Annotated in this window: 56 protein-coding genes and 1 pseudogene (2 of these 57 running past the window's edge); 20 read left to right on the top strand and 37 right to left on the bottom strand. The window is 59.9% G+C overall.

Annotation, left to right across the window (positions count from 1 at the left end):
- A pseudogene (locus tag HU755_RS17320) lies at positions 1–589 on the top strand (inorganic phosphate transporter); it begins 1,021 nt to the left of the window's first position.
- 126 nt (positions 590–715) lie between these two features.
- Here the strand turns inward: HU755_RS17320 and HU755_RS17315 are convergent.
- Positions 716–1,612, bottom strand: a complete 897-nt coding sequence (locus HU755_RS17315; protein WP_186634805.1) for a LysR family transcriptional regulator — start codon at positions 1,610–1,612, stop codon at positions 716–718.
- Positions 1,613–1,731: 119 nt separating this feature from the next.
- On the opposite strand from HU755_RS17315, the gene HU755_RS17310 reads away from it, so the two are divergent.
- Complete coding sequence (locus HU755_RS17310) at positions 1,732–2,490, top strand: SDR family NAD(P)-dependent oxidoreductase (RefSeq protein ID WP_186634802.1); 759 nt, start codon at positions 1,732–1,734, stop codon at positions 2,488–2,490.
- Between the two features lie 61 nt (positions 2,491–2,551).
- Here HU755_RS17310 and HU755_RS17305 read toward each other — a convergent pair whose 3' ends face one another.
- Positions 2,552–2,989, bottom strand: coding sequence for a multidrug/biocide efflux PACE transporter (locus HU755_RS17305; RefSeq protein ID WP_186634799.1), 438 nt, complete (start codon positions 2,987–2,989; stop codon positions 2,552–2,554).
- Between the two features lie 89 nt (positions 2,990–3,078).
- On the opposite strand from HU755_RS17305, the gene HU755_RS17300 reads away from it, so the two are divergent.
- On the top strand, positions 3,079–3,933 hold the full coding sequence (locus HU755_RS17300; RefSeq protein WP_186634796.1) for a LysR family transcriptional regulator: 855 nt from the start codon (positions 3,079–3,081) through the stop codon (positions 3,931–3,933).
- A gap of 85 nt (positions 3,934–4,018) precedes the next feature.
- Here the strand turns inward: HU755_RS17300 and HU755_RS17295 are convergent, their stop codons facing one another.
- Genes HU755_RS17295 through HU755_RS17285 form a run of 3 tightly spaced genes read right to left on the bottom strand, consistent with a single transcriptional unit; the run spans position 4,019 to position 6,051 of the window.
- Positions 4,019–5,248, bottom strand: a complete 1,230-nt coding sequence (locus HU755_RS17295) for an RNA polymerase sigma factor (protein WP_186634793.1) — start codon at positions 5,246–5,248, stop codon at positions 4,019–4,021.
- Positions 5,241–5,585 (bottom strand): YciI family protein, encoded by a 345-nt coding sequence (locus tag HU755_RS17290; protein WP_095181502.1) that lies wholly within the window; start codon positions 5,583–5,585, stop codon positions 5,241–5,243. The genes HU755_RS17295 and HU755_RS17290 overlap by 8 nt, the downstream gene beginning before the upstream one ends.
- 40 nt (positions 5,586–5,625) lie before the next feature.
- A complete protein-coding gene (locus tag HU755_RS17285; protein WP_186634790.1) occupies positions 5,626–6,051 on the bottom strand; it encodes a nuclear transport factor 2 family protein in 426 nt (141 codons plus the stop codon).
- A gap of 142 nt (positions 6,052–6,193) precedes the next feature.
- On the opposite strand from HU755_RS17285, the gene HU755_RS17280 reads away from it, so the two are divergent.
- Together HU755_RS17280 and HU755_RS17275 are read left to right on the top strand one after the other, a co-directional pair.
- Positions 6,194–6,706, top strand: coding sequence for a GNAT family N-acetyltransferase (locus HU755_RS17280; protein ID WP_186634788.1), 513 nt, complete (start codon positions 6,194–6,196; stop codon positions 6,704–6,706).
- Entirely contained in the window at positions 6,699–7,304 is a 606-nt protein-coding gene (locus HU755_RS17275) for a pyridoxamine 5'-phosphate oxidase family protein (RefSeq protein WP_186634785.1), read from the top strand. The genes HU755_RS17280 and HU755_RS17275 overlap by 8 nt, the downstream gene beginning before the upstream one ends.
- A 125-nt stretch (positions 7,305–7,429) precedes the next feature.
- Here the strand turns inward: HU755_RS17275 and HU755_RS17270 are convergent, their stop codons facing one another.
- From HU755_RS17270 to HU755_RS17260, 3 genes are all read right to left on the bottom strand, one after another.
- Positions 7,430–7,918 (bottom strand): GNAT family N-acetyltransferase, encoded by a 489-nt coding sequence (locus HU755_RS17270; protein WP_186634782.1) that lies wholly within the window; start codon positions 7,916–7,918, stop codon positions 7,430–7,432.
- Positions 7,919–8,006: 88 nt separating this feature from the next.
- Positions 8,007–8,492: a GyrI-like domain-containing protein gene (locus HU755_RS17265; RefSeq protein ID WP_186634779.1), complete on the bottom strand. Its 486-nt coding sequence runs from the start codon at positions 8,490–8,492 to the stop codon at positions 8,007–8,009.
- 69 nt (positions 8,493–8,561) lie between these two features.
- Positions 8,562–9,224 carry a LysE family translocator gene (locus HU755_RS17260; RefSeq protein ID WP_186550664.1) on the bottom strand — a complete coding sequence of 221 codons (663 nt, stop codon included), beginning with the start codon at positions 9,222–9,224 and terminating at the stop codon, positions 8,562–8,564.
- A gap of 139 nt (positions 9,225–9,363) precedes the next feature.
- Here HU755_RS17260 and alaC point away from each other — a divergent pair, with 139 nt between their 5' ends.
- The gene (alaC, locus tag HU755_RS17255; RefSeq protein ID WP_186634776.1) at positions 9,364–10,581 is read left to right on the top strand and encodes an alanine transaminase; all 1,218 of its coding nucleotides are present in this window, start codon (positions 9,364–9,366) and stop codon (positions 10,579–10,581) included.
- 183 nt (positions 10,582–10,764) lie between these two features.
- Here alaC and HU755_RS17250 read toward each other — a convergent pair whose 3' ends face one another.
- Positions 10,765–12,117: a GntP family permease gene (locus tag HU755_RS17250; protein WP_186550660.1), complete on the bottom strand. Its 1,353-nt coding sequence runs from the start codon at positions 12,115–12,117 to the stop codon at positions 10,765–10,767.
- A gap of 82 nt (positions 12,118–12,199) precedes the next feature.
- On the bottom strand, positions 12,200–12,733 hold the full coding sequence (locus HU755_RS17245) for a gluconokinase (protein WP_186634773.1): 534 nt from the start codon (positions 12,731–12,733) through the stop codon (positions 12,200–12,202).
- A 216-nt stretch (positions 12,734–12,949) separates the two neighbouring features.
- Between HU755_RS17245 and HU755_RS17240 the strand changes: the two genes are divergently transcribed.
- A complete protein-coding gene (locus tag HU755_RS17240; RefSeq protein ID WP_186634770.1) occupies positions 12,950–13,981 on the top strand; it encodes a LacI family DNA-binding transcriptional regulator in 1,032 nt (343 codons plus the stop codon).
- A 127-nt stretch (positions 13,982–14,108) separates the two neighbouring features.
- Here HU755_RS17240 and HU755_RS17235 read toward each other — a convergent pair whose 3' ends face one another.
- Positions 14,109–14,981 carry a LysR substrate-binding domain-containing protein gene (locus HU755_RS17235; RefSeq protein ID WP_186634767.1) on the bottom strand — a complete coding sequence of 291 codons (873 nt, stop codon included), beginning with the start codon at positions 14,979–14,981 and terminating at the stop codon, positions 14,109–14,111.
- Between the two features lie 122 nt (positions 14,982–15,103).
- Between HU755_RS17235 and HU755_RS17230 the strand changes: the two genes are divergently transcribed.
- Positions 15,104–15,544, top strand: coding sequence for a PACE efflux transporter (locus HU755_RS17230; RefSeq protein WP_186634764.1), 441 nt, complete (start codon positions 15,104–15,106; stop codon positions 15,542–15,544).
- Between the two features lie 188 nt (positions 15,545–15,732).
- Entirely contained in the window at positions 15,733–16,275 is a 543-nt protein-coding gene (locus HU755_RS17225) for a hypothetical protein (RefSeq protein ID WP_186634761.1), read from the top strand.
- A 137-nt stretch (positions 16,276–16,412) separates the two neighbouring features.
- Here the strand turns inward: HU755_RS17225 and HU755_RS27700 are convergent, their stop codons facing one another.
- The 5 genes from HU755_RS27700 to HU755_RS17200 form a co-directional block, all read right to left on the bottom strand.
- On the bottom strand, positions 16,413–17,732 hold the full coding sequence (locus HU755_RS27700; protein WP_186634758.1) for a methyl-accepting chemotaxis protein: 1,320 nt from the start codon (positions 17,730–17,732) through the stop codon (positions 16,413–16,415).
- A 558-nt stretch (positions 17,733–18,290) separates the two neighbouring features.
- Entirely contained in the window at positions 18,291–19,304 is a 1,014-nt protein-coding gene (locus HU755_RS17215; protein WP_186634755.1) for an ABC transporter substrate-binding protein, read from the bottom strand.
- Positions 19,301–19,828 carry a sigma-70 family RNA polymerase sigma factor gene (locus HU755_RS17210; RefSeq protein WP_186634752.1) on the bottom strand — a complete coding sequence of 176 codons (528 nt, stop codon included), beginning with the start codon at positions 19,826–19,828 and terminating at the stop codon, positions 19,301–19,303. The genes HU755_RS17215 and HU755_RS17210 overlap by 4 nt, the downstream gene beginning before the upstream one ends.
- Before the next feature lie 130 nt (positions 19,829–19,958).
- A complete protein-coding gene (locus tag HU755_RS17205) occupies positions 19,959–20,750 on the bottom strand; it encodes a phosphate/phosphite/phosphonate ABC transporter substrate-binding protein (protein WP_186634749.1) in 792 nt (263 codons plus the stop codon).
- 140 nt (positions 20,751–20,890) lie between these two features.
- Entirely contained in the window at positions 20,891–21,832 is a 942-nt protein-coding gene (locus tag HU755_RS17200; protein WP_186634746.1) for a fatty acid desaturase, read from the bottom strand.
- A 323-nt stretch (positions 21,833–22,155) separates the two neighbouring features.
- Between HU755_RS17200 and HU755_RS17195 the strand changes: the two genes are divergently transcribed.
- Positions 22,156–22,572, top strand: coding sequence for a GNAT family N-acetyltransferase (locus HU755_RS17195; RefSeq protein ID WP_186634743.1), 417 nt, complete (start codon positions 22,156–22,158; stop codon positions 22,570–22,572).
- 123 nt (positions 22,573–22,695) lie between these two features.
- On the opposite strand, the gene def is transcribed toward HU755_RS17195, so the two are convergent.
- From def to HU755_RS17180, 3 genes are all read right to left on the bottom strand, one after another.
- Positions 22,696–23,235, bottom strand: coding sequence for a peptide deformylase (gene def, locus HU755_RS17190; protein ID WP_186620678.1), 540 nt, complete (start codon positions 23,233–23,235; stop codon positions 22,696–22,698).
- Positions 23,232–24,179 carry a YihY/virulence factor BrkB family protein gene (locus HU755_RS17185; protein WP_186550636.1) on the bottom strand — a complete coding sequence of 316 codons (948 nt, stop codon included), beginning with the start codon at positions 24,177–24,179 and terminating at the stop codon, positions 23,232–23,234. The genes def and HU755_RS17185 overlap by 4 nt, the downstream gene beginning before the upstream one ends.
- Positions 24,180–24,342: 163 nt before the next feature.
- Complete coding sequence (locus HU755_RS17180) at positions 24,343–24,534, bottom strand: CsbD family protein (RefSeq protein ID WP_186550634.1); 192 nt, start codon at positions 24,532–24,534, stop codon at positions 24,343–24,345.
- A 193-nt stretch (positions 24,535–24,727) separates the two neighbouring features.
- Between HU755_RS17180 and HU755_RS17175 the strand changes: the two genes are divergently transcribed.
- Complete coding sequence (locus tag HU755_RS17175) at positions 24,728–25,105, top strand: hypothetical protein (RefSeq protein ID WP_186634740.1); 378 nt, start codon at positions 24,728–24,730, stop codon at positions 25,103–25,105.
- A gap of 159 nt (positions 25,106–25,264) precedes the next feature.
- On the opposite strand, the gene fadD1 is transcribed toward HU755_RS17175, so the two are convergent.
- Together fadD1 and fadD2 are read right to left on the bottom strand one after the other, a co-directional pair.
- Positions 25,265–26,962, bottom strand: a complete 1,698-nt coding sequence (gene fadD1, locus HU755_RS17170; protein ID WP_186550632.1) for a long-chain-fatty-acid--CoA ligase FadD1 — start codon at positions 26,960–26,962, stop codon at positions 25,265–25,267.
- 356 nt (positions 26,963–27,318) lie between these two features.
- Entirely contained in the window at positions 27,319–29,007 is a 1,689-nt protein-coding gene (gene fadD2 / locus HU755_RS17165; protein WP_186634737.1) for a long-chain-fatty-acid--CoA ligase FadD2, read from the bottom strand.
- Positions 29,008–29,229: 222 nt separating this feature from the next.
- Between fadD2 and HU755_RS17160 the strand changes: the two genes are divergently transcribed.
- Both HU755_RS17160 and HU755_RS17155 read left to right on the top strand, forming a co-directional pair.
- Complete coding sequence (locus tag HU755_RS17160) at positions 29,230–30,174, top strand: alpha/beta hydrolase (RefSeq protein ID WP_186634734.1); 945 nt, start codon at positions 29,230–29,232, stop codon at positions 30,172–30,174.
- Positions 30,175–30,216: 42 nt separating this feature from the next.
- Positions 30,217–30,687: a MaoC family dehydratase gene (locus tag HU755_RS17155; protein ID WP_003227420.1), complete on the top strand. Its 471-nt coding sequence runs from the start codon at positions 30,217–30,219 to the stop codon at positions 30,685–30,687.
- A gap of 128 nt (positions 30,688–30,815) precedes the next feature.
- Here the strand turns inward: HU755_RS17155 and HU755_RS17150 are convergent, their stop codons facing one another.
- Entirely contained in the window at positions 30,816–31,283 is a 468-nt protein-coding gene (locus HU755_RS17150; RefSeq protein ID WP_186634732.1) for a PA2169 family four-helix-bundle protein, read from the bottom strand.
- A gap of 204 nt (positions 31,284–31,487) precedes the next feature.
- On the opposite strand from HU755_RS17150, the gene HU755_RS17145 reads away from it, so the two are divergent.
- Together HU755_RS17145 and HU755_RS17140 are read left to right on the top strand one after the other, a co-directional pair.
- Entirely contained in the window at positions 31,488–31,724 is a 237-nt protein-coding gene (locus HU755_RS17145; RefSeq protein ID WP_003227425.1) for a DUF3820 family protein, read from the top strand.
- Between the two features lie 30 nt (positions 31,725–31,754).
- A complete protein-coding gene (locus HU755_RS17140) occupies positions 31,755–32,936 on the top strand; it encodes an aminotransferase class V-fold PLP-dependent enzyme (RefSeq protein WP_186634729.1) in 1,182 nt (393 codons plus the stop codon).
- Here the strand turns inward: HU755_RS17140 and HU755_RS17135 are convergent.
- The 4 genes from HU755_RS17135 to zwf all read right to left on the bottom strand — a co-directional run bounded on the left by HU755_RS17135 (position 32,933) and on the right by zwf (position 36,536).
- Positions 32,933–33,514 carry a hypothetical protein gene (locus HU755_RS17135; protein WP_186634726.1) on the bottom strand — a complete coding sequence of 194 codons (582 nt, stop codon included), beginning with the start codon at positions 33,512–33,514 and terminating at the stop codon, positions 32,933–32,935. The genes HU755_RS17140 and HU755_RS17135 overlap by 4 nt on opposite strands.
- Positions 33,515–33,686: 172 nt before the next feature.
- Positions 33,687–34,352, bottom strand: a complete 666-nt coding sequence (locus HU755_RS17130) for a bifunctional 4-hydroxy-2-oxoglutarate aldolase/2-dehydro-3-deoxy-phosphogluconate aldolase (RefSeq protein ID WP_186550621.1) — start codon at positions 34,350–34,352, stop codon at positions 33,687–33,689.
- 17 nt (positions 34,353–34,369) lie between these two features.
- On the bottom strand, positions 34,370–35,083 hold the full coding sequence (gene pgl / locus HU755_RS17125; protein ID WP_186550619.1) for a 6-phosphogluconolactonase: 714 nt from the start codon (positions 35,081–35,083) through the stop codon (positions 34,370–34,372).
- A complete protein-coding gene (gene zwf / locus HU755_RS17120; RefSeq protein ID WP_186550618.1) occupies positions 35,070–36,536 on the bottom strand; it encodes a glucose-6-phosphate dehydrogenase in 1,467 nt (488 codons plus the stop codon). Before zwf ends, pgl begins: the two co-directional genes overlap by 14 nt.
- A 226-nt stretch (positions 36,537–36,762) precedes the next feature.
- Here zwf and HU755_RS17115 point away from each other — a divergent pair, with 226 nt between their 5' ends.
- On the top strand, positions 36,763–37,623 hold the full coding sequence (locus tag HU755_RS17115; protein ID WP_169842436.1) for a MurR/RpiR family transcriptional regulator: 861 nt from the start codon (positions 36,763–36,765) through the stop codon (positions 37,621–37,623).
- Positions 37,624–37,743: 120 nt separating this feature from the next.
- Here the strand turns inward: HU755_RS17115 and HU755_RS17110 are convergent, their stop codons facing one another.
- From HU755_RS17110 to edd, 11 genes are all read right to left on the bottom strand, one after another.
- Positions 37,744–38,598, bottom strand: a complete 855-nt coding sequence (locus HU755_RS17110; protein ID WP_186620660.1) for a D-hexose-6-phosphate mutarotase — start codon at positions 38,596–38,598, stop codon at positions 37,744–37,746.
- A gap of 176 nt (positions 38,599–38,774) precedes the next feature.
- On the bottom strand, positions 38,775–40,124 hold the full coding sequence (locus HU755_RS17105; RefSeq protein ID WP_186550614.1) for a carbohydrate porin: 1,350 nt from the start codon (positions 40,122–40,124) through the stop codon (positions 38,775–38,777).
- Positions 40,125–40,316: 192 nt separating this feature from the next.
- Positions 40,317–41,477, bottom strand: coding sequence for an ABC transporter ATP-binding protein (locus HU755_RS17100; protein ID WP_186634723.1), 1,161 nt, complete (start codon positions 41,475–41,477; stop codon positions 40,317–40,319).
- Positions 41,478–41,479: 2 nt separating this feature from the next.
- Positions 41,480–42,325 (bottom strand): carbohydrate ABC transporter permease, encoded by an 846-nt coding sequence (locus HU755_RS17095; RefSeq protein WP_126365763.1) that lies wholly within the window; start codon positions 42,323–42,325, stop codon positions 41,480–41,482.
- Positions 42,318–43,226 carry a carbohydrate ABC transporter permease gene (locus HU755_RS17090; RefSeq protein ID WP_186550610.1) on the bottom strand — a complete coding sequence of 303 codons (909 nt, stop codon included), beginning with the start codon at positions 43,224–43,226 and terminating at the stop codon, positions 42,318–42,320. The genes HU755_RS17095 and HU755_RS17090 overlap by 8 nt, the downstream gene beginning before the upstream one ends.
- Positions 43,227–43,440: 214 nt before the next feature.
- Complete coding sequence (locus tag HU755_RS17085; RefSeq protein ID WP_186634720.1) at positions 43,441–44,742, bottom strand: ABC transporter substrate-binding protein; 1,302 nt, start codon at positions 44,740–44,742, stop codon at positions 43,441–43,443.
- A 119-nt stretch (positions 44,743–44,861) separates the two neighbouring features.
- Positions 44,862–46,121, bottom strand: coding sequence for an AGE family epimerase/isomerase (locus tag HU755_RS17080; protein ID WP_186634717.1), 1,260 nt, complete (start codon positions 46,119–46,121; stop codon positions 44,862–44,864).
- Positions 46,122–46,346: 225 nt separating this feature from the next.
- On the bottom strand, positions 46,347–47,816 hold the full coding sequence (locus HU755_RS17075; protein ID WP_186550604.1) for an ATP-binding protein: 1,470 nt from the start codon (positions 47,814–47,816) through the stop codon (positions 46,347–46,349).
- Positions 47,806–48,537, bottom strand: coding sequence for a response regulator (locus tag HU755_RS17070; RefSeq protein ID WP_186550602.1), 732 nt, complete (start codon positions 48,535–48,537; stop codon positions 47,806–47,808). The genes HU755_RS17075 and HU755_RS17070 overlap by 11 nt, the downstream gene beginning before the upstream one ends.
- Positions 48,538–48,715: 178 nt before the next feature.
- Positions 48,716–49,675: a glucokinase gene (locus HU755_RS17065; protein ID WP_186634714.1), complete on the bottom strand. Its 960-nt coding sequence runs from the start codon at positions 49,673–49,675 to the stop codon at positions 48,716–48,718.
- On the bottom strand, positions 49,672–51,498 hold the full coding sequence (edd, locus tag HU755_RS17060; RefSeq protein WP_186634711.1) for a phosphogluconate dehydratase: 1,827 nt from the start codon (positions 51,496–51,498) through the stop codon (positions 49,672–49,674). Before edd ends, HU755_RS17065 begins: the two co-directional genes overlap by 4 nt.
- A 220-nt stretch (positions 51,499–51,718) precedes the next feature.
- Between edd and gap the strand changes: the two genes are divergently transcribed.
- From gap to HU755_RS17040, 4 genes are all read left to right on the top strand, one after another.
- Positions 51,719–52,720, top strand: coding sequence for a type I glyceraldehyde-3-phosphate dehydrogenase (gene gap / locus HU755_RS17055; RefSeq protein ID WP_186634708.1), 1,002 nt, complete (start codon positions 51,719–51,721; stop codon positions 52,718–52,720).
- Between the two features lie 198 nt (positions 52,721–52,918).
- Positions 52,919–53,437, top strand: coding sequence for a sigma-70 family RNA polymerase sigma factor (locus HU755_RS17050; RefSeq protein ID WP_186634705.1), 519 nt, complete (start codon positions 52,919–52,921; stop codon positions 53,435–53,437).
- Between the two features lie 124 nt (positions 53,438–53,561).
- The gene (locus tag HU755_RS17045; protein ID WP_186634702.1) at positions 53,562–54,527 is read left to right on the top strand and encodes a FecR domain-containing protein; all 966 of its coding nucleotides are present in this window, start codon (positions 53,562–53,564) and stop codon (positions 54,525–54,527) included.
- A gap of 119 nt (positions 54,528–54,646) precedes the next feature.
- Positions 54,647–56,244: the 5' portion of a TonB-dependent receptor gene (locus tag HU755_RS17040; protein WP_186634699.1), read on the top strand. It continues 988 nt past the right edge of the window; 1,598 of the gene's 2,586 nt are visible here — the first part of the coding sequence; its start codon is at positions 54,647–54,649; the stop codon falls past the right edge of the window.

Raw genomic sequence — 56,244 nt, 5'->3', positions numbered from 1 at the left:
GCAACTAATCCCCGCCCTCGCCGCCCTGACCGGGCACATCGGCGAGCAAGTCAAAGGCTACGGCTCGCTGGCGAAAGTCCCGGCCGAAGCCATGGGCAACGTGCGCAACGACATGTACCTGGCCAGCGAAAGCATTCGCCTGATGGAAAAGAACAAGGTCGGTAACTTCGACGCCGACACCGCCAACAAGCTGCAACTGTTCAAACAACAGATCGACAACGCCACGCGGTTTATTCCGCTGTGGGTGAAGATCGCCGTGGCCATCGCGCTGGGGCTCGGCACCATGGTTGGCTGGAAGCGCATTGTCGTGACCGTCGGCGAGAAGATCGGCAAGACCCACCTGACCTACGCGCAGGGCGCATCGGCGGAAACCGTGGCGATGCTGACCATTGGTGCGGCGGACATGTTCGGTTTGCCGGTGTCGACTACGCACGTGTTGTCTTCGGGTGTAGCGGGAACCATGGTTGCCAATGGAGGCGGCTTGCAGATGCGCACGATCCGCAATTTATTGATGGCGTGGGTGTTGACGCTGCCGGCGGCGATTCTGTTGTCGGGCAGCCTGTACTGGCTGTTCACCCAGATTTTCTGAGCAAATGAAGATCCCTTGTGGGAGCGGGCTTGCTCGCGAATGCGGTGGATCAGCCAATACGGACATTGACTGACACACCGCATTCGCGAGCAAGCCCGCTCCCACATTTGGATTTATGTGAATCCGTCAGAGCGTCGAACGAACGACATCGCTCAGCCAATCCATGAACACCCGCACCCGCAACGGCAAATGCCGTTGCCGCGCATACAGCAGCGAGATCGCCATCGGCGGCGCGGTGTATTGCGCCAGCACGCTCAGCAATTCGCCGTTCTCCAGATGCGGCTGCATGCCGGTGCGCGGCACTTGGGTCAGGCCGAAACCACCCAGGCAGGCCGCTTCGTAGGCGTCGGTGCTGTTGACCGTGATGCTGCCGGCCATTGCCACCCGCCGCACCTCGCCGCCCGCCTCGTAGACGAAGCCTTCAGAACGTGAACCCAGCACGCCGACGTAATGCACCAGCCGATGCTGCGCCAGATCTTCCAGGGTCTGCGGCACGCCGTAGCGCTCCAGATACCCGGGGCTGGCGCAGTTGACCATCGGGAAATCGCCAAGATGCCGGGCGACGACGGATTGGTCAGGCTGCGCGCCGATGCGTAACACGCAATCGAACCCCTCAGCGAGCAGATCCACGCGGCGATCGGTGCTGCTGATTTCCAGTTGCAGGTTCGGGTGACGGTCCATGAACTGCGGCAGGCGCGGCATGATCAACCGACGCGCGAGAATGTTCGGCATGTCGACGCGAATGCGTCCGGTCAATGAAGCTTCGTCCTGACGGAACAGCCCTTCGATTTCGTCCATGTGCGAGAGCAAATCCTTGCTGCGCTCATACAGCACCAGACCATCCTGAGTCGCCTGCACCTTGCGCGTGGTGCGTTGCAGCAGACGCGTGCCGAGCAAGGTTTCGAGTGCCTGCACCTGCTCGGACACCGTGGAGCGCGGCAGACCGAGGCTTTCGCCGGCCAGGGTAAAACTCGACAGTTCGCTGACCCGCACGAAGGTGCGCAGCAGGTCCAGTTTGTTCATGTAGGCCTCGGTGATTGTTCGGCTGAGCCGATCAGTGATTCCGCTTTCGCTGTGTTTATCACCTCAGGGCGGATAAATAAACTTCTTCCCATCGCCACTCAACACTCGAGGAAGTCAGCATGAATCGCAAAATTGCATTGATCACCGGCGCCAGTCGTGGCTTGGGCCGAAGCGCCGCCCTGCACCTCGCCGCCCAAGGCATCGACATCATCGGCACTTACCACAGCCGCGCCGACGAGGCCCAGGCGCTGGTTGCGCAATTGCAGGCGCTCGGCGCCAGCGCGGCGATGCTGCAACTGGACGTCGGCCACAGCGAACACTTCGCCGCGTTTGCCGCACAGGTTGAAAAGACACTGGAGCAAACTTTCCAGCGTCAGCGCTTCGATTTCCTGATCAACAATGCCGGCATCGGCGTGCACGCGCTGTTCAGCGAAACCACCCCGGAGCAGTTCGACTTGCTGATGAACGTTCAGTTGAAAGGGCCGTTCTTCCTGACCCAGCAACTGCTTCCGCTGATCAATGATGGCGGCCGGATTATCAATATTTCCAGCGGCCTGACCCGCTTCAGCCTGCCCGGTTACGGCGCCTACGCGGCGATGAAGGGGGCGATGGAAGTGCTGACCCGTTATCAGGCCAAGGAATTGGGCGCGCGGCAGATCGGCGTGAATATCCTTGCGCCGGGCGCGATTGAAACCGACTTTGGCGGCGGTACAGTGCGCGATAACAGCGCCGTGAACGCGATGGTCGCCAGCAATACCGCGCTGGGTCGCGTGGGGCAGCCGGACGATATTGGCGGCGCACTGGCGTTGTTGTTGTCGCCGGGCGGACAGTGGATCAATGGCCAGCGGGTCGAAGCGTCCGGCGGCATGTTTCTCTGACTTTCTGCACGATGACTAACCTTTGTGGCGAGGGGATTTATCCCCTCGCCACAGGTTTACCTCAGCTTTCACAAGCGCGGCGTGCCATGAAGCGCTCACGCAGCACGTCATAGCCCCAGTGATAGACATAGGTGTACGGCAGGAAAAACAGCAGCACGCCGATGTCGAGCAAAAACGCCTGCCACAGGCTGACCGACAGCCATGCGGCAATCAGCGGAACGCCCATCACGATCAACCCGCCTTCAAACAGTAACGCGTGGACCACGCGGACCCAGGCGTTATGCGCCACGTTCATACGCGCCAACGCGCGGTCGAAAAAGCGGTTGAACACCACGTTCCAGGCCAGCGCCAGCAGGGCGATCAACACAGTCACCGCGCCCATGTCGAGCAACGGCTTTTGCATGATCCACGCCAGCAACGGGGTGCAGATGAGGATCGCGAGAAACTCGAAACCAACCGCCTGGAAAACGCGTTCGGTGAGGGACTTTGGGGCAGTCATGGCCTGACTCCTTGCTGGAAGATGGTTGCCATGATCCACCCCTACCTCGATACTTCATAACCAATAACCATCGATCAAAGCGATACTTCATGGCTTCGCAAGAAGTGCTGTTGGCGTTTGTGCAAGCGGCGACGCAAGGCTCGTTCTCCGCAGCGGCGCGTAAATTGGGGCGCAGCCAGTCGACCATCAGCGCGGCGGTCGCGAGCCTTGAGATCGATCTGGATTTGCAGCTGTTCGATCGCAGCAGCCGCAAGCCGACCCTGACGCCGGCCGGCCATGTGATGCTGCAAAAAGCCGAAGCGATTCTGGACGCCACCAATCGGCTGGAAATGAGCGCACGGCAATTGTCCCAAGGCGTTGAACCGAAGCTGACGGTGGCGATTTCCGACACCTATCAGTCGTACCGCTTTGAGGCGGCACTGGTGGGTTTCGAGCAGCGCTATCCGGAGCTTGAGCTGGAATGTCTGATTGCCGAATGCGATGACTTGATCGAACTGGTCCAGCGCGGCCGCGCGCATCTGGCCTTTGCCGAGATGCAGGACAACTACCCGCCCGATCTGGTGACCTCGACCGTGGCCGAGCGCACGGAGATCGCCCTGTTCGTCAATCGCGAGCATCCGCTGGCGCGGCTTGAGCATGTCGATCAACAGATCCTTGAGCAACATCGCGAGCTGCGTCTGGCGACCATCGTCAACCCCTACGACAGTCGCGGCAAAGGCCGCGTGTGGTCGGCGCCGAGCTATCTGATGTTGCTGGAAATGGCGGAAAAAGGCTTTGGCTGGGCGCCGTTGCCGAGGTGGCTGGTGCAGCGTTATGCCAACGATTTGCTGATAGAGCTCGATGTGCGCGGCTGGCCGAAACCGGTGTTTGTCGATGCCTTGTGGTCACGGCTGTATCCGCCAGGGCCGGCGGGGAGCTGGTTGCTCAGCAAGATGCTTGAATAAGCAGTGCAGCCAAAATTGAAATGCGATCAACTGTGGGAGCGGGCTTGCTCGCGAAGAGGCCGGCCCTGCAGTTAAAGAATTCAGATCAATCCAGTTCGCTCAGCCGTCCCTCGATAAACCGCCGCTCTGGCGCCTGCCGCGTCAACTCCAACGCGCGAAGAAAGGCCGCCCGCGCCTCTTCCACCCGCCCCAACTGGCGACAGAACTCTGCCCGCGCCGAATGCGCCAGGTGATAATCCTGCAATTCTCCGCGTCCCAGAATCCCTTCAATCAACAACAACCCGGCCAACGCCCCATCACGCTTGGCCACCGCCACCGCCCGGTTCAATTCGATAACTGGCGACGGCAGCGCGCGCAGCAACACGTCATACAGCCCGACGATCTGCTGCCAATCGGTTTGCGCCGCCGAAGACGCTTCGGCATGCACCGCAGCGATTGCCGCCTGCAAGCAATACGGCCCGAACCGCCGCGTGCTCAGTGCCCGTTCAACCAGCGCGCAGCCCTCGGCCATCAACCCGGCGTCCCACAACGAGCGATCCTGATCATCCAGCAGCACCAGCTCGCCACCGGGTGAAGTGCGCGCCGGGCGACGCGATTCGTGCAACAGCATCAACGCCAGCAGCCCCATCACTTCCGGTTCTGGCAGCAGCTCCATGAGCAAGCGCCCCAGCCGAATGGCTTCGCGAGTCAGCTCATCGCGGGTCAGTTCGGCGCCGACCGACGCCGAATAGCCTTCGTTGAACACCAGATAAATTACTCGCAACACACTGTCGAGGCGCTCGGGCAGTTCGCTCAGGCCGGGGACTTGATAAGGGATTTTCGCGTCGCGAATCTTGGCTTTCGCACGTACGATGCGCTGGGCAATCGCCGCCGGTGCCGAGAGGAAAGCCCGGGCAATTTCTTCGGTGGTCAGGTCGCAGACTTCGCGCAAGGTCAGCGGCACCTGCGCATCCGCCGCCAGCGCCGGGTGGCAGCAGGTGAAGATCAGCCGCAAGCGATCGTCTTCCACATCCTCACCACTCCAGTCGGCCTGTTCGAGCTCTTCCAGTTGCGCCAGCAACAACGGCTGCGAAGCCTTGAACCGCGCACGCCGGCGCAACACATCAATGGCCTTGAACCGTCCGGTGGAGACCAGCCAGGTACGCGGATTATCCGGCACGCCGTCGCGCTGCCAGCGTTCGACCGCGACGAAGAACGCCTCGTGCAAGGCCTCTTCAGCAAGGTCGAAATCACCGAGCAGGCGAATCAGCGTCGCCAGGATCCGCCGCGAGTCATCGCGATAGACCTGCTCGACGCGCGCCCGGACCTCAGACATTCAACTGCCGCACCGGGCGCACTTCAACGCTGCCAACCCGGGCCGCCGGAATGTTGCCGGCGACCTGGATGGCTTCGTTGAGGTCCTTGGCGTCGATCAGGTAGAAACCGGCCAGTTGCTCCTTGGTTTCGGCGAACGGGCCGTCGGTGATCGACAGTTTGCCGTTGCGCATCCGTACCGTGGTCGCGGTCTGCACCGACTCCAGCGCTTCGGCGGCGATCATCCGCCCGCTGCCCTGGATCGACTCGGCATAGGCCCAGCACTCGGCGTCTTCCGGGCTGTCGGGCGAGGTGTGCAGCAGGCGCTCGTCGCTGTAGACCAGGCATAGGTATTTCATGGCGTTCTCCTGATTCGAACGGATCAACTATGGCTGAAGATCAGGGTTGCACATCGAACAGCGTCGCGCCGCTCATCGGATCGAACGGTGCCGACCAGTGTTCATGGACAATTTTCCACGCTCCGCCAACCTGCCGATAACAGGCGGTGACGCGCATCCAGCAGCTCTGGGTTTCGCCCTTGTCGTTGGTGCCGCCGCAATGGGCGACCCAATGGGCGAAGGCGATGTTATCGGCGCTCTCGATCGCCATTTCGTGGAACTCGAAAACGTGCGGGCCGGGGCACATTTCCATGCACTCGACCCAGTGCGCGCGGTAGGCCGGTTTGCCCTTGAATTGCAGGGCCTTGATCGCGTCGAACGAAACGATGTCGTCGGCGTACAACGCCATGACTTTTTCCACGTCCTTGGCCATCACCGCTTCGCGGTACGTATCGATCAGGGTCTGGATTTCGGTGTGTGCGCTCATGGTGTTCTCCGTGGTTTTTGTTGGGAAGACACCCTTAGTCGTTTGCCCTTCTTGCGGATCGACAGGCCAAACAAAATAAATTCGCGCGGGACAAAATCGCTAGAATTGGAGGCTCACTCTTTGTAGGAAAAAGGAAATTCCCGTGTCAGCCCAACTCGTGCCCTACGACAGCCTCAGCCCGTTACAGCGTCAGCAAGTCGAGGCGATTGAAATCCACGCCGAGCAGATCAAATTCTCCGGCGATATCCACGGCGCCTTGCACACGCTGCTGTCGAAACCCGGCCCCGGCGTGAAGGGTTTTGCCTTGTTGGCGCAAGACGTGCCGGTGGCCTTCCTGCTGCTCAAGCGCCCGCCGGTGTTACCGGAGTGGGCCAACGAGCACAGCGCCACATTGCATGCGTTGCAGGTCGACCGCCGGGCGCAGGGCAAGGGCTATGGCAAGGCCTGCCTGCAAGCGCTGCCCGAGGTTGCGCGCGCCGCGTGGTCGGAGATCAAAGGATTGGAATTGTCGGTAGACGCCGACAACGAAGCGGCGATTGCGCTGTACGCCAAGCACGGCTACGTCGACAGCGGCGAAGCGTACAAGGGGCGAGTCGGTTATGAACGGCGCATGGGCCTGTTTTTCCCTGCCGTCGAGGGAGGCACGGATGATTGATTCGATTCAAGCGCTGGAAGCCATTTACGGCTTGCCCCACGAGCGCGCCGTACGCAAGCAGATCAGCTTTCTCAACGATGACTATCAGGCGATGGTACGCCTGTCGCCGCTGGTGATCGTCAGTTCAGTGGGCCCCGATGGCCTGGATAACTCGCCACGCGGCGACAAGCCCGGTTTTGTCCGGATCCTTGATGAGCGCACCCTGGCCCTGCCGGACCGCCCGGGCAACAACCGCATCGATACCCTGCGCAACGTGCTGCACGATCCGCGCGTGTCGTTGCTGTTCATCATTCCGGGAATCGGCGAAACGTTGCGGGTCAATGGCTCAGCCGTGATCAGCGATGATCCGGCATTGCTTGAGAGCTTTGCAGTGAACGGAAAACCGGCAAAAACCGTGTTGCTGGTGACGGTGGAAGCGGCGTTCTTTCATTGCTCGAAAGCGTTTGTGCGCTCGGATGCGTGGAATCCCGAGACGCACATACCACGCTCCGCCCTGCCCTCTGCCGGCGCGTTTCACAAGCGCCTTAATGACGGCGAGTTCGACGCCGAAAGCTACGACCGGGAAGCGCCGAAACGGGTTATCGACTCCCTTTACTGACCCACCACAATCCCTTGTAGGAGTGAGCATGCTCGCGATAGCGGCGTGTCAGACAAATCAATGTTGACTGACACCCCGCTATCGCGAGCAGGCTCACTCCTACAGTTTTGGAGCGGCGCTGTGGTTCAGAGGGTCAGGATCATCTCATGCCACGCCATCCCGCCATGCTCGGACTCGGAGGGTTTGATGTAAGCAAAACCGAACCCGGCATACAACGGAATATGCTGTTCCTTGCACATCAAATGAATCGTCGCTTTATCCATCCCGCGCATGCGCTCGACGAACTCGGCGAGCAAACGCTTGGCCAAACCTTGCCCTTGATAATCCGGATGCACCACGACGGACATGATCACCACGTTCGGGCCTTTCGGGTCGTGGCCGATCAGTTCCTTGAACGCCTCGTCGGACATCTGTACATCAAACGCCGCGCCTGAATTGACGAAACCGGCGACCACGCCGTCCACTTCGGCGACGATAAACCCGTCCGGCCAAGTGGCAATGCGTGTGGCGATTTTTTCGCGGGTGGCGGCTTCGTCGCCTTCGTAGGCGACGGTTTCGATGGCGTAGCAGCGGTCCAGGTCGGCGGCGCTGACGTTGCGGATAACGGTGTTCATGGCAACTCGAAAATCGGCGAAGTTAAGGCTGCCAAGCATAAAGCAGAATAACCGGGGCGGACATGATCCGCCTCGATTCGCGCTTCCATCAGGCCTTGATCGGCAACCAGATTTCCAGGCTGCCGGTGTTGAGTTTCGGGTTGAAGTCTTCGCTGTAACGCTCGAACTCCGGCGCGTCTGCCGCTTCCTGCCCCGACTGCGGCAACCAGGTATTCCAGATGTATTGGAAGGTGTCGGGGAGTTGCGTCAGTGACCCCTTGTGCTCGAACACCGCATATTTTTGCGGCTGAATTTCGACCCAGCGGTATTTCTCCGGCAGGTCGTCGAGCTTGTCGATTTGCACACCGGCGATGTATTCGAATCCGCCCTCGCCGTCCGCGTTGCAGCAGACGCCATAGGTCACTTCGCCGACCTGGGCGGGGATTTTTCCCAAACGCGGTATCAGCTTTTCCCACAACGCCGGGATGTCTTCGGTGGTGTCTTGGGTAAATCGTCCACCGAACCCGGCGATCAGCAGAAACTGACCATATTCGAAGCGAGGTTCAGCCACTTCGACGCGTGTTTGCTCATCCATGAAGCGACTCCTTGGTTCAGAAAAGTGGGTTCGGCTGGGAGTATAGAAAGCCGAAGCCGTTTCGCACGGTTACAGCGAATGCAACTGCTCGACGGCGCCTGAGCCGACAAACTCGTTATAGCCCGATACAATCACGTACACCGCGAAATAGCAGAAGATCGCCGCTGATGCCAGATAGGAATAGCGCAGCAGCTTATCGCCCAGCAACTTGCCGCCGTGGCTCGCGGCAAAGCACAAACCGGCCGACCACAGCAGACCCGCGCAGAGAAAACCACCGAGAAACAGCGCCGAACTCAACGGGCCACCGCCACCGGAACGCGCAATCAACGTACCGCCGACAGCGGCAAACCAGAGGATCGCGCTCGGCGACGACATGGCGAGAAAAATGCCGCGAAAGAACTCCTTGCGATGGGAGTTCTGCCCCACTTCCGCCGTTTCCGCCAGCAGCGCTTCATGATGAATCGCCGAATAGATCATCTTCGCTGCAAAGTAGATCAGCAGCGCCGAACCACCGATCCACAGCACCCAGCGTACGCTTTCGTATTGCAGGAGGACGGTCATGCCGGCCAGCGCCAGCACCGCGTAGATCAGGTCGCCGACGCAAGTGCCGAGGCCCAGTGCGAAGCCCTGAAAATAGCCGCGCTGCATCGCCAGGGTGATCATCGCAATGTTGGCCACGCCGATGTCCAGGCACAGCGAAAGGCTCAGCAAGAAGCCGCTGGTGAATTCCATTGACCGATTTCCTTCGGAGAAAAATGTTTAAAAGCGCGCTGGACAGTATGCCATCACCGCCGTTATCTTCCGCCACAGGTCACCGCAGTGACCAGCGTCGCTCGGACGGTTCCGGGCGCTTACGTTATCCGAGGCAACAATGGCCGAACAAGGTTCGCCGCGCCGCTTTGCGCGCATCGATCGACTCCCCCCTTACGTTTTCAACATCACCGCCGAGCTGAAGATGGCCGCCAGGCGTCGTGGTGAAGACATCATCGACCTGAGCATGGGCAACCCCGACGGCGCCACGCCGCCGCACATTGTCGAAAAACTCGTACAAGTTGCTCAACGCGAAGACACCCACGGTTACTCTACGTCCAAGGGCATTCCGCGCCTGCGCCGGGCGATTTCCAACTGGTACAAGCAGCGCTACGAGGTCGACATCGACCCGGAAAGCGAAGCCATTGTCACCATCGGTTCCAAGGAAGGCCTGGCGCACTTGATGCTGGCGACCCTGGATCAGGGCGACACAGTGCTGGTGCCAAATCCGAGCTATCCGATTCATATCTACGGCGCAGTGATCGCCGGCGCCCAGGTGCGTTCAGTGCCGCTGGTGCCTGGCGTGGATTTCTTTGACGAACTGGAACGCGCCATTCGCGGCTCGATCCCCAAGCCGAAAATGATGATTCTCGGTTTCCCGTCGAACCCCACCGCGCAGTGTGTCGAGCTGGATTTCTTCGAACGGGTGATCGCCCTCGCCAAGCAATACGACGTGCTGGTCATTCACGACCTGGCTTACGCCGACATCGTCTACGACGGCTGGAAGGCCCCGTCGATCATGCAGGTGCCCGGGGCCAAGGACATTGCGGTGGAGTTTTTCACCCTGTCCAAGAGCTACAACATGGCCGGCTGGCGCATCGGTTTCATGGTCGGTAATCCGGAGCTGGTCAGCGCCCTGGCGCGGATCAAGAGCTACCACGACTACGGCACCTTCACCCCGCTGCAAGTGGCGGCGATTGCCGCACTGGAGGGCGATCAGCAGTGCGTGCGCGACATCGCCGAGCAGTATCGTCAGCGCCGCAATGTGCTGGTCAAAGGCCTGCATGAACTGGGCTGGATGGTCGAAAACCCGAAGGCGTCGATGTATGTCTGGGCAAAAATTCCCGAGGCTTACGCGCATCTGGGTTCACTGGAATTTGCCAAGAAACTGCTGGCCGAAGCGAAGGTCTGCGTGTCGCCGGGAGTGGGCTTCGGTGAGTATGGCGACGATCATGTGCGCTTTGCGCTGATCGAAAACCAGGACCGGATCCGCCAGGCCGTGCGCGGGATTCGCGGGATGTTCAGGGCGGATGGACTTGTCACCAAAACCTCTGTCTGACCCCCACTACCCCTGTGGGAGCGGGCTTGCTCGCGAAAGCGTCCTGCCAGCCGCTAAATGTTTAGCTGACACACCGCATTCGCGAGCAAGCCCGCTCCCACATTTGATTTTGTGTAAGCCAAAAAATCATCACCCACAAAAAAACCGCATCGCTGCGGTTTTTTTATGTCTGCAAGGTGCCGCTTAAACGAACAGCGACAGCAGCAAGATGAAGCCCAACGCGACGATGGACAGGATGGTTTCCATCGCGGTCCAGGTCTTGAACGTCTCGGCCACGGTCATGTTGAAGTACTGCTTGACCAGCCAAAAACCGGCGTCGTTGACGTGGGACAGGATCAGCGAACCGGCACCGGTGGCGAGCACCAGCAGTTCACGGTTGACGCCCGGAATCATGCCAACCACCGGCACCACAATACCGGCGCCAGTGATGGTTGCCACGGTGGCCGAACCGGTCGCGATGCGGATCACCGCCGCCACCAGCCATGCCAGGAGGATCGGCGAGATCTGCGCGCTGACCGCCATGTGGCCGATCACGTCGCCCACGCCGCTGGTCACCAGCATCTGCTTGAAGCCACCGCCGGCACCGATGATCAGAATGATCGCTGCGGTCGGCGCCAGGCTTGCGTCCAGCCACTTGAGCATTTGATTGGAGCCGATGCCCTGCTTGTAGCCGAAGGTGTACAGCGACAGCAGCAACGCCAGCAGCAGTGCGGAGATCGGGTGGCCGATCATGTCCATCCAGAGGCGGAAGAAATTGCCGTCCGGCAGCGCCACGTCAGCGAAGGTTTTCAGCAGCATCAGGAACACCGGCAGCAGCACGGTCACCAGGGTAATGCTGAAGCTTGGCAGGATGGCCGAATCGTTTTCGCGGGCCAGTTGATCGACCAGTTCCTGATTCGGGTGACCGGGAATGTGCTTGGCAATGAAGGTACCGAAGATCGGACCGGCAATGATGGCAGTCGGCAGCGCAACGATCAGACCATAGAGAATGGTCTTGCCGATGTCAGCGCCGAACACGCCGATGGCCAGCAGCGGACCTGGGTGCGGCGGTACCAGACCGTGCACGGCAGACAGGCCGGCGAGCAGCGGGATACCGATCTTGATGATCGACACACCGGTGCGGCGCGCAACGATGAACACCAACGGAATCAGCAACACGAAACCGATTTCGAAGAACAGCGGAATGCCCACCAGGAACGCGGCGAACATCATCGCCCACTGAACCTTGTCTTTACCGAAGGCGCGGATCAGGGTCTGGGCGATCTGATCGGCCCCGCCGGATTCGGCCATCATCTTGCCGAGCATGGTGCCCAGGGCGAGGATGATGCCGACGAAACCGAGCACGCCACCGAAGCCATCCTGGAACGCCTTGATGATGGTGTTGATCGGCATGCCGGAAGTCAGGCCGAGGAACGCGGCGGCGATGGTCAGGGCAATGAACGGGTGAATCTTGAATTTGGTGATCAGGATAATCAGGCCGATTACCGTGACCACTGCATCGAGCAGCAGGAACGTCTCGTGGGACATGCCAAACATGGGGGGTGTCTCCTGGATTGTTGTTGTTATTAAAGCGGGTTGAACAGAAGTCGGAAGGACAGCGCTGTCTTTTTCAACATACTCATACCGCCTGTTTCAGGCCGTTGGCCTGCCACCAGACGTGAGCCTTCAATGCCAATTCCTCAACGCTGTAAACCGAGGCGTTGAGCGCCAGGGTCAGCGGCTCGCCCTCGGGCGATTCGAGCGTGGCGAACTGGCTTTCGATCAACGTCGCCGGCATGAAGTGGCCCGGGCGGTGCGATACACGCTCGGCGGCGACTTCCGGGGTCAATTCAAGAAACACGAAGCCCAGGCCCGGCAAGGCACTGCGCAGACGTTCGCGATAGCTGTGTTTAAGGGCCGAGCAGGTCAGCACCGGGCGTTTGCCCGATGCATCGACGCGACGCAATTCATCGCACAGGCTGTCGAGCCAGCCGGCACGGTCGTCGTCGTTCAGGGGGATCCCCGCGCTCATCTTTTCGATGTTCGCGGCCGGATGAAAAGTATCGCCTTCAATGGCAGTGGCGCCGCTCAAATGGCACAGGGCCTGGCTGACGCACGTCTTGCCGCAACCGGCAACGCCCATGATGACCAGGGCGGTGATGGGATGACTCATATAACACCTCAGCGCGCAGACAGCGCTACCTTTGCTAGCTATGACTCTAGTGCACAGGCAGAAGTTGCCGACGCCTTCTTGTCGTTTTTTTGGGTTGCAGCAGGTTTGTTCCCGATGCCAAAAAGCGAAGATCAGGCAGGACCTCGCTCACGCATTTGCAGCTGCATCAGGACAGCGCTACCTTAGTGCCTTGATTTTTGTTTGGCAAGCCACCCGATGACCACCCCTAAAAACGATAAAAATACCCGCACCACTGGCCGCCCCACCCTGAACGAAGTCGCCCGCCTGGCCGGTGTCAGCCCGATTACCGCCTCGCGCGCCTTGCGCGGCGTCAGCACCGTGGCCACCGAACTGGTGGAGAAAGTGCAAAAAGCCGCGCTCGACCTCAACTACGTGGTCAACCCCGCCGCCCGCGCGCTGGCCTCGGCGCAGAGCCATTCGGTGGTCGTGCTGGTGCCCTCGCTGTCCAACCTGCTGTTCATCGACACACTGGAAGCCATTCATCGGGTGCTGACGCCCAAGGGCTTCGAAGTGCTGATCGGCAACTTCCATTACTCGCGCGATGAAGAAGAAAACCTGCTGCGCAATTACATGGCTTATCACCCGCGCGGTTTTCTGCTGACCGGGTTTGATCGCACGGAAAGTTCGCGGCGAATGATCGAGGCGAGCAATATTCCCTGCGTGTACATGATGGAGCTGGACAGCGCTGCCGGGGTCAATTGCGTGGGCTTTTCGCAGCTCAGCGCCGGAGAAACGGCGGCCGAGCATTTTCTCTCCCGTGGACGCAAACGTCTGGCCTATATCGGCGCACAGCTCGATCAGCGCACCTTGCTGCGCGGTGAGGGGTTTCGCAAAGCGTTGCAGAAGGCCGGCCGCTACGACCCGGATCTGGAAGTGCTGACGCCGCGTTCTTCGTCGGTGGGATTGGGTGGCGAATTGTTTTTGCAATTGCTGGCCGCGCATCCGGACGTCGACGCGATCTTCTTTGGTAACGACGACCTGGCCCAGGGTGCGCTGCTGGAAGCCTTGCGCAATGGCATCAAGATTCCCGAGCAGGTGGCGATTCTCGGGTTCAACGATTTGCCGATGTCCGAACACATGGTGCCGCGTTTGAGCAGCATCAACACCCCGCGCGAAGCGATTGGCCGGCGGGCGGCGGAACAGATGCTGACGTTGATGGCCGGCAACAAGGTGGCGCGGCCGGTTGAGGACATGGGGTTTGAGCTGAAGGTTCGCGAGAGTACATAACTCCCCGCTGATCGTTCCCCTGTAGGAGTGAGCCTGCTCGCGATAGCGTTGTGTCAGGTAATGAATGTGTTGAATGGCACTCCGCCATCGCGAGCAGGCTCACTCCTACAAGGGATCTACGTCAGGTTCAGTGGCTGAGCAAGTCAACCAAGGCCTGCGCGCCCTTCTGCAACGGCTGGCTCTTGAGCCACACCGCATGCACCGGCATGACCAGCCCATTTTCGATGTTGCGAAAACTCAGCCGTTTCAACCGCCCGGCCTCCAGCCATGGCTGCACCACCGACAGCGGAAAGTTTCCCCAGCCCAACCCCGCCTCGACCATTTCCATCGCCGTCTCCAGGCTGTCCGTACGCCAATACGATTCAGCCACCAACGGCCGGGTTTCACTGATGGGCAAGTCACGGCTGGCGACGATGATCTGCCGCACTTGCACCAGATCCTCCAGAAACACATCCCGCCCCTGCAACAGCGGACTGTCCGCCGCCAGTGTGGCGATCATGCGTTCGCTGCCGACGAACTGGAACTGCTCCAACACATTCACACTCAACCCGGCAAAGGCCAGGCACACACTGACCCGGCCGCTGTGAAGCATCGCCAGCACATCATCTTGCGGGGCAGTCAGCACTTCGATGTCGAGCAACGGATGACGCTCGGCGATCAACTTGATCGCGAGCAGCAACCGCCGCCGATCAATGTCCGCAACCACGCCAATCGACAACTTGCTTTCCAGCCCCAGCGATAACTCCACCGCATGCACTCGCAACTGCTTGAGCTGCTCGGCGATCAATCGTGCGTGAGGTACCAGTGATTGCGCCATGGCGGTGGGCTGGGGTTCGCGATGGCTGCGGTCGAACAAGGCGTAGCCAAGCTCGGCCTCCAGGTTGGCGATGCCCATGCTCACCGCCGACGGCACTTTGCCCAGCTGCCGCGCGGCAGCGGAAAACGAGCCGCGTTCAATCACGGCGAGGAACAATTCGATGCTGTCGCTGTTGAAGCTCACATTTACCACCTATCAACAAAACTGAAAGCTACCGACTTTTTCTGTCAGCGCTATTGAAGCTATCTTTCGTCGCCTCCGCCAGCCCGGCTGGCCAAATATTCAGCAAGAAAGAGGCAACCTGCATGCAAGGCGTGAAACGCAAACTGGTCTACGTGTCGCTCTACGAAATAATCGGCATGACCTTCTCGGCCCTCGGCCTGGCGTTGTTATCGGGCACATCGCCGGGCAGCACCGGGCCACTGGCGGTGATCATCACCACCATCGCCGTCACCTGGAATTTCATCTACACCTCGTTGTTCGAACACTGGGAAAGCCGCCAGATCTCACGCACCCGCACGGTGAAACGGCGCATCGCCCATGCCGTCGGCTTTCAGCTGACGTTGATCGTGTTCCTGATTCCGTTGATTGCGTGGTGGATGAATATCAGCCTGGTGCAGGCGTTCCTGCTGGATCTGGCACTGATCATTTTCATCCCGTGCTACACGTTTGCGTTCAACTGGCTGTTCGATCGGATCTTCGGTTTGCCCGCCTCGGCGCTGCCGGATGAGGCGGCTGCGGCCTGATGGCCGGCAGGCACGACCAGGCGGCCGGTCTTGAGCACCTGCGGCCAACGGCTGCCGCAGGCGGCAAGCGCCGCCTCCCCCCGGCAGCCCTCTACAGCTCCATAACTTATTGAAATAAGAGACGTTGTGCATCAGGCACAGTAATTGCTCCGCAACTGCCACCCGCAATTACCTACAGGTCTACTCCTATGTTGGTCAGTGCCAAACAACAACAAATCATTCACCTGCCCAAAGCGTTGAACGACGATGCAACGTCCACGGCGGCGGCCGGTCTGCAAGGTGGTTTGCATGGGGCCATGCTGCAAACCCTGCAAAACCAGATACAGACACAAAACACCGAAACAAGCGCCAAAGTGCAGGACTCGGCCACGCAGATCGCCACACAGCAAGTCAGTGAAGCCACGCGAATCAGCGACAACGTCGACGAAGCATTCGCCAAGACCCGCGTTGGCCTGCAATCGACTGACACTACGGTTGCCGCACGAACCGCGACTGATGAATTCAAGGATTACATGAGCAAGACGCCGGAACAGCGGCTGCGCGACAGCATCCTGCAAGAGTTGGGACTGACCGAAGACGATATCAAAGCCATGCCGCCAGAGAAGCAATTGGCGATCGGTAAAGAGATCGCCGAGCGCGTGCAGGATAAGATGAAGTTGGCACAAGCGGAAAAAGACAATGACGTGAAGGACAGTGACAAGCAGGCGGACAAGTTTCTGGCTGCGCTTTGATCTTTGAGTAAACCTTGAATCAGTTGTGAGAGCGAGCCTGCTCGCCAACGTGCTGGATCAATCAGCGTTGGTGTTGAATGCGCCGCCGTTTTCGCGAGCAAGCTCGCTCCCACAGGTGCTTCGCCGATCGGTAAGGATCAGTTCAACTGCAACGTCTCATTGAACTGACTGATCGCATCCACCACGTGCCGCGATCCCTGCTGGATCTCCAGAATCACCTCCCCCGCCTCGTTCGCCAGCTCCACGCCCAGCCCGGTGCGGCTCAGGCTCGATTGCATGCTCGACACCGCGCTCAGCGACAAGTCATGGTTCCTGCGTACCACATCGACAATTTCCAGGGTGGCCTGACTGGTTCGCGCCGCCAGGCTGCGCACCTCATCGGCCACGACGGCAAAACCGCGCCCGTGCTCACCGGCCCGCGCTGCTTCAATCGCAGCGTTGAGCGCCAGCAAATTGGTCTGATCGGCAATCCCGCGAATGGTCTGGACGATGCTGCCGATGATGTCCGACTGCTTGCTCACCGCATCAATGCTCACCGCCGCTTCATTCAGATCGCGGGAAATGTCCTGAATGATCTGTACGGTCTGCTGCACGACCTGTGAGCCTTTTTGCGCGCAGGCGTCGTTTTGTACCGAAGTGCTGTGGGCCGATTCTGCGGCATTCTGCAACGTGGTCATTTGTTGGGTGATGTCACTGGCGAACTTCACTACTTTGTACAACCGGCCTTTGGCGTCGAACAACGGGTTGTAAGACGCTTCGAGATAAACCATCTGCCCGGACTTGTTCTTGCGCTCGAAGCGGTGCGAGTGATATTCGCCGCGGTTGAGCGAGGCCCAGAACGCCTTGTAGTGCGCTGATTCGGCTTCGGCGCGATGGCAAAACAGACTGTGGTGCTGGCCGACAATTTCGTTGAGCGAGTACTGCATGGTTTGCAAAAAGTTGTCGTTGGCCGTGATGACATTGCCTTGCGGGGTGAACTCGATGACGGCCATCGAGCGGCCGATCGCCGCGAGCATGGCTTCCTCTTCGTGTTGTTTGTTGATTCGCGCGGTAATGTCCGCCGCGACCTTGATCACACTTCTGACTTGCTTGTCGGGGCCATAGACCGGCATGTAACTGGCCTCAAGCCAGATTTCCCTGCCGCTCTTGTTCAAGCGCAGAAAAGTCCCGCTGAGTGGCTCGCCGCGGGCCAGATCGCGCCACAACCGGGCATAGTCTTCACTGCGATAAAACCCTTCTTCGCAGAATATCCGGTGGTGTTTGCCGCGCACTTCTTCGGCGCTGTAACCCATGGTCTTGCAGAAGTTTTCATTGGCATCCAGAACGATGCCTTCAGGGGTGAATTCGATCATCGCCATGGAACGGCTGATCGCCTCCAGCTTGGCGTTGGCCTCGGTCAAGGCGCAACTGAAGCGTTCAATCTGCTGCAAGTCAGCCTTGTGATGTAGGTTGAACATGGTTCTATCACCTTTCGCGCGATCTTTGGTTTGATGAAAGTGCGGGTCTTTCAAGATCTACCACTACGTTCCACAGAACAGGCACACGCCTTCCTCCACGGGAGGAAGTTGTCAGGTGATAAATGATGATCAATCGGAGAGTCCATGCAGCGACGCTCTAATCAAGACATCCTTTTCTTGATAGCCCGCACGCGGGCCAGCCCTAACGCGTTGAAGAACTTCCATGTCAGAACCGCTCCTTGTTGGTTCAGTGTCGGTGCCTTGATTGCGCACTCTGCTAGCATGAATCCACACCAACCCGCGCGCATGGCATGCCATGACGGTCGACATGGTTAGTTACCAGCAAGCATAGCCAGCCCGACGCCGGGCGCAAGGCCACTAGTCGGCCACTATCTGGCACTTTTTGCACAAGAAACGGTTCAGCGCAGCGGAGAAAAGGCTGCCGGAGCAGGCGTTATCGCGAGCAGGCTCGCTCCCACAGGGGAATCCATTTCCCTGTAGGAGTGAGCCTGCTCGCGATAGCGGTAGTTGCAGCACTACAAAAACATCAGAAAAATTCTACAAACTTCCGCTCACCTTCGCCGCCACTTCCCCCGGCACCCAAGCCGTCCAGACCTGCGGCTGATCACGCAAAAACGCCTCGGCCACCGCGCGCGGCTGCAATCGTTTTTCGCTCATTTTCGCCAAAGTCTGGTTCAACAGATCAATCGGCAGGTCGACTTTCTCGAAGACCGCGACCAACTCCGGGTACTGCGCCTTGAACGGTGCCGATACGCCAATCGCCAGGCTGGCCGGCATCGACCGCGTGCCCCGTGGATTGGGGTGGTTGGCATCGGCCAGGGTTTTCCACGCCTCGGCGTCGAAGGGCGGCTCCTCCAGCTTCACCAATTTGAACCGACCGAGCAGCGGCGTCGGTGACCAGTAATAGAACAGCACCGGTTTGCCGCGCTTGATCGACGATGCCACTTCGGCATCCAATGCCGCGCCGGAGCCGGTGCGGAAGTTGACGTAACTGTCGGTCAGGGCATACGCCTTGAGTTTCTGGCTGTTGACGATTTCCGACGTCCAGCCGGTCGGGCTGTTGAGAAAACGCCCGCGTGAAGGATCTTCCGGGTCGCGGAACACGTCCTTGTAGCGCGGCAGATCAGCCACCGATTTCAGCTCTGGCGCGAGCGCTTTGATGCCGCGTTCGGGGTCGCCCTTGATCACGTACTCCGGCACCCACCAGCCTTCGGTGGCGCCTTTGACCGTGTCACCGAGGCCAAACACCTTGCCCTCGGCGGCCGCTTTGACCCACGCCGGACTGCGCCCGGCCCACTCCTCGCCGATCACCTGGATATCGTTTTTGGCCAGGGCCGCCTCGAGGCTGACGGTACTGCCGGGCAGCGTATCGGTCGGATAGCCGTAACCTTTTTCGACGATCAGACGCAGCACTTCGGTAATGAAACTGCCGCTCTCCCAGGTGATATCGCCGAAGTGGATCGGCGCGTTTTTGTCTGCCGCTGAAACAGCGCCGACACTCAGGCTCAGCGCCAGCAGCGTGCGGCCGAGCAGGGTTTTGATCGATCTCATGCGGACCTCTTTTCTTCCAGGAATTGATTGGCGCTGTGCCGGTCGCACAGCGCTTGAGAACGGGCCATGTACACGCTGACCGAACGCTGCGAGATGCCCAGTTCGGCAGCGATTTGCGGGTAGGTCAGGCCATCGATGCGCGCCAATAGAAAGGTCGAACGGACCTTGGCCGGCAAGCGATGCAGGCTGCGGTCGAGACGATCAAAGGTTTGCGCGAGCTGTACGAGGTCTTCAGGCGACGGGGCGAAATCAATATCAATCTGCTGCCGATACTGTCGCTCCAGCGCCGCACGCCGCCAGCGCTGATAAAGCAGGCGTTGAGCGATGGTTGTCAGTAAGGCGCGGGGTTCGCGAATCGCCGTCAGCGACGGCGATTCAAGCAATTGCGCGAAGGTCTCCGCGGCAATGTCTTCAACGCTGGCGGCATCTAGCAGATGCCGGCGCACAAAAGTGCAGAGCCAGCGATAGTGGGCGCGAAACAGGCCGTCCACAGTATGGCGATGGGAAAGGTCGGCGCCGGACATAGGGGCTCCTGGGTAAGGGGTCGCTGAATGTCCGGTCGTCCGGTGGCGCGATCGTAGCGTGGCGCCTTATTCTTTAAAAATACTTATATTTCATCCCTATATTCCACAGAGAAATATAGCTCGCCGTGCTTCAGCGTAATCGCCCATAGCCCAGAACTTCAGCCTCCTGCTGATAGTCGAGCAAAACCTGATAGTCGCGCTCACTGGCCGCCATCACGTCGGCCAGCCCCAAGGTTTGCGCCACCTCAGGCAGTTCGCGCAAGGCCTGATTCATCACCTGCCGTAACACCTCGACTTGAGCGTCCGTCGCGCTGGCAACGGTGATAAACGGCAACGCCGGACTGACAGCGCTGCGCGCGACCACACTCAATCCGGCGACTTCATGCGCGGCGTGCCGGGCCAGAAAGGCGTACGTGACGCTGTCGATGGCAGCCAGATCGGCGTGATTTTCGCGCAGCCAGCGCAAGCTTTCACGGTGACCGCCGCTGATGCCGACCGACCCGAAGAACTGCCCGTGCCGATGCAACGGCGCCAGGCGCTGACGAAACAGATTCATGCCGCTGTTGGAGTCCTCGCTGTTGATCACGGCGCGACTGTTGCGAAAGTCCGCGAGCTGTTTTCGCGGGTCGTCAGCGCGACCAAGAATCAGGCTGCAATGGTTGCCGGCGCTGGCGTCGGGCAGTTCATAGCGTGGCCGGCCGATGACTCGGACCGTGCCGCGTAACGCCGTCATCAGCGGATACCCGCAGGTTTGCGTAAGCAGCAGGTGCGGTGATCGCCAGAGCTCGGGCAGCGATAGATGGGTCGCGTCGAGACGGCTGTGGCCCAGGTGTTCAAGGATGCGCGTAAGCCATAGTTCGTTGGCCAGGCGGATGGGCTCGGGGGCTGGGTACATCAGCAGTTCGGCGTGGTGTAGGGCCATGCATATTCTCCCCGACGACAATTACCAATGTAGGAGTGAGCCTGCTCGCGATAGCGGTGTGTCAGTCCACATTGATTTATCTGAACTACCGCTATCGCGAGCAGGCTCACTCCTACAAGGGGTTAGTGGTGTTCTTGTGATCAGTGAAAAGGATGCTCGGGACTGTCGATCGGCGTCAGCCCATTGCGCCGCCAGAACTCGCCATACCCCCGGACAACAAACCCGCCACTGCGCGCCACCCACTGCTCGCGACGCATCCAGTACACCTTGGGCAAGTCGTACCAGGCCAGCCCCGGCAAATCATGATGGACCAGATGAAAGTTGAGGTTGAGAAACAGCCACCGCCATGGCCACCCGGCTTCGTTGAGCACCGTGCGTTGCTCCGGCTGCGCATGGGGACGGTGCTCGAAGTAGGAGCGGATCATCGCGATCGACAGCGCCGGCACGCTGATCAACAGCAGGTAATGCCACACCGGCATGATGCTGTACCGGGCAATGAACCACAGCATCAACAGAGTCGCGAAGCCGTGGGTCAGCCACATCAGCCATGCTTGGTGGTCAGCGTTTTTCAAGCGTTGTAGCTCCTCACGCGCCAACGCGGTCAACGCCAGCGGTGCGCCAATCACAACCCGGCCGAGTACGGTTTTGTTCAGCCAATGCAGACCGCGCTCGAACAAAGAACTGCCCTGCCAGTCGGCGGACTTCAAGTAACGGCTTTCCGGATCGACACCCGGCACGGTCAAATCTTCATCGCGGTGATGCAGCAAGTGGCTGTCGCGATAGAGCGTGTAGGGATACCACACGGCAAACGGTGGGTAGCCGAGGACTTTATTGACGATCGTCCAGCGGGTCGGATGGCCGTGAAGCAATTCATGCTGCAGTGACAACCACAGCACCAGCAGCGGAATCAGCAGCAACGTACTCCAACCGCGACCCAGCCAAGCGCTGTTGAGGACAATGGCGAACCAGCCTGCATAAACAGCGACCAGCAACAGCCAGGTCGGCCATTCAGTACGGGCGGTAAAGCGTCGGCGCAGGGATTCGATTTGCTGGCGATGCTCGGCATCGAAATAAAAAGCCATGGCGTTGCTCGGAACGGGAGTAGTCCCCTTCTGTGCAACGACGCGGTTGAATCTTGCAGATTATTTTCCGGACGGTGTGAAAGCCCGTGAACCGGGCTTTCGGTAGCGGTGATCAGTGGCCGAAGATGTCGACTTTCTTGGCTTTCTTTTCCGCGCGTTTTTCAATGGCGGTCTTGGCCGGTTTCTTCTTCGCGGCTTTCTTTGAATCCATACCTTTGGACATGATGCGTGCTCCACTCACAGGGGATGTGAGGTCAGGTATACACCTATCCGCAGGCGCGCGTTCTTTTATAATCGGCACTTTTCGAACCGATAGCGAAACCATGCCCGACATCCACTACAGCCAGCTCGACGAATCGTTGTGGCCGCTGATGAACAAGTTCTACCGCAGCCACCAGTCCTCGATGAAAGCCGTACGCGAGGCGCAGTTGTGGGTGGCGCGGCGCGGCGACATTGTGGCGGCGCTGTGTTTGCGGCCGGTAGCGGGCGGGCATTGGCTGACGGGGTTGTTTGTCGATCCGGAATGGCGGAAGCAAGGAATTGCCGCACAGTTGATTGGCGCCGCGATAAAAGACGTGAACGAGCCGGTGTGGCTGTTTTGCCATCCGGATCTACGCGGGTTTTATGAGCGGCGCGGGTTCACGTTCGACCCGGCCCTGCCCCAGGCTATGGCGGAGCGGTTGAGCCGGTACGCGCGGAGCAAGCCGATGATTGCGATGGGCCTGCACCCTTCGATCTGACCCAATTCCCCCTGTAGGAGTGAGCCTGCTCGCGATAGCGGTGTATCAGTCACCGAATTTGTCACTGACAGACCGCTATCGCGAGCAGGCTCACTCCTACAGGGGAATTATGGTGGATTCGAGCTAGTCGTCAGCCGCAGGATCCAGGTCGGGAAACATCACTTCGGTAAAGCCGAACTTGCTGAAATCGGTAATCCGCGACGGATACAGCCGGCCGATCAGGTGATCGCATTCATGCTGCACTACCCGCGCATGAAAGCCTGCGGCCACGCGCACAATCGGCTCGCCTTTGGGATCGAAGCCTTCGTAGCGAATCTGCTGATAACGATCCACCGCGCCGCGCAGGCCCGGCACCGACAGGCATCCTTCAAAGCCCTCTTCGGTGAACGGGCTCAGCGGCGTGATCAACGGGTTGATCAGGATCGTCTGCGGCACCGCTTCGGCGTCCGGGTAACGTTCGCTGTGCTCGAAGCCGAAGATCACCAGTTGCAGGTCAACGCCGATCTGCGGCGCGGCCAGGCCAACGCCGTTGACGCTTTCCATGGTCTGGAACATGTCATCGATCAGTTGCCACAGCTCCGGGCTGTCAAACATTTCGGCCGGCACGGGTGGGGCGATGCGCAGCAGGCGCTCGTCGCCCATTTTAAGAATTTCACGGATCATGGTCGGGCTTCATCAGTGTCCGGCTTGAGCGAATGATCGCGGCCCAGGCCCGAGACGTGTTGTTTGGGCGTTTCATCGGGGGTTTTGTCGCCCTTGTCCTTGCCTTCGGCGGACATGTGTTCGATGACCGCATTCATTTCCGCGCCCAGCAGCAACACCGCCGCGGAAATGTAGAAATACAGCAAGAGCACGATAATCGCACCGATGCTGCCATACATCGCGTTGTAGTTGGCGAAGGTTTTTACGTAAAAGGCAAAGCCCAGCGAGGCGATGATCCACACCACCACGGCCAGCACCGAACCTGGCGTGATAAAACGGAATTCCTGTCTGACGTCGGGCATCACGTAGTAGATCAGCGCCACGGCCACCATCATCAGAATCACGATCACCGGCCAGCGCGCAATCGTCCAGATGGTAACAATGACTTCTTCCAGCCCGACCTGCGCCGCAATCCAGCCCATCACCTGCGGCCCGAGCACCATCAGCGCGGCGGCGATCAACAGCATGCCGGCAATGCCGACGGTGTAGACGATCGACAATGGGAAACGCTTCCACACCGGACGACCTTCGACCACGTCGTAGGCTGCGTTCATTGCGCTCATCATCAGGCGCACGCCGGCCGATGCGGTGTACAGAGCGATAACGATACCGATTGAAAGCAGGCCGCCCTTGGATTGCTGCAACTGGTCAATCACCGGGTTGACCTGCTCCAGCGCTTGCGGCGGCAGGACCAGCTCCGATTGCAGGCGCAACCAAGAGAAGAAGTCCGGCAGGTGCAGAAAACCGATCAGGGCGATCAGAAACAGAATGAACGGGAACAGCGAGAACAGCATCTGGTAGGCCAGTGCCGAGGCATAGGTCGACATCTCGTCGTCGATAAACTCGGTGACCGTGCGCACCATCACCCGGTGCAGGGGCAGACCTTTCATGTCCGGAAATATCATTCGCGTCTCCTTGCGCCGCAAAAGGTTGAAGTCGTGGCGACTCAGGGGCCGTTTTTTACCTCAAGGTAGCCTACTTGGCGATCCTTTGGCGGATGACCGCAGGGTTCTGATACAAAAACGGCCATCCTTGGATGGCCGCTCGGGTGATTCGTTCAAGGCTCGATTACGCCTTGTCGACGCCTTTCTTGACCGCGTCCTTGGCATTGCCAACGGCTTGCTGGGCTTCGCCTTTTTTCTCTTGGACTTTGCCTTCCGCGTGGAGCCGGTCGTTGTCAGTAGCTTTGCCGACGCCTTGTTTGATGTTGCCGACGGCTTCGTTGGCCATGCCTTTTACTTTATCGCCTGTGCTACTCATGGTGTTCTCCGTGACGCATAAGGGAAGAAAAGTCAGTACGTAACGGTTGACCGGTACGCTTTGCGCCAAGTTTCAATTATTTTCCCGGGCATTTCGTCGTCGTGTGCAGGTTGCGCTTTATGTTTGCGTGCGTTGCCCCGAGAATGCGCTCCATACGGGCGTTGCGCCCCAGGAACCGATCCGCAGGAATGTTATGAAACTCGATAAAAAGCAGGCCATCGCCCGTCGCAACCAGGAACTGGGCGGCGCCGTGCTCGGCAGCAACAATTGCCACTTCGCCGAACTGAACCGTAACCGCAACATCTGGTGGTTCGACCTGCCGGTGTCGCGCCTGGCCATCGGGCAGTACGAGTGGATCCACCTGCTGATGCACACGCCGACCACCGACGAACTGCTGCACCTGAAAGTGCCGACGGTGTTCCTGCGCGAAAAGCTCGAAGGGCTGGTGATTCGCAATGAAGGCAAGCGCAAGGCCGCCTTGAGCCTGGAATTGAGTGCGGACAAGGATTCGTACTTGCAGGACATGCGACCGGCGGGAACCAACGTGAATTTTGCGCCGTTTCGTCAGTAACAGCTTCGCGAGCAGGCTCGCTCCCACATGGGAATGCATCTGGGGACGCTCTGCGTCCCTGCAGTGCTGGACGCGGAGCGTCCGGGGCGGCATTCCCACGCGGAGCGTGGGAACGATCAACTCACCAACAAAAAGCCCCGCATCTGCGGGGCTTCGTGTTTAAGCGGCGCTCTTGGCCTTGAGTTTCTTCAGCTCTTCATCGCGCAGCTCACGACGCAGGATCTTGCCGACGTTGGTGGTCGGCAGCGCATCGCGAAACTCCACCGAACGCGGCACTTTGTAACCGGTGACGTTGGCGCGCATGTGGTCCATGACCTGTTCTTTGGTCAGGGTCACGCCCGGTTTGGCGACAATGAAAATCTTGATCGCTTCCCCTGATTTCTCGTCCGGCACGCCGATGGCCGCGCACTGCAACACGCCTGGCAGGGTCGCCAACACGTCTTCCAGTTCATTCGGGTACACGTTGAAGCCGGAGACCAGAATCATGTCTTTCTTGCGATCGACGATGCGCATGTAGCCGTCCGGCTGGATCAGCGCGATGTCGCCGGTCTTCAACCAGCCCTCGCTGTCGAGCATCTCGTCGGTGGCTTCCTGACGCTGCCAGTAGCCCTTCATCACTTGCGGGCCCTTGACGCACAGTTCGCCGATTTCGCCCAGCGGCTGCTCGACACCGGCGTCGTCGATGACTTTGCACAGGGTCGACGGCACCGGAATGCCGATGGTGCCGATCTGGATGTGCTGGATCGGGTTGACCGTGGCCACCGGACTGGTTTCGGTCATGCCGTAGCCTTCACAGATGGCGCAGCCGGTCACGGTTTTCCAGCGCTCGGCTGCCGCCAGTTGCAGGGCCATGCCGCCGGACAGGGTGACTTTCAGCGCCGAGAAGTCCAGCTTGCGGAAGGCTTCGTTGTTGCACAGGGCCACAAACAAGGTGTTGAGGCCGACAAAACCGCTGAACTTCCACTTCGACAGTTCCTTGACCATCGCCGACAGGTCGCGCGGATTGCTGATCAGGATGTTGTGGTTGCCGATCAGCATCATCGCCATGCAGTGAAAGGTGAACGCATAGATGTGGTACAGCGGCAGCGGCGTGATCAGGATCTCGCAGCCTTCGTTGAGGTTGGAGCCCATCAGCGCCTTGCACTGCAGCATGTTGGCGACGAGGTTGCGATGGGTCAGCATCGCGCCCTTGGCCACGCCTGTGGTGCCGCCGGTGTATTGCAGCACGGCGACATCGCCGCTGTCCGGGTTGGCTTCCGCTACTGGCTGGCCGTGCCCCTTGCTCAGCACATCGTTGAACTTGATGGCGTTGGGCAGGTGATAGGCCGGCACCATCTTCTTCACGTATTTGATAACGCTGTTGATCAGCAGGCGCTTGAGCGGTGGCAGCAGGTCGGCGACTTCAGTGACGATGACGTGCTTGACCCCGGTTTTCGGCACCACGGCTTGCGCCAGGTGCGCCATGTTGGCCAGGCAGACGAGCGCTTTGGCACCGGAATCGTTGAATTGGTGTTCCATCTCCCGCGCGGTGTACAGCGGGTTGGTGTTGACCACGATCAGCCCGGCGCGAATGGCACCGAAAACCGCGACCGGGTACTGCAGGACGTTGGGCAGTTGCACGGCGATTCGATCGCCGGGCTGCAAGTCGGTATGCTGTTGCAGATAGGCGGCAAACGCACCGGACAATTCGTACAGTTCACCGTAGGTGATTGTCTTGCCCAGGTTGCTGAAAGCCGGTTTGTCGGCGAAGCGTTGGCAGGATTGCTTCAACACTGCCTGAATGTTCGGATACTCGTCTGGATTGATGTCGGCAGCAATTCCAGCCGGGTATTTATCCTTCCAAAAGTCTTCGATCATGGAAGCCCACTCCTCAGCAACGCGAATTCTTCACCGCATTTGATGCGATTATTATTGGTGTGTGTTTTGTATTGGTGAATCTGGCTTTACAGAGGCCGAGAAGTCACAAAGCGCGCCGAGAGTAGCAGCTTTGCCAAGGGTCGACTAGAGCCAAACGTGGGCCCTACAGTCATATTGATGACTCAAGACTTGTCAGCAGTCATTTTAGAGCAAAAATCCTATAAACCTGTGAAAGCCCCGGTTTTCATGGGCACCAAACAAAGAATCGCGAGCAGGCTCACTCCTACAGGGAGTACACAGTTCCCTTGTAGGAGTGAGCCTGCTCGCGATCCGCGCAACGCGCGGCCATTCACCGCTTAGGCGATATCCCGCAACTCACGCCGCAGAATTTTCCCTACAGGCGTCATCGGCAAAGACTCGCGCAAGACAATGTGTTTGGGCACCTTGTAGGCGGTGAAATTCTCTTTGCAGTAGGCCTTCAGTTCTTCAAGGCTGACCCCGGACTCCCGCGCCACCACGAACAGCTTCACGGCCTCGCCCGAACGTTCGTCCGGCACGCCGATCACCGCACAGTTGGCGACTTTCGGGTGAGCCATGACCACGTCTTCGATTTCGTTGGGGTACACATTGAAGCCCGAGACAATGATCATGTCCTTCTTGCGGTCGACGATGCGCACGAAACCGTCCGGGTCGATCACGGCAATGTCGCCCGACTTGAACCAGCCGTCGGCATCCAGCACTTCGGCAGTGGCTTCGGGTTTGTTCCAGTAGCCCTTCATGATCTGCGGGCCTTTGATGCACAACTCGCCGCGCTCGCCCAGGGGCAGCTCGGCACCGTCATCATCGATGACTTTGAGCAAAGTGCCCGGCACCGGCAGGCCCACCGTGCCCAGGCGCGACTGGTCGCCGTACGGGTTGGTGCAGGCCACCGGCGAGGTTTCGGTCAGACCGTAACCTTCGGTGATGCGACACCCGGTGATCTGCTCCCAACGCTCGGCGGTGGCCTTGACCAGCGCGGTGCCGCCGGAGTTGGTGAGTTTCAGGCTGGAGAAATCCAAAGTCTTGAAATCCGGATGGTCCATCAGCGCCACAAACAAGGTGTTCAAGCCGAGCAACGCCGAGAAGCGCCAGTTTTTCAGTTCCTTGATGAAGCCGGCGATATCGCGCGGATTGGTGATCAGTACGTTGTGATTGCCCGAGACCATCATGCACATGCAATTCGCGGTGAAGGCATAGATGTGGTACAGCGGCAGCGGCGCGACCATCACTTCCTGCCCTTCGCGCAGCAGCGGCTGACCATCCGGCCCGAGCTGTGCCAGGCAGGCGCGCACCTGCTGCATGTTCGCCACCAGATTGCCATGGGTGAGCATCGCGCCCTTGGCCAGGCCCGTGGTGCCGCCGGTGTATTGCAGCACGGCAATGTCGTCGAGGCCGACGCTCAACGGCTTGATACCCAAGCCCCGGCCCAGACGCAGCGCGCTCTTGAACGAGATCGCCTGCGGCAGCGAATACGCCGGGACCATTTTTTTCACTTTGCTGACCACGGTGTTGACCAGCCAGCCCTTGGCAGTGGGCATGAGATCGCCCATCTTCGCTTCGATCAGGTACTGGATGTCCGTGTCGGGCAGCACTTCCTGGACTTTCTGCCCGAACACGTTCAGGTACACCAGCGCCCGCGCGCCGGAGTCCTTGAACTGGTGACGCATCTCGCGCGCGGTGTACAGCGGATTGGTATTGACCACGATCAGCCCGGCACGCAAAGCGCCGAACACCGCAATCGGATAATGCAGGACGTTAGGCATCTGCACCGCAATGCGATCCCCCGGCACCAGATCGGTATGCGCTTGCAGATAGCCGGCGAACGCGGCGCTCTGACGTTCGAGCTCGGCGTAAGTCAGGGTGATGCCCATGTTGCTGAACGCCGGGCGATCGGCGAATTTTTTGCAGGAACGCTCGAACACCTCGATCACCGACTTGAACTCACCCATGTCGATGTCCAGCGGTACGCCGGCCGGGCGTTTGTCGTTCCAGAAATCAGGTTGCATTGTTCTTGTCCTCTTTACCTGAGCCGATCCGGGCCGCGTTTCTGTCATTTCTCGCTCATCCGTTGAGCGGGAAAGCAAAAAGCGGAGCTTCACGGACACTAGCAGTTATGGCCAATCAGGCAAATATGGGTAAAGCCGTCATTGACCGTGTGAATCTTCCTGCCGTGGCGTGGGCTGATCAGACGCGCTATACATGTGCCGACCCTGAGCAAAGGAATCGCCATGATCCACGACACCCTATGGCTGGATGCGAGTGACCGCAGCCGCCTGTACGTCAATCGCTGGCTGCCGGGCGCGCCGTTGAAAGCGGTGATTCTGATAGCCCATGGCATGGCTGAACACAGCGCTCGCTACGCCAGACTCGCCGACACGTTTTGCGACAAAGACTACGGTGTGTACGCCCCGGATCTGCGCGGACATGGCCGAACCGCCGACAACGGCACCCTCGGCCACTTCGCCGATGACGACGGCTGGCGCAAAGTGCTCGGCGACCTCGCCAGCCTCAACCAGCACATCGGCCAACAACACCCCGGCGTGCCGATTATCCTGCTCGGCCACAGCATGGGCAGCTACCTGGCCCAGGGCTATTTGCTGCACCACAGCGCCAGCCTGCAGGGGGCGATACTCAGTGGCTCCAACTTCCAGCCGGTCGCCCTGTATCGCGCCGCCCGCCAGATCGCGCGTCTGGAAAAGCTGCGTCAGGGCGGCAAGGGCCGCAGTGCACTGATCGAGTGGCTGTCGTTCGGCTCGTTCAACCATAAATTCAAACCGGTGCGCACCCGCTTCGACTGGCTCAGCCGCGATCCGCTGGAAGTCGACCGCTACGCCAGCGATCCTTTATGCGGCTTTCGCTGCACCAATCAGCTGTGGATCGACCTGCTCGGCGGGTTGCAGCAAATCAGCAAAGCGTCCAATCTCGCCCAGATCGATCCGGGCCTGCCGCTGATGGTGATTGGCGGCGAATGTGATCCGGTGAGCGAGGGCAAGCGTCTGACTGATCTGGCCAATGCCCTGCGCGCGGCGGGCAGCCAGCACCTGCACCTGAAGATCTACCCGCAGGCCCGGCACGAATTGTTCAACGAAACCAATCGCGATGAAGTCAGCGCCGATGTGCTGGCCTGGATCGACCAGGCCCTGAGCCATCCGCGCCGCCATCGCAGCGAATAACTTTTTATGGATTGATTCAATCCGTCACAGGAATCGAGACCGATGACCCAGGTTACCAACATCCCTTACGAAGCCCTCGAAGTCGGCCAGACCGCCAGCTACAGCAAGACCGTCGAGGAGCGCGACATTCAGCTGTTCGCGGCCATGTCGGGCGACCACAACCCGGTGCACCTGGACGCCGAGTTTGCCGCCGCCAGCATGTTCAAGGAGCGAATCGCCCACGGCATGTTCAGCGGTGCGCTGATCAGCGCCGCCGTTGCCTGCGAATTGCCTGGGCCGGGGACTATCTATATCGGTCAGCAGATGAGCTTTCAGAAGCCGGTGAAGATTGGCGACACGCTGACGGTGCGCCTGGAAATTCTTGAGAAGCTGCCGAAGTTTCGCGTGCGCATTGCCACTCGCGTATTCAACCAGCGTGATGAATTGGTGGTGGATGGCGAGGCGGAGATTCTCGCGCCGCGCAAGCAGCAGACGGTGACGTTGCCGACGCTGCCCGCGATTAGTATTGGCTGATTATCGAGTACACATATAACGAATGTGGGAGCGGGCTTGCTCGCGAATGCGGTGTGTCATGCAACGACGACGTTGCTGACACTACCTCTTCGCGAGCAACCCCGCTCCCACAGTTGTTTCAGTGACGCTTACGAGTTGGCGCGAGCCTGGTTACGCAAGGCTTTCACCTGATCGTGGTTGCGTTGTACGCCGTGGTACTGACGCTCAACCAGATCCTTGATACCCACCAGGTTGTGCTTGTTGATTTTCTCGATGGCTTCACGATAAGCCTTCAGCGCATGGTCTTCACCGCGCTCGGCTTCGTTCAGAACGGCCTCTTCGTCCTTGCCGGTGAACATCGCTTTGACGTCGACCCAGCGACGGTGCAGGTCACCGCTGACGCTGGTCGAAGTTTCCGGATCGCCACCCAGCGAGCGCACCTGAGCTTGCAGCTCGGCAGCCGCGGTAGCGCAGTCGGCGGAGCGCTGCACAAACAGGGTTTTCAGTTCAGGCTGCTTGATGTCTTCGGCGCAAGTCTTGAACCCTTCCTGACCGTCCTTGCAGGTTTCAATCAGGTCGTTGAGTACAGAAATGGCTTCTTTATTCATGTCGGTCATTTTTCAATTCCTTGCGATGGGTTGAAGATGCAAGGAATATTGCAGTGTGCGTGCCAGCTTCGCTTCTCAAATTAAATTCTTTAATTTCAACAAGTTACATGTAAGGCAAAAATCTGTATTCCTGTTATTTGCATGATCTGTCATTTGGCCTGCATGCAGAATGCCTGTATTTTCCAGTTTGTTTTAAAGCCAGACGAAAACGCGATGAATCCCGAAAAACTCGAATTGCTGATCACCCGCGAAATGCCCTTCGGCAAATACAAGGGGCGGATCATTGCCGACCTGCCGGGGCCCTATCTGAACTGGTTCGCCCGCGAAGGCTTTCCCCATGGCGAACTTGGCGGTCTGTTGGCGTTGATGCAGGAGATCGACCACAACGGCCTGTCGGACCTGCTTGAACCGCTGCGCGCCAAACACGGCAAACCCGCTCCGCGCCATTGAAGCGCCCTCCTCTTTCAGAGCTGACCGACCATGCCCGATAACACCCGCCGCGCCCGTGACGAAGCGTTCTGGATGACGTTCGCCGACCGTTACGATGTACAACCCGGCCCCGTGAACCTGGAGAACGGCTACTTCGGGCGCATGTCGCGCACGGTGATCGAGGAGTACCACCGCAACATCGAGCTGATCAACACCAGCAACTCGGTGTATGTGCGCCAGCGTTTCGAGCAACAGGACAGCCTCGACATTCGCGCACAACTGGCCGAGCTGCTCGGCGTGCAGGCGCAGTGCGTGGCGTTCACCCGCAACGCCACCGAAGGCCTGCAGTCACTGATCCGCAATTACAACCGCCTGCAACCGGGCGATCAGGTGCTGATCTGCGATCTCGAATACGACACGGTCAAAGGCGCGATGCGCTGGCTGGCCCGGCAGCGCGGCGCCGAGGTCATCGAGATCGACCACACGCATCCGGCCAGTTTCGACAGCCTGCTGGCGACCTACCGCGCGGCGTTTATCGCTCACCCGAAACTCAAGCTGATGGCCCTGACGCACGTCACGCACCGCACAGGCCTGGTGATGCCAGTGGCAGCCATCGCCGCGCTCGCCAAGGAATATGGCGTCGACATCATCCTCGACGGTGCCCACGCGCTCGGCCAGGTCGAGTTCAATCTGGAGGCACTGGGCATCGCGTTCGCCGGATACAACCTGCACAAATGGATCGGCGCACCGCTGACCCTGGGCTTTGTCTACATCGCGCCGCAGCGTCTGGCCGACATCGACCCGGACATGGGCGAAACGCACTTCCCGGGCAACGATATCCGTGCACGAACCTCGTACAGCACGCCGAACATTCCCGCGTTGATGACGTTGCCGCTGGTACTCGAAGAGCATCGTTCCCTCGGCGGCGCCCCGGCCAAAGGTGCGCGGCTCAACTATCTGCGCAATCTATGGGTCAGCGCGGTGCGGCACCTGCCAGGCATCGAGGTGATGACGCCCGACGATCCACGGTTGTACTGCGGCATCACCTCGCTGCGTTTCACCCGGCACGACGATCAGCAAGCGATGGCCGAGCGCCTGCTCAACGAATACAACCTGTTCAGCGTGGTGCGTCACGGCGCCGCGAGCGGGCCGAGCATTCGTATCACACCGGGGCTGACCACCACGGCAGCCGAGATGGAACTGCTGGTGCGGGCGCTGAACCAGCTGCGCTAAAACGGCACACCGACGTTTTTTTCGTAGCCCTCGAGGCCGAGCTGCGACGACACGGCAAAGGTATCGATGCCGAGCGTCTGCCAAGCGAAGGCGCCGTCCTCGAAGTCATCGCCGGCAATCGGCTGCAACATCAGTTGCAGCGCGTCATCGGCGCGGGGTTCACAGCCGCAGCGGCCGGGCAAGTGCAAGGTTCCGGCCCACGCCTCATGATCGGCTCGCGCGCCCGCATCGTCGCCTGGAATGTACACGTTCAGGGTAAGGCAGGAAGTGCCCGCTATCGGACGATCCGGATAGACACTGGTGAAACGGACGATGCCGTGGCTATCGGTCGATTGACTGCCGCGCAGATAGACGTCGGTATCGATTGCCTGCTGTATACGCACCAGCGCGCGGTTAACCGGTTCGCCGGTCATGGCATCAACCAGCGACAGCCGCAGGATCAGTGGCAGGCCTTCGACGCCTCGGCTGATGTTGCGCACCTCGGCTTCGGCTGAGCGCCAATCGGGCCCGCCAGGGGCTGACCGTTGCGGTTGATAAAGGGAGTGTGGCGTAGGGGTCAGAGACTGAAGGTCGTCCATGAGGCGTTCTCTCTTCCATAAGATGAACGCAGGTTAACCTTGGGAAAAAGCCCGTGTGCGTTAACTATGTATCGCAACATGTACCGGCACTTTTCTCAGCGCAAAAAAAACGGTGCGCCGACCAAGCGCACCGAAAAGCCGTAGAACACACAACGAAGTGTAGGGGTGACGATCAGTCCAGCAGCGCCAGGGCTTCGGCAGTGCATTCCTGAATACGGGCCCAGTCGCCGTTCTTGATCCATTCCGGATCAAGCATCCAGCTACCGCCCACGCACATGACGTTTTTCAATGCCATGTAGCTCTTGATATTGGCCGGGCTCACGCCGCCGGTCGGGCAGAATTTCACTTCACCGAACGGGCCGCCCAACGCTTTGATCGCCGCGACGCCGCCGCTGACTTCCGCCGGGAACAGCTTGAAGCGGCGATAGCCCAGACCGTAGCCTTCCATGATGCCCGAGGCGTTGCTGATGCCCGGCAACAGCGGAATCGGGCTGTCGACGCTGGCTTCGAGCAGGTCGCGGGTGATGCCTGGGGTGACGATGAACTGCGAACCGGCCGCTTCGGCTGCCGCGAGCATGTTGCGGTCAAGCACGGTGCCGGCGCCGGTCATCAATTCCGGGCGCTGTTCGCGCAGGATCTGGATGGCCTTGAGGCCGAATTGCGAACGCAGGGTCACTTCCAGCGCGGTCAGGCCACCGGCGGCGAGCGCGTCGGCCAGTGGCAGCACGTCCTGTTCGCGAGCGATGGTGATCACCGGCAAGATCCGCGCCTTGGCGCAGAGACTGTCGATCAGGGCAACTTTGTCCGCCATGGAAACGGTCGGGGATAGGGTTGTCATAGCGGCTGTTCCTTGGCTCATGGGCACCAGTAGATCTCTAACGTAGGTTGCAGGAACGCGCGCACCGGCATGGCCGCGACGTCATCGGATGCCAGCGCGGCATTCAGGGTGGTCAGTTTCGACTGACCGGAAATCGACAGAATCTTGTGTCGGGCCGACGCCAGCAATGCCCGGCTCATGGTCAGGCGCTGACGCGGCACGCTTGGCGCGAGCATCGGCCAGCAACGACGCGTGCCGTCGGCTTGCAGGGCTTCGGCGAGGTTCGGGCTGTCTGGAAACAACGACGCGGTATGACCGTCATCACCCATGCCCAGCACCAGCACATCAATCGCCGGCAGTTCAGCGAGCAAGCGGTCGGCCTGTTCGGCGGCCTGTTCGACGTTCGCCGCAGCGCTGTAGAGGCTGAGGAACTGCGCCTTGGCCGCCGGGCCCTTGAGCAGGTACTGCTTGAGCAGACCGGCGTTGCTGTCGGCATGTTCAACCGGCACCCAGCGCTCGTCGGCGAGGGTGATCACCACCTTCGACCAGTCCAGTTCCTGCTTGGCCAGGTGCTGGAAAAACGCCACCGGGCTACGCCCCCCGGACACCACCAGCACCGCATTGCCGCGTGCCGCAATGGCTTCGCTCAGTTGCTTGGCAACGTTCAGCGCCAAGCCTTCGGCCAGCAGCACCGGGCTCTTGAATTCGTGGGCATTCACGCCCGCTGGCAGTTGCACATCAGATATCGCCATACCACGACCTCCCATCCCGCGTGATCAGTGCAATAGAGCTCATCGGCCCCCACGACCCGGCCGCATACGGCTTGGGCGCGTCACCGGATTTTTTCCATCCGGCGATCAACTGGTCACACCACTTCCACGCGGCTTCGATTTCATCTTTACGGACAAACAGGTTCTGATTGCCGTTCATCACTTCCAGCAACAACCGCTCGTAGGCATCGGGGATCCGCGCGCTACGCCAGGTGTCGGAGAAATTCAGTTGCAGCGGCCCGCTGCGCAGTTGCATGCCTTTGTCCAGGCCCTGCTCCTTGGTCATCACGCGCAAGGAAATGCCTTCGTCCGGTTGCAGGCGGATGATCAGTTTGTTGCTGATCTGCAAGCGCTGCTCGGGGGCGAAAATGTAGTGCGACGGTTCCTTGAAGTGGATGACGATCTGCGACAGCTTCTGCGGCATGCGCTTGCCGGTACGCAGGTAGAACGGCACGCCGGCCCAGCGCCAGTTACGGATGTCGGCACGCAGGGCGACGAAGGTTTCGGTGTCGCTCTGGGTATTGGAATTGGGTTCTTCGAGATAGCCCGGAACGGATTTGCCTTCGCTGTGGCCGGCGATGTACTGGCCGCGCACCACTTGGGTGGTCAGGCCTTCGGGGCTGATCGGCGCCAGCGCCTTGAGCACTTTCACTTTCTCGTCACGGATACTGTCGGCGGACAGATCGGCCGGCGGGTCCATGGCAATCAGGCACAGCAGCTGCAACAGGTGATTCTGGATCATGTCGCGCAGTTGGCCGGCCTTGTCGAAATAGCCCCAACGGCCTTCGATGCCGACCTTCTCGGCCACGGTGATTTCCACGTGGGAGATGTAATTCTGGTTCCACTGGGTTTCGAACAGGCTGTTGGCGAAACGCAGGGCGATCAGGTTCTGAACGGTCTCTTTGCCCAGGTAGTGGTCGATGCGGTAGGTGCGGTCTTCCGGGAAGAACTGCGCCACGGCATCGTTGACCTTGCGCGAAGATTCGAGGTCCGAACCGATCGGCTTTTCCAGCACTACGCGGGTGTTCGCGGCCAGTCCAACTTTTTCCAGGTTTTCGCAGATCGCGCCGTATACAGCCGCCGGGGTGGCGAAATAGGCAATCATGCGCTGGCTGCTGCCGGCCTGTTCGGCCAGCGCGACGTAGTCGTCAGCCTTGAGGAAGTCGACGTGCAAATAAGTCAGGCGCGCCAGAAAGCGCTCGGCCACGGTTTCGTTCAGCTCTTTGCCGACATAGCGGCGCAGTTCGGCGGCAATAAACGCCAGGTGTTGCTGCTCGGTACCGGCTTCACGGGCCAACGCGATGATGCGCGTGTCCTCATGCAGCAGATCGGCGCCATCGAGGTGATAAAGGGCAGGAAACAGCTTGCGCAGGGCCAGATCGCCCAACGCGCCGAACAAGGCAAAGGTGCACGGTTCAACCGTAATCGAAGGCATGATGTTTGTTCTTTTATCAAGTTAAGCTACAAATACCTTTTTTCAAGGCATCACTCAAGGGAAAATGTAGTAATAACCACAACATTTTCGCAAAATACACATTCCGTGTGGTGGTCGGTCAGAGCCATCAGTAGGATAGGCCACCGTCACGGGCCATATCAAAGGCCCGATTTGCATAACCCCGCGCGTCCTTGCGCAGGTGAATTAGGAATGTCATATGGACCGCGTGCGAAATTTACTGGAACAGATCCAGAGTCGCCTTGAAGAGCTGAACAAGGCCGAACGCAAGGTCGCCGAAGTGATCCTGCTCAACCCGCAGCAGGCCACCCGCTTCAGCATCGCCGCCCTCGCCCAGGCGGCGTCGGTGAGCGAACCGACGGTCAACCGTTTCTGCCGCTCTTTCGGCGTCAGCGGCTACCCCGAGCTCAAGCTGCAACTGGCGCAGAGCCTGGCCAGTGGCGCGGCGTATGTCAGCCGTGCGGTCGAGGCCGACGACAACCCTGAAGCGTACACGCAGAAGATTTTCGGCAGCGCCATTGCATCGTTGGACAGTGCGTGTCAGGCACTTGATCCGAACCTGATCAGCCGCGCCGTCGACCTGTTGATTCAGGCGCGGCAGATTCACTTTTTCGGCCTCGGCGCTTCGGCCCCGGTGGCGCTGGATGCGCAGCACAAATTCTTCCGTTTCAATCTGGCCGTTACCGCCCACGCTGATGTGCTGATGCAACGGATGATCGCTTCGGTGGCGCACACCGGCGAGCTGTTCGTGATCATTTCCTACACCGGGCGTACCCGCGAGCTGGTTGAAGTGGCGCGGATTGCCCGTGAGAACGGTGCTTCGGTGCTGGGCCTGACCGCCGAGAATTCGCCGCTGGCCAAGGCCAGTACCCTGAGTCTGAACATTCCGCTGCCGGAAGACACCGACATTTATATGCCGATGACTTCGCGGATCATTCAGTTGACCGTGCTGGATGTGTTGGCAACGGGGATGACGTTGCGCCGTGGCGTGGATTTCCAGCCGCATTTGCGCAAGATCAAAGAGAGTTTGAATGCGAGCCGGTATCCGGTGGGTGACGAGTTCAATTGATCCAAAATCTCGGCTGACTGGATAATCGCCATCGCGAGCAGGCTCACTCCTACATTTGAAACGCATTCCCCCTGTAGGAGTGAGCCTGCTCGCGATGAGGCCAGCGGCAGCAACACAGAATCAGGCCGCCGCCCACGCCTGCAAACTCAAATGCGCCTTCTCTCCTGGCGCCAGATGCAGACTGTCGGTGCCGCCCGCCGCTGCTTCCACGCAGACGAACTCGCAAATTTCATCCCAACTCACCCCTAACAGCGGCCGTGACCCCGGGTGCCAGACCACCGTGTCACCGCTGTCACCCGTATCAATGCACAACTCACGCTGCCAGGCGTGGTCCTTGAGCTGCAATTCGCCGTCATGCTGAAACACTCGCTGACAGCCGCCATCAACCCGCAACTCACCTTCCTGCTGACAAACCTGACGGTTCAACTGGTCATAGCCCTGCGCGCCTTCGAGGCCAGACAGCGCTATCTCACCAACATCGCCAATACGCCAGTAAGCGTGCAACGCCTGGCTCAACTGGCACGGCATGTCGTCCTGATGCTCGGTGCTCAGGCGCAATTCCATGCGTTCGCCCAGATGCGCGTGCAGGTCGACTTGCCAGTCGCACAGCTGCAATTGCCAATGCAGGCGCACGCCATCCTCGGCGCTGCTGCTGTCGAGCAGTTTCCAGTCAAGCAATCGCGCCCAACCGTGGGACGGCCACGCGTTTTCGCTCGGGTGGCGGCCATACCACGGCCAGCACACCGGTACGCCACCGCGAATCGCACCGACATGCGGCCACTTCGCCGCGCACCACAACCACGGCTTTTGCCCACGCGGCTGAAAGTGCAGCAACTGCGCGCCCTGACGACTGAACACCGCCTGACACAGCGGATGATCGATCACCAACACGTCGCGCAGCTGATAGCGCTCCCAGGCGAACACCGGTCGCTCGCGCAGGGACTTGAAGAAGCGTTGCAGCGGATGCTCATGCATTGGCTACGGTCCTGAAAATCATGGGGGTACTCAATTACCTATGTGACCGGTTAATACTGTGGCGAGGGGATTTATCCCCTCGCCACACAAACCTTTCGGCGAGTCTGGCAAAAAAAAGCGGACAGCCAAGGCTGTCCGCAAAATGCGCACATAGAGAGGAGCTTATCGCAGACGCGTTAGAACGTAGACTGAATTTTCAGGCCAGCGACCAAAGCGTTATCGACTTCATCCACACCGCCCGGATGGGTGATGTATTGCAGGTTGGGACGCACGGTCAGCCAGTTGGTGACGTGGAAGCCGTAGTTGAGCTCGTAGTTGTATTCGGTTTCACGAATCGGCGAGAACGCGGCGTTGTCGTAGTCGGAAACACCGTTGGAAGCGTTCAGCAGTTCGGCGTTGCGCTTGACGTCCTTGTTGACGTGGATACGCGCCGCGCCAATACCGATGTCATCTTTCGGACGCGCATCGAATGGACCTTTGTAGACAAACATCACCGATTGGTAGTTGTCGATGAAGTTGGTGTCCTTGTCGTGGAAGGTCGCGTTGGCGGCAATGTTCAGACCGCGCGTCGCATCACCGTTGTGGGTAGTGAGTTGCTGTTGCGCGACGAACCAGTAGCCGCTTTTGCTGCTGTGGGTTTTGTACGCATCGCCAGTGGTTGCCGCATCGAAACCGTTGACGTCTTCGCGAACGTCATCGGCATCGGCCGTGCTCTTGTAGTAACCGACGCGGTATTCGCCCGGCAGGCTGTTGACCTTCGGCGACCAGACCAATTCAACCGGCAAAACGGTACCCTTGGTGCCGCTGCCACTGAGCTTGAAGCCGTTGCCGTGTTCCAGCTGCGACGGGTTCTGGTTGTACGCACCGATCTGCGCGTAGAGCTCGTCGTTGATGTTGTACTTCACACGGATAGCGGCCTGGCTGACCGGCCAGTTGTACCAGATGTTGGTTGCCCAGTTACCCACCTGAGAACCGCAGAACGCCAGGTTCTGGAACTCGCACGGGAAGGTGTTGAAGTCTTCGCCTTCACCGAAGTAACCGGCCTTGACGTCGAGCTTGTTGTCGAAGAACTGGTGCTGAATCCACAACTGGGTCAGACGCACCATGTGGCCGCGGCCGTAGACTTCCTGCGAGGAACTGAGGGTGCCGGCACGCGGATCGCCAACGCGGTCGTTGGAGATGTTGTAGCCGTTACGATTGGTCAGCTGGATCTTCGCCTGAGTGTTGTCCCAGCCCCACAGTTTTTGCAGGTCGAGGGCCACGCCCAGACCGAACTGGTCGGCGTAACGCGCGGTCTTGTCGTCGTTGTAGCCGCCGTTCAGGTTGGCGCCCATTTCCCCAACGTAGTCGGCCTTGATGTCGATACCCTGCTCGATCAGCCGGGTCCGCTCCCCACCCCAGTCACCGGTCATCCATTTGGAGTCGGAGCTGAACGCATCCGCCGCCATCGCATTGCCGGCCAGCACCAATGCCGCAGCAGCGGACATTTGGCAGATCAACCGGGCATTGACGTGTTTCTTTTTCATCCCTACATCCTCGTCTTTATTGTTATTAACTGTTTTTATCTAACGCGGTTTACATAAAGTGCGACGAATGACAGACCATTCACCGCGTGCTCCTTTGTAGGAGTGAGCCTGCTCGCGATAGCGGTTTTACATTCAACATCTCTGTCGACTGATACACCGTCATCGCGAGCAGGCTCACTCCTACATTGTTTTTCAGCGCCCTTTGAATTGGGCGACGTTCGCAGACCGCGCATCGGTCTGTGGTTGGCCGGCAGTGCCCAGACGCTCGCCGGTATTGGCATCGAACAACAACACTTTCGATGGATCGAACTGCAGCGTCAGGCTTTCGCCCACCTGCGGCGCCACGTCCGGCGCCAGACGGCAGCAGACTTTGGTGTCGTTCAAATTGACGAACACCAGGGTGTCCGGACCCGTCGGTTCGGTGACCTGCACTTCGGCACGAATGCTCGGCAAACCATTGCCCTCGCCGTTCGCCAGACAGATCTGCTCCGGGCGCAGGCCAAGGATCACTTCGCGGTCTTCGAGACCGGCATCCTGCATGCTCATCGGCAACTCGCAACGCGCCTGACCGCTGTCGAGCAGCGCCAGCAGACGACCGTCCTTGCGTTGCAAACGCAGGGGGATGAAGTTCATCGGCGGCGAACCGATGAAGCTCGCCACGAACAGGTTGGCCGGGTCGTTGTAGATCTCTTTAGGCGTGCCGAACTGCTGAATGATTCCGTCTTTCATCACCGCAACCTTATCGCCCAGCGTCATCGCTTCGATCTGGTCGTGGGTCACGTAAACCGTGGTGGTTTTCAGCCGCTGGTGCATCAGTTTCATTTCGGTGCGCATCTCGACGCGCAGCTTCGCGTCGAGGTTGGACAGCGGTTCGTCGAACAGATAAATCTTCGGTCGACGCGCCAGTGCACGGCCCATCGCCACCCGCTGTTGCTGACCGCCGGAAAGCTGACCCGGTTTACGGTTGAGCAAGTGTTCGATCTGCAGCAGCTTGGCCACGCGGGCAACTTCTTCATCGATCGAGGCCTGCGGCATCTTGCGGATCTTCAGGCCGAATTCGATGTTCTCGCGCACGCTCATGGTCGGGTACAGCGCGTAGGACTGGAACACCATGGCGATGTCACGATCCTTGGGGCTCATGCCACTGACGTCCTGATCGCCGATCATGATCGCGCCGCCGGTGATCGTTTCCAACCCGGCGATGCAGTTCATCAAGGTCGATTTGCCGCAGCCCGACGGGCCGACGAGGATCAGGAATTCACCGTCCTTGATCGACAGTTCGATGTTCTTCAGGGTGTCCGGCAAGCCGGCGCCGTAAGTCTTGTTTACATTGCGAAGTTCGAGCGTTGCCATGATTACCCCTTGACTGCGCCGGCCGTCAGCCCGCGCACGAAATACTTGCCTGCGACCACATAGACCAGCAGGGTCGGCAGGCCGGCGATCATCGCCGCTGCCATGTCCACGTTGTATTCCTTGGCACCGGTGCTGGTGTTGACCAGGTTGTTCAGCGCCACGGTGATCGGTTGCGAATCACCGCTGGAGAACACCACCCCGAACAGGAAGTCGTTCCAGATCTGGGTGAACTGCCAGATCAGGCAGACCATGATGATCGGCGTCGACATCGGCAGGATGATGCGGCGGAAAATCGTGAAGAAACCGGCGCCGTCCAGGCGCGCGGCCTTGACCAGCGCATCGGGAATGCTCACGTAGTAGTTACGGAAGAACAGCGTAGTGAACGCCAGACCGTAAACCACGTGAACGAACACCAGGCCGGTGGTGGTGCTCGCCAGGCCCATCTTGCCGAGGGTGAACGAGGCTGGCAGCAGCACGGTCTGGAACGGCAGGAAGCAGCCGAACAGCAACAGGCCGAAGAACAACTGCGAACCGCGAAAGCGCCACATCGACAGCACGTAGCCGTTCAACGCACCGATGGCCGTGGAGATGATCACGGCGGGCACGGTGATCTTGATCGAGTTCCAGAAGTAGCCGTCAACCGTGGCCCAGGCCTTGACCCAGCCAATGCCGCTGACCACCGTCGGCCAGCTCAGCAGGTTGCCGGTGCTGATGTCTTCGGGGGTCTTGAAGCTGGTCAGCAACATCACCACCAGCGGCACCAGATACAGAAACACAGCGAAAATCAGCACCGCGTAGATGGCGATGCGACTGAAACTGATGGCAGGTTTGGCAGCGAGACTAGTCATTGCGCTTGGTCCTCAGCTCGGAATACAGGTAAGGCACGATGATCGCCAGGATCGCACCGAGCATCAGAATCGCACTGGCCGAGCCCATGCCCATCTGGCCGCGACTGAAGGTGAAGGAGTACATGAACATCGCTGGCAAGTCAGAGGAATAACCCGGACCACCGGCAGTCATCGCCGCAACCAGGTCGAAGCTCTTGATCGCGATGTGCGCCAGGATCATCACCGCACTGAAGAACACCGGACGCAGGCTTGGCAACACGACTTTCCAGTAGATGCGCGGCATGCTCGCGCCATCGATTTGCGCAGCACGAATGATCGATTGATCGACGCCGCGCAGGCCGGCGAGGAACATCGCCATGATGAAGCCCGAGGCTTGCCACACAGCGGCGATCACCAGGCAGTAGACCACGCGGTCCGGGTCGATCAGCCAGTCCAGACGGAAGCCTTCCCAGCCCCAGTCACGCAACAATTTGTCCAGGCCCATGCCCGGGTTGAGCAGCCATTTCCACGCGGTACCGGTGACGATCATCGAGAGCGCCATCGGATACAGGTAAATGGTGCGGATAAAGCCTTCGCGACGGATGCGCTGGTCGAGGAACACCGCCAGCAACACGCCGATCACCAGGGTAATGCCGATGAACATGCCGCCGAACACAGCGAGGTTCTTGCTTGCGACCCACCAGCGGTCGTTGTCGAACAACCGCGCGTATTGCGCCAGGCCCGCCCACTTGTAATTGGGCAGGAACGTCGACGTGGTGAACGACAGAACGAACGTCCACAGGATGTAGCCATAAAAGCCCACCAGCACGATGAACATGCTCGGCGCCAGCACCAGTTTCGGTAGCCAGCGCTGCAATGCATCGAACGGCGAGGCCTTGCTGAACACAGCAACAGAACTCATGGGGAAATCCAAAATAGGGGTTTACGAAAGCATTCCCTTGTAGGAGTGAGCCCTGTGGCGAGGGGATTTATCCCCGTTCGGCTGCGAAGCAGTCGCAAAATCATTACACGCGGTATTTCAGACACTGCGCCGCTGCAACTTTCCGGGGCCGCTTCGCGACCCAACGGGGATAAATCCCCTCACCACAAAGGCTCACTCCTACAGGGGCCAAGCATTACTTGGCCGACTTGATCGCCGCGCCGAGTTTCTTGGCGGTGTCGGCTGGATCGGCTTTCGGGTCGTTGATGTAGTTGGTCACGACATCAAAGAACGCGCCCTGCACGGCCAGCGTGGTCGCCATGTTGTGCGCCATGCTTGGTTGCAGGCCGCCGGACTTGGCGTCCGCGAGGAAATCCTTGGCCGCGGTCTGGGCGCAAGAGTCAAAGCCGAGCTTGTCCATGTTGTTCAACATGTCGTTGCGTACCGGAATCGAGCCTTTGTTGATGCTGAAGACTTTCTGGAAGTTTTCACCCAGCACGACTTTGGCGATGTCCTGCTGACCGGCCGCAGTGCCTGCGTCCTTCTGCTTGAACACGGCCAGCGAGTCGATGTTGTAGGTGAAAGCCTTGTCAGTGCCCGGGAACGCCACGCACTCGTAGTCCTTGCCGGCGACTTTCCTGGCGGCGGTCCATTCGGATTTGGCCCAGTCACCCATGATCTGCATGCCGGCCTTGCCGTTGATGACCTTGGCCGCTTCCAGGTTCCAGTCCTGGCCTTTGCCGTCAGCGTCCATGTAGGTCGCGACTTTCTTCAGTTCGGTCAGTGCCTTGACCATATCAGGGCCGGTCAGCGCGCTGTTGTCCAGGTCGACCAGGGCTTTCTTGTAGCCATCCACACCCATGACCGAGAGCACCACGGCTTCGAACACGGTGCTGTCCTGCCAAGGCTGACCGCCGTGGGCCAGCGGAATGAAGCCCGCCGCTTTCAGCTTGTCGCCGGCGGCGTAGAACTCTTCGAGGGTGGTTGGATTTTTGGTGATACCGGCTTTCTTGAAGACTTCCGGGTTGATCCACAGCCAGTTCACGCGGTGAATGTTCACCGGCACGGCCACGTAATCACCGTCGTACTTCACGGTATCGGAGACTTTCTTGTCGAGCAGGCTGTCCCACTTCTCCGACTTGGCGACATCTTCCAGCACGTCGGTGTCGAGCAGACCGGTCGATGCCCATTCCTGAATGTCCGGGCCCTTGATCTGGGCGACGCCCGGTGGATTGCCGGCCACGGCACGGCTTTTCAACACGGTCATGGCAGTCGCACCACCACCGCCGGCGACAGCGCCGTCTTTCCAGGTGAAACCGTCTTTTTCGACTTGAGCCTTGAGCACATCGACGGCAGCTTTTTCGCCACCGGAAGTCCACCAGTGCACGACTTCGACCGAACCTTTGGATTCGGCAGCGGAGACACTGAGCGGCAGGATTGCGAGCGGGAACAGGGAGGCGACAGAAATGACAGTAGCGAGGCGAGAAATCGCATTCATTCGAGATGTACCTTTCTTGTTGTTATGCATTGCAAGTCTGGTGCTTGCGCTGCACAGGAGTTTAAACAGGGCATTTCGCTTCGCAGGTAACGAAGCGATGCGTAAATGTCACCACATGGTTACACAGGAGCAGGCCGGGACACCTGCGCCAAAGCCGTGGCCATGCTCGGCGCCAACGGTAATCGAGGGATAAGTACGGCTTGCCAGGCGTGATACAGATCGGGCTTGCCCGGCCAGATATCGGCGCTGGGCAGGTTCTGTGGACTGAGTTCGTGATGCCAGCTGCCGTCGCAGCGGTCGATAAAATGCGTCTCGCAGAATTCCCAGAACAGTCGGTACCAGGTCTCGTATTGCGCCTCGCCCGTGCGTTTGAGCAGGGCACTGGCGGCGGCACTCGCTTCGGCGTGCGTCCAGTGCAGCCGATGGCGGACGACGGCCTGGTTGTCCCAGTCGAGGGTGTAGACGATGCCCGGCGCACCGTCGACATCCCAGCCGTGGCGGCAGTTGTTCTCGAACAGCTTTTGCGCATCGGTTGCCAACCAGCCCGGCGTGAGCATGCCGGCCTGGACCCGCGCGGCTTCCAGGTGCAACAACAGCCGCGCCCACTCGAACCCGTGGCCCGGGGTGGTGCCGTAAGGGCGGAAACCGTCGGTGGGATTGGCGTGGTTGTAGTCGCGCAACGGTTGCCAGTCTCGATCGAAATGTTCGATAACCATGTACCCGTTGGCAGCGGCGTGACCGTGGATCACTCGCTCGACGATGCGTTGCGCACGGATCAGCCAGCGCGGGTCTTCAGTGACATCGGCCAGCGCAAGGAATGCTTCGGTCGCGTGCATGTTGCTGTTGGCGCCGCGATAGGCTTCTTCTTCGCTCCAGTCGCGGTTGAAGAATTCGCGCATGGCGCCCTCTTCTTCGCTCCAGAAATAAGTGTCGATGATGTCGATCGCGTCATCCAGCAAGGCCTGCGCGCCGGGCCGTTGCGCGACCACCGCAGAGCTGGCGGCCAGCGCGACGAAGGCGTGCAGGTAGGCGTTTTTGCCGGTGTTGTCGTCACGGTGCCCGGCGACCGCAAACCAGCCGCCGTGCAGCGCATCGCGCAACGGCCCGCGCAGGGCGGCGATGCCGTGATCGACCAGCTCGGCAAACCCCGGCAGGCCCTGAATGTGGGCCATGGCGAAACTGTGGGTCATGCGCGCGGTGTTCATGGTTTCAGCGTGGGCGTTCACCGGCAGGTGGCCGCGCTCGTCGAGATTGCCGAAGCCTTCAGGCAGTTTCGAAGCTTTGGCGAAATTCAGCAGGCGCAGGCCTTCGGCGGCGAGCCATTGCTGATGGGCAGGGGCGTTCAGCCAACTGCTGAAGCCTGGATGAAAGGTGTCCATGGAGTGGCCCTTTTTTGTTGTTATGACTGCGGGCAGTCTAAACAACGGGCCGGGCTGGGCTTGTAACGAAGGGGACGGGGTTTGTCACTGGCCTGTGACATTTGTATTGATGCATCTGACGCCTTCGCGAGCAGGCTCGCTCCCACAGGTGAACGCATTCCACCCGCCGCAACGCGGTCGAATGTGGGAGCGAGCCTGCTCGCGAAGAACGGTAACGCGGTCTGACTAATCAACACTGCGCGGCAACTGCAGCGTCACCCGCAACCCGCCCTCTCGCAGATTCTGCAACGTCACCTCGCCGCCATGGCTATGGGCAATGTTGCGCGCAATCCCCAGGCCCAACCCATAGCCCTGCTGCTGCCCCGCCAGCCTGAAGTGCGGCTCGAACACCTGCTCCAGCCGCTGCTGCGGCACGCCCGGCCCTTCATCATCGACATGCAAAACAAACGCGCTGTCATCGTCGTCGATGTGCAGGTGCGCGTTCTGCCCGTACTTCAAGGCGTTGTCGATCAGGTTGCCGATGCAGCGCTTGAGCGCCAGCGGTTTGCCCGGATATGCCGACAGCGCCCGCCCGTGCTGGGTGACGCGGCCATTGCCGTTGGGCGCCAGGTACGGCTCGACCAGACAATCGAGCACATGATTGAGGTCCACCGGCTCGATGTTTTCATGGATGTCGGTGTCTTTGACACATTGCAGCGCGCCTTTGACCAACAACTCCAACTCATCGAGATCGCGGCCGAATTTGGCTTGCAGTTTTTCGTCTTCCAGCAACTCGACGCGCAGGCGCAAACGCGTGATTGGCGTGCGCAGGTCATGGGAAATCGCACTGAATAACTGGCTGCGTTCGGTCAGATAGCGGCTGATGCGCTCGCGCATGGTGTTGAACGCGCGGCCCACTTCAACCACTTCGCTGCCGCCGCCCTCGGCGACCGGCTCGACGTCGGCGCCCAGCGACAGGTCGCGCGCCGCCCGCGCCAGACGTTTGAGTGGCCGGCTCTGCCAATGCACCAGCAGACCGATGAACAACAAAAGAAAACCACTGGTGAGCACGATGAACCAGACCTGCTGCGCCGGCAGGCCTTGCTCTTCGAGACTGGTGTACGGCTCGGGCAACAGCGAGGCGATGTACAGCCATTCGCCCGGGGCCATTTGAATTTGCGTGACCAGCACTGGCGGATTGACCGGTTCGAGGGTCAGCGCGTAGTGCGCCCAGGAACGCGGCAACTCGTCGAGTTTCAGCCCGGCGTTGAAAATCCGCAGGTCCTCGGGGCTGACAAACGTCACCGAAATATCGGTGTCATGCCCCAGGGTCTGCCGCAGCACTTCATCCACCGCTTTCATCACCGCCGCCTTGCGCGGCGTGACCGGCAGCACTTCCATGCCCAACGGTCGGTCATTGAGCGTCACCACGAATCGCGTGCCGCCCATGCTGCGCAACTGGTCGAGTACCAGCGGTCGATAGGCCACCGGCAGAGAGCGGAAATAGCTGACGCTGGCGGTCATCGAATGGGCGAGGCTACGGGCGCTGGTGACCAACCCTTCAAGCTGAGTGGCGCGCAGTTGCGAGACCCAGATCACGCTGGATAACGTCTGCGCGAACAGCACCGCGAGCAGCGTCAACAGCAGCATGCGACCGAGCAGCGAGCGCGGCACCGGGACCCTGGCAGCGAGTTTGCGCAGCGACTCAGTGACCATTGCCGGCAACCACATTGGCTGCCAGCTGATAACCGCTGCCACGCACGGTGCGGATCAGCCGCGGCGGTTTTTCGGTGTCGCGCAGGCGCTGGCGCAAACGGCTGACGGCCATGTCGACGATGCGGTCGAGCGGCATCAGATCGCGGCCACGGGTGGCGTTGCCGATGGTGTCGCGGTCGAGGATTTGCTGCGGGTGATCAAGGAACAGTTTGAGCAAGGCGAAATCGGCGCCGGAGAGAATCACTTCCTCGCCGTCCGCGTGAAACAGCCGGTGACTGACCATGTCCAGGCGCCAGTCATCGAAGGCCAGCACTTCACTGCCGCTGCGTTCGTGAGCGAATTGTGCGCGGCGCAGCAGGGCCTTGATCCGCGCTTGCAATTCGCGCGGGCTGAACGGTTTGCCAAGGTAATCGTCAGCGCCGAGTTCCAGACCGATCACCCGGTCGGCTTCGTCGGAACTGGCGGTGAGCATGATGATCGGCACCTGCGCCTGACGCGGATGCTGGCGCACCCAACGGCACAGGCTGAAACCGTCTTCGTCGGGCAACATGACATCGAGGATCACCAGATCGCTCGGCGCTTCGTTGAGCGCCTGGCGAAAACCGGCGCCATCGGCGGTGGCCCGCACCTGAAACCCGGCGCGGGTCAGGTAGGTTTCCAGCAACTCGCGTATTTCCTGGTCGTCATCGACCAACAATATCGACTTGTTGACTGAGCTCACTTCGAAGGCATCCTTGTTGTTGGAGTTGGGGCGGATTATGCCTTAAGCGCTGATTTTACAAACACCTCAAAACCATTGTAGGAGTGAGCCTGCTCGCGATAGCGGTTTCACATCCAACGGATTCGTTGACTGATGTACCGCTATCGCGAGCAGGCTCACTCCTACAGTTGACCGTATTTCAGGTTCGGGTGGCCTGGTCCAGCGCCACGCCGGCACCCACCAGGCCGGAATACGGCGCGGTCACCAGCCACACCGGGATGCCTTTGAAGTAATCGCTCATGCAGCCCTTGTCGGCGAAGCAGCGGGCGAAACCGCTTTGGAGGAAGAAATCGGCGAACCGTGGAATGACCCCACCGACGATAAACACCCCGCCGCGTGCGCCGGTGGTAAGCACGTTGTTGCCGGCCACTCGACCGAGCCAGCAGCAGAACTGCTCGAGCACTTCCAGAGCAATCGGATCACCGGCCAGACCGGCCGCTGTAATCGCTTCTGGTGTATCGAGGGTCGGCTCATGCCCATCCACCGCGCAGATTGCCCGGTACAGCCGAGGCAAGCCGCTGCCGCTCAACGCGGTTTCGGCGCTGACATGGCCGATCTCGCTGTAGATGTGCTGCCACAGTTGCGTTTCCCGCGGGCTGCTCAGCGGCAGATCGACATGACCGCCCTCGCCCGGCAACGCGGCAAAGCGACCTTCGCCCAGATCGAGCAAGGTGCCGACACCCAGGCCAGTGCCCGGGCCGATGACCACGGCCGGGCGCAACGGCTCCGGCGTGCCTTCGCAAACGACGCGGAATTCGCCCGGCTGCAAGCGGGTCATGCCCAGCGCCATCGCCGAGAAGTCGTTGGTCAGCAACAACTGCTCGACCTGCAATGTCTTGCAGAACGCGCTGCGACTGAGCCGCCAGTGATTGTTGGTGAATTTGAATTCATCGCCGCTGACCGGACCGGCCACCGACAGACACACCGAACCGATCGAACCCGGCGCCAGACCGAGCCCGCTCAGGTACAGGCCGATCGCCTCTTCCGGGGTGGCAAAGTCGGCCGTGGCCAGCACCTGAACCGATTGCAATTGCTGGTCTTGCCACAACGCGAACCGCGCGTTGGTGCCTCCGATGTCACCGACCAAAGCCAGTTTCAATTAAGCGTCTCCAGGGCAGAAGTAAAGGCGCTGGCGCCCTGCTCCGCCGAGCTGAAGGCCATGCGCATGAAGCCGAACAGTTCACGCCCGCTGCCGATGTTGTTGCCCAACAGGCCTTTGGCGGGTTCGCGTGCGGCAAATTCGGCGGCGTCGACCTTGAGTTCCAAGGTGCCTTTGACGCCATCGACGCGGATGATATCGCCCTCTTGCACGCGCGCCAAAGCGCCGCCGACATAAGCTTCGGGGCTGACGTGAATCGCCGCCGGGATTTTCCCCGACGCGCCGGACATGCGCCCGTCCGTCACCAGCGCCACTTTGAAGCCGCGATCCTGCAGTACGCCGAGGAACGGCGTCATCTTGTGCAACTCCGGCATGCCGTTGGAACGCGGGCCCTGGAAGCGCATCACCGCAACGAAATCTTTTTCCAGCAGACCGGCCTTGAACGCATCGGCCAGGTCCTGCTGATCCTGAAACACCATCGCCGGCGCTTCGACAATCTGGTTTTCCAGGGCCACGGCAGACACTTTCATCACACCGCGACCGAGGTTGCCTTCCATCACGCGCAACCCGCCCTCTTGCGAAAACGCACGGGAAACCGGACGCAGGATGTTTTCGTCGAGGCTGTCGGTCGGGCCTTCGCGCCAGACCAACTCGCCGTTATCGAGGAACGGCTCTTTGGTGTACCGGCTCAGGCCATGGCCGAGCACGGTGTTGACGTCTTCGTGCAACAGACCGGCGCCGAGCAGCTCGCGGATCAGGAACGACATGCCGCCGGCGGCCTGGAAATGGTTAATGTCAGCTTTGCCGTTCGGATAGACGTGGCTGAGGGTCGGCACGACTTCGGAGAGGTCGGCCATGTCTTGCCAGGTCAGTTGAATGCCCGCCGCCATGGCGATGGCCGGCATGTGCAGGGTGTGGTTGGTCGAGCCGCCCGTGGCGTGCAGCGCGACGATTGAATTGACCAGCGCCTTCTCGTCGACAATTTCGCCGATCGGCATGAAGTTGCCGTTCTGCTTAGTCAGGCGCGTGACCTGATGCGCGGCTTCGCGAGTCAGGGCATCGCGCAGCGGTGTGTTTGGGTTGACGAAGGACGCGCCCGGCAAGTGCAAGCCCATGACTTCCATCAGCAACTGGTTGGTGTTGGCGGTGCCGTAGAACGTGCAGGTGCCCGGGCTGTGGTAGGACTTCATCTCCGATTCCAGCAGCTCTTCGCGAGTGGCCTTGCCTTCGGCGTACTTCTGACGGACGTCGGCTTTTTCCTTGTTGGAAATACCCGAGACCATCGGCCCGCCCGGCACAAAAATGGTCGGCAAGTGACCGAAACGCAGCGAGCCCATCATCAGGCCCGGGACGATCTTGTCGCAGATGCCGAGCATCAGCGCGCCGTCGAACATGTTGTGCGACAGCGCCACGGCGGTCGACATGGCGATGACTTCGCGGCTCGGCAGGCTCAGTTCCATGCCCGGTTCACCCTGGGTTACGCCGTCGCACATCGCAGGCGTGCCGCCGGCAAACTGGCCGACCGAGCCGATTTCGCGCAAGGCGTTCTTGATCTGCTGCGGGAACACTTCGTAAGGCTGGTGCGCCGAGAGCATGTCGTTATACGAAGACACAATGGCGATGTTCGCCGAGTTCATCATCCGCAGGCTGTGCTTGTCTTCAGTGCCGCACCCGGCCACGCCGTGGGCGAAGTTGGCGCATTGCAGCTTGCCGCGCATCGGCCCGTCAGTGGCGGCGCCGCGAATCAATGCAAGGTAAGCCTGACGCGTGGCGCGGCTGCGGGCGATAAGCCGTTCGGTGACCTCAAGAACGCGGGGATGCATGTGTAGAACTCCAGGCTAACGGATGTGGCGACCTGATTGTCTATGCTGGTCAAACACCGTTGTCGTTGGAATGACGGACGGTTTTTTTGACCATTCGGACCAGTTGATTCAGGTCACTCGTTGTAGATAAAACAAAATATTGCCACTAAAAAGGCTTGTTTTCTATTTTTATGCGAATAATCTTGTAATTCCAACAACAAAACGACGGCGGCGCTGTTCCATGACTCTACGAATCGCAATCAATGGTTTTGGCCGCATCGGCCGTAATATCCTGCGCGCACTGTATACCCAAGGCTATCGTCAAGACCTGCAGATCGTCGCCATCAACGATCTGGGTGACAGTGCAATCAACGCGCATCTGCTCAAATACGACACCGTTCATGGCACCTTCGATGCCGAAGTGGCTCATGACAACGAAAGCCTGACGGTCAACGGCGACCGCATTGCAGTCAGCGCCATTCGCAACCCGGCCGAACTGCCTTGGGCGGCGGAAAAGATTGATGTGGTGTTCGAATGCACCGGTCTCTTTACCGACCGCGCCAAAGCCGCCGCGCATATTAGCGCCGGCGCCCGCAAGGTGATCATCTCGGCCCCGGCCAAAGGCGCCGACGCCACTGTCGTCTACGGCGTCAACCACGACATTCTGCGCCAGTCGCACCAGATTATTTCCAACGCCTCGTGCACCACCAACTGCCTCGCGCCCGTGGCGCAAGTGCTGCACCGCGAGCTGGGCATCGAAAGCGGTCTGATGACCACCATTCATGCCTACACCAACGACCAGAACCTCACCGACGTTTATCACACCGACCCGTACCGCGCGCGTTCGGCCACGCAGAACATGATCCCGAGCAAGACCGGCGCTGCCGAAGCGGTCGGCCTGGTGCTGCCGGAACTGGCCGGCAAATTGACCGGCATGGCCGTGCGCGTGCCGGTGATCAATGTGTCGCTGGTGGATTTGACGGTACAGCTCAAGCGTGAAGCCTCGGCGGACGAAGTCAACGCACTGATGAAAGCGGCGAGCCAGCATTCGAAGATTTTGGGTTACAACACGTTGCCGCTGGTTTCCAGCGACTTCAACCACAACCCGCTGTCGTCGATTTTTGACGCCAACCACACCAAGTCCAGCGGCAAATTGCTGAAAGTGCTGGCCTGGTACGACAACGAGTGGGGCTTCTCCAACCGCATGCTGGATAACTGCCTGGCGTTGTGTAACGCCGAATAATTGCGGATACCCCCAAACCCTGTGGGAGCGAGCCTGCTCGCGAAGGCGTCGTGTCAGTCAATTCCATATCGACTGACAGAAAGCTTTCGCGAGCAAGCCCGCTCCCACAGGGGTTCCGATTTCAATTTGAAATCAGCGCTTGACCATCTGGCTGGATGACAATCATTATCATTCGCTCAAAATGGATCAGGTCTTCCCGTGAGTCAATCGCGCTTCAACCACGTCTTCCTCGCCCAGCGCACTTCGCTGCTGCGCACGCTGGAACGGATGGTCAACAATCACAGCACCGCTGAAGACCTGTTGCAGGAGACCTACCTGCGCGTGACGCGGGCGCTGAGCGAGCGGGCCATCGATCACCTTGAACCTTTTGTCTTCCAGACCGCGCGCAATCTGGCGCTGGACCATTTGCGTGCGCGCAAGATTCATTCTCGAACCATGGTCGACGATGTTCCGCAGGACGTCGTGCACAGCATCGCCGCCCCCGCCAGCAGCGCCGAAGACGCCGCCCACGCCGAACAACTGCTGGAGCGTTTGAACGTGAGCCTCAGCCAACTCAGCATGCGCCAGCAACAAATATTCATCCTCAGCCGCCTCCACGGGCACAGCTATCAGGAGATCGCCGACGAACTGAACGTGTCGCTGAGTACCGTGCAGAAAGAATTGAAACTGATCATGTCGATCTGCATCGGCGTCGCCGAGCGCTTGAATGGCGACTGAGGCTGTAGGGCGTTTCTGTAAGTGACAGGATCGACTGCAGTGATCATCGGGCTTTGCTACCCTTGCCCGACTTTTACGCTTCACTAAAAAAACAGCCGTGCACAGACACTGCCGAGGAACCACCGTGACGGACACCCACCGCTCGCCTTCACCGGATTCGGTGCAGGACGCTGCAAACGCAATGGACCAGGCGCTGGACTGGCTCATCGTGCTTGGTAGCCCGGACGAGGAGCAGACCCGGCAATTTCATGCCTGGCTGGCGGCCGATCCGTTGAATGCCGAGGCGTTTGCCAGGGCTCAGGCAATCTGGGACGGTCCGCAGGTCGTATTGTGTGCACAGGCCCTCGCGGCGAAACCTTCCCGGGTCACGGCCTTCAAACGCTTGCGCGCGCACTGGAAACCCTTGGCCACCGCGGCGGTGCTGGTGCTCGGTCTGTTCAGTTTCAGCAACCTGCCGCTGCGCCTGCAAGCCGATCACCTGACCGTGGTTGGCGAGCGCCAGCGCCTGCAACTCGAAGATGGCTCGAAGGTCCTGCTCAACACCAACTCGGCGTTCTCCAGCACCATCAACGATCAGCAACGCGTGGCCCGGCTGTTTCAGGGCGAGGCGTTTTTCGAGATCGCCAGCGGGCGCAGCCAACCGCTGGAAATCGATGCCGGCCCGGTCCAGGCCAGCGTGCATGACACCGCATTTGCCGTGCGTTATCTCGACGGCGTCGCGCAGGTTAATGTGCAGCGTGGCGCCGTCGATCTGCGCGCCACGCACAACGACGCCCGCGTGCGCCTGAGCGCAGGGGAAAGTATCCGCATCGGCCCCAACGGTTTCGACCGGCCGGCCAGGCTCGATGCCAACACGGACCTGGCCTGGGTACAAGGCCGACTGGTGTTTGAGAACTGCCCGCTGAATCAGGTGCTGGCCGAACTGCGCCGCTACTACCCGGGCTGGATCATCAACAACAACGAGCAACTGGCCGACGTTGCCGTCACTGGCAATTACCGCCTCGATCAGCCGCTCGACGTGGTCCGCTCCCTTGCTCACATCACCTCGGCGCGCTTACAGGAGTTTCCCGCGTTGGTGATCTTGAACTAAATGAGAATTATTTTTACTCGATAGCCACCGGCAGTACGTCTCGTTATAGCCAATGCAATTGATTCGCATCACCATGCGATCAGCACCTATAAAGATTCGTGCGACACGGAGCGCTATCGATGTCCTCTCGCCTTACCCGCCAGACTGCTTCCCCTTCCCGCGTACTGTCACTGTTGACCGCGGCCATGCTGATGGCCGGCAGCGCACCGCTGCTGGCTGCCACTGAGCCGGCGTCGCGCAACATGGCGGATTACTCGTTCGCCATCGGCCAGCAACCGCTGGTCTCGGCACTCAATGCCTTCACCGCCGTGACCGGCTGGCAGGTCGGCTTGCCGGCAGAACTGGGCCAGGGTGTGTCGTCGCCGGGCGTGCGCGGTTCGCTGCCGCCGGAAAAAGCCTTGGAGCGGCTGTTGGTGGGGACCAACCTGAGCTTCCGCAAAATCAGCAACAACAACGTCGTGCTGGAAAAGCGCAACGCCAGCGGCACGCTGAATCTGGATCAGGTAACCATCAGCGCCACCCGTCAGGAACAGTCCGTCGCCAGCGTGCCGTCCACTGTCAGCGTGCACACTCGCGACCAGTTGGACCGCAACAACGTCAATACCATCAAGGATCTGGTGCGCTACGAGCCAGGTGTCTCCGTCGGCGGTGCCGGGCAGCGTGGCGGCATCAGCGGCTACAACATCCGCGGCATCGACGGCGACCGCATTCTGACGCAGGTCGACGGCGTGGAAATCCCCAACGGTTTCTTCAATGGCCCGTACGCCAAGAGCCAGCGCAACTACGTCGACCCGGAAATCGTCAAGCGCGTAGAGATCCTCCGTGGTCCGGCGTCGGTGCTGTACGGCAGTAACGCCATCGGTGGCGCCGTCAGTTATTACACCCTCGATGCAGACGACATCATCAAGCCCGGCAAAGACGTCGGCGCCCGTTTGAAAAGCGGTTACAGCTCTGCCGACGACAGCTGGTTGAAGTCTGCCACGGTCGCCGGACGTGCCGAACAGTTCGATGCGCTGTTGCACTACAGCCAGCGCGACGGCCATGAAACCGAATCCTACGGCAACAACAACGGTACGGGGCTTGCGCGCACCGCCGCCAACCCGGAGGACGTGCGCGCGACCAACGTGCTGGCCAAGCTCGGCTGGAACTACAACGACGATTCGCGCCTGGGCCTGACCTACGAAAAGTACAAGGATGACCGCGACACTGACCAGAAAAGTGCTTACGGCGGCCCGTACGTCAACGGCGCCCCGACGATCCCGACCAGCCTGCTACCCGGCGGCATGTACCAGTGGCGCACCGGCAACGACACCATCACCCGCGAGCGTTTCGGCATCGAGCACCGCTTTGCCCTCGACAGCCTGCTGGTCGACAACGTCAAGTGGAGCCTCAATCACCAGATCGCCAAGACCGACCAGAGTACCGAAGAGTATTACTACCCGATGACCCGTAAAGTGCTGCGCACGCGCGATACGCTTTACGAGGAAAAGCAGTGGGTGTTCGACGCGCAACTGGACAAGGCTTTCGCCATCGGTGACACCGATCATGTGCTGACCTATGGCACCACGATCAAGCAACAGAAAGTCACCGGTTCGCGCAGTGGCGATGGCAAGTGCCTGGCCGTCGGCCGTGGCTGCACGGCGATTGGCGCGACCAGTACAGCTGATGTACTGAAGAAAGCCAGCGACTTCCCCGATCCGACCATCAACACCTACAG

It is taken from the genome of Pseudomonas sp. SWRI111 (assembly GCF_014268555.1).
GTDB lineage: Bacteria > Pseudomonadota > Gammaproteobacteria > Pseudomonadales > Pseudomonadaceae > Aquipseudomonas > Aquipseudomonas hamedanensis.
Note: the sequence above shows the minus strand (reverse complement) of the source record. Positions and strands in the feature narration are given on the sequence as shown.

What these genes read in the sequence shown, in the direction of transcription:
- HU755_RS17315 (WP_186634805.1), bottom strand. Translation starts at nt 1,612, where the DNA reads ATGAACAAACTGGACCTGCTGCGCACCTTCGTGCGGGTCAGCGAACTG.
- HU755_RS17310 (WP_186634802.1), top strand. Translation starts at nt 1,732, where the DNA reads ATGAATCGCAAAATTGCATTGATCACCGGCGCCAGTCGTGGCTTGGGC.
- HU755_RS17305 (WP_186634799.1), bottom strand. Translation starts at nt 2,989, where the DNA reads ATGACTGCCCCAAAGTCCCTCACCGAACGCGTTTTCCAGGCGGTTGGT.
- HU755_RS17300 (WP_186634796.1), top strand. Translation starts at nt 3,079, where the DNA reads ATGGCTTCGCAAGAAGTGCTGTTGGCGTTTGTGCAAGCGGCGACGCAA.
- HU755_RS17295 (WP_186634793.1), bottom strand. Translation starts at nt 5,248, where the DNA reads ATGTCTGAGGTCCGGGCGCGCGTCGAGCAGGTCTATCGCGATGACTCG.
- HU755_RS17290 (WP_095181502.1), bottom strand. Translation starts at nt 5,585, where the DNA reads ATGAAATACCTATGCCTGGTCTACAGCGACGAGCGCCTGCTGCACACC.
- HU755_RS17285 (WP_186634790.1), bottom strand. Translation starts at nt 6,051, where the DNA reads ATGAGCGCACACACCGAAATCCAGACCCTGATCGATACGTACCGCGAA.
- HU755_RS17275 (WP_186634785.1), top strand. Translation starts at nt 6,699, where the DNA reads ATGATTGATTCGATTCAAGCGCTGGAAGCCATTTACGGCTTGCCCCAC.
- HU755_RS17270 (WP_186634782.1), bottom strand. Translation starts at nt 7,918, where the DNA reads ATGAACACCGTTATCCGCAACGTCAGCGCCGCCGACCTGGACCGCTGC.
- HU755_RS17265 (WP_186634779.1), bottom strand. Translation starts at nt 8,492, where the DNA reads ATGGATGAGCAAACACGCGTCGAAGTGGCTGAACCTCGCTTCGAATAT.
- HU755_RS17260 (WP_186550664.1), bottom strand. Translation starts at nt 9,224, where the DNA reads ATGGAATTCACCAGCGGCTTCTTGCTGAGCCTTTCGCTGTGCCTGGAC.
- alaC (WP_186634776.1), top strand. Translation starts at nt 9,364, where the DNA reads ATGGCCGAACAAGGTTCGCCGCGCCGCTTTGCGCGCATCGATCGACTC.
- HU755_RS17250 (WP_186550660.1), bottom strand. Translation starts at nt 12,117, where the DNA reads ATGTTTGGCATGTCCCACGAGACGTTCCTGCTGCTCGATGCAGTGGTC.
- HU755_RS17245 (WP_186634773.1), bottom strand. Translation starts at nt 12,733, where the DNA reads ATGAGTCATCCCATCACCGCCCTGGTCATCATGGGCGTTGCCGGTTGC.
- HU755_RS17240 (WP_186634770.1), top strand. Translation starts at nt 12,950, where the DNA reads ATGACCACCCCTAAAAACGATAAAAATACCCGCACCACTGGCCGCCCC.
- HU755_RS17230 (WP_186634764.1), top strand. Translation starts at nt 15,104, where the DNA reads ATGCAAGGCGTGAAACGCAAACTGGTCTACGTGTCGCTCTACGAAATA.
- HU755_RS17225 (WP_186634761.1), top strand. Translation starts at nt 15,733, where the DNA reads ATGTTGGTCAGTGCCAAACAACAACAAATCATTCACCTGCCCAAAGCG.
- HU755_RS27700 (WP_186634758.1), bottom strand. Translation starts at nt 17,732, where the DNA reads ATGTTCAACCTACATCACAAGGCTGACTTGCAGCAGATTGAACGCTTC.
- HU755_RS17215 (WP_186634755.1), bottom strand. Translation starts at nt 19,304, where the DNA reads ATGAGATCGATCAAAACCCTGCTCGGCCGCACGCTGCTGGCGCTGAGC.
- HU755_RS17210 (WP_186634752.1), bottom strand. Translation starts at nt 19,828, where the DNA reads ATGTCCGGCGCCGACCTTTCCCATCGCCATACTGTGGACGGCCTGTTT.
- HU755_RS17205 (WP_186634749.1), bottom strand. Translation starts at nt 20,750, where the DNA reads ATGGCCCTACACCACGCCGAACTGCTGATGTACCCAGCCCCCGAGCCC.
- HU755_RS17200 (WP_186634746.1), bottom strand. Translation starts at nt 21,832, where the DNA reads ATGGCTTTTTATTTCGATGCCGAGCATCGCCAGCAAATCGAATCCCTG.
- HU755_RS17195 (WP_186634743.1), top strand. Translation starts at nt 22,156, where the DNA reads ATGCCCGACATCCACTACAGCCAGCTCGACGAATCGTTGTGGCCGCTG.
- def (WP_186620678.1), bottom strand. Translation starts at nt 23,235, where the DNA reads ATGATCCGTGAAATTCTTAAAATGGGCGACGAGCGCCTGCTGCGCATC.
- HU755_RS17185 (WP_186550636.1), bottom strand. Translation starts at nt 24,179, where the DNA reads ATGATATTTCCGGACATGAAAGGTCTGCCCCTGCACCGGGTGATGGTG.
- HU755_RS17180 (WP_186550634.1), bottom strand. Translation starts at nt 24,534, where the DNA reads ATGAGTAGCACAGGCGATAAAGTAAAAGGCATGGCCAACGAAGCCGTC.
- HU755_RS17175 (WP_186634740.1), top strand. Translation starts at nt 24,728, where the DNA reads ATGAAACTCGATAAAAAGCAGGCCATCGCCCGTCGCAACCAGGAACTG.
- fadD1 (WP_186550632.1), bottom strand. Translation starts at nt 26,962, where the DNA reads ATGATCGAAGACTTTTGGAAGGATAAATACCCGGCTGGAATTGCTGCC.
- fadD2 (WP_186634737.1), bottom strand. Translation starts at nt 29,007, where the DNA reads ATGCAACCTGATTTCTGGAACGACAAACGCCCGGCCGGCGTACCGCTG.
- HU755_RS17160 (WP_186634734.1), top strand. Translation starts at nt 29,230, where the DNA reads ATGATCCACGACACCCTATGGCTGGATGCGAGTGACCGCAGCCGCCTG.
- HU755_RS17155 (WP_003227420.1), top strand. Translation starts at nt 30,217, where the DNA reads ATGACCCAGGTTACCAACATCCCTTACGAAGCCCTCGAAGTCGGCCAG.
- HU755_RS17150 (WP_186634732.1), bottom strand. Translation starts at nt 31,283, where the DNA reads ATGACCGACATGAATAAAGAAGCCATTTCTGTACTCAACGACCTGATT.
- HU755_RS17145 (WP_003227425.1), top strand. Translation starts at nt 31,488, where the DNA reads ATGAATCCCGAAAAACTCGAATTGCTGATCACCCGCGAAATGCCCTTC.
- HU755_RS17140 (WP_186634729.1), top strand. Translation starts at nt 31,755, where the DNA reads ATGCCCGATAACACCCGCCGCGCCCGTGACGAAGCGTTCTGGATGACG.
- HU755_RS17135 (WP_186634726.1), bottom strand. Translation starts at nt 33,514, where the DNA reads ATGGACGACCTTCAGTCTCTGACCCCTACGCCACACTCCCTTTATCAA.
- HU755_RS17130 (WP_186550621.1), bottom strand. Translation starts at nt 34,352, where the DNA reads ATGACAACCCTATCCCCGACCGTTTCCATGGCGGACAAAGTTGCCCTG.
- pgl (WP_186550619.1), bottom strand. Translation starts at nt 35,083, where the DNA reads ATGGCGATATCTGATGTGCAACTGCCAGCGGGCGTGAATGCCCACGAA.
- zwf (WP_186550618.1), bottom strand. Translation starts at nt 36,536, where the DNA reads ATGCCTTCGATTACGGTTGAACCGTGCACCTTTGCCTTGTTCGGCGCG.
- HU755_RS17110 (WP_186620660.1), bottom strand. Translation starts at nt 38,598, where the DNA reads ATGCATGAGCATCCGCTGCAACGCTTCTTCAAGTCCCTGCGCGAGCGA.
- HU755_RS17105 (WP_186550614.1), bottom strand. Translation starts at nt 40,124, where the DNA reads ATGAAAAAGAAACACGTCAATGCCCGGTTGATCTGCCAAATGTCCGCT.
- HU755_RS17100 (WP_186634723.1), bottom strand. Translation starts at nt 41,477, where the DNA reads ATGGCAACGCTCGAACTTCGCAATGTAAACAAGACTTACGGCGCCGGC.
- HU755_RS17095 (WP_126365763.1), bottom strand. Translation starts at nt 42,325, where the DNA reads ATGACTAGTCTCGCTGCCAAACCTGCCATCAGTTTCAGTCGCATCGCC.
- HU755_RS17090 (WP_186550610.1), bottom strand. Translation starts at nt 43,226, where the DNA reads ATGAGTTCTGTTGCTGTGTTCAGCAAGGCCTCGCCGTTCGATGCATTG.
- HU755_RS17085 (WP_186634720.1), bottom strand. Translation starts at nt 44,742, where the DNA reads ATGAATGCGATTTCTCGCCTCGCTACTGTCATTTCTGTCGCCTCCCTG.
- HU755_RS17080 (WP_186634717.1), bottom strand. Translation starts at nt 46,121, where the DNA reads ATGGACACCTTTCATCCAGGCTTCAGCAGTTGGCTGAACGCCCCTGCC.
- HU755_RS17075 (WP_186550604.1), bottom strand. Translation starts at nt 47,816, where the DNA reads ATGGTCACTGAGTCGCTGCGCAAACTCGCTGCCAGGGTCCCGGTGCCG.
- edd (WP_186634711.1), bottom strand. Translation starts at nt 51,498, where the DNA reads ATGCATCCCCGCGTTCTTGAGGTCACCGAACGGCTTATCGCCCGCAGC.
- gap (WP_186634708.1), top strand. Translation starts at nt 51,719, where the DNA reads ATGACTCTACGAATCGCAATCAATGGTTTTGGCCGCATCGGCCGTAAT.